This window comes from Streptomyces alfalfae, from assembly GCF_004127445.1.
Lineage (GTDB): Bacteria > Actinomycetota > Actinomycetes > Streptomycetales > Streptomycetaceae > Streptomyces > Streptomyces alfalfae.
In genome coordinates, this window is the sequence record NZ_QEXM01000042.1 from 110,745 (window position 1) to 165,543 (window position 54,799).

A 54,799-nucleotide genomic window follows, 5' to 3' on the forward strand; every position below is an offset into this window, starting at 1 on the left:
CAGGACGACGGCCTGCGTGGGGTTCTGCGTGGTCATGCCGGAAACCCTACGCGGCGGTAGCGGCGAGCCGGCCGCGGCCGGCCCCGCTCAGCGGTTCTGGTGCGTGGCCACACCCGTCGCGTACGACGTGTCGCAGACGGGCCTGGCGTACGACTGGGCGCGCGTCGGGCCGTACGCCTGCACGGCGGCGCGGCCGAGGGCGCGGGCGATGGACATGCAGTGCTCGGCCAGCGAGGGGTGGCGGTCCACCTCGCGCTGGAGGTGCGTGAGGGCCACGCCCGGGTCCTTCTCCTGGAGTTCCAGGAGGAGCTTGTCGCGCAGGATGTCCTGCGGGGCGCGGGACGTGCGGGGCTTGGACAGGTCGTCGGCGGATGCGGTGAGCATTGAATCCGACGTGTCACCCGACCAGTTGACGCTGGTGACCGCGAGGGTCCCGGAGAGCACCAGCATCACGGGCAGGACGAGAGCGAGCGTGCGGCCGATGCGGCGGGCGGGGCCCCGGTGGGCTCGGCGCGACTTCTGGAAGTAGTTGGCGGAGTGCGTCACGCGAGTGAGCGTAGCGCTCGGTGATGATTTGGCGACATTTAGTCACTCGGTCGAGCGACGGTGAACCAGGTTTTTCTTTCACGGTGTTGACGCAGGGAGGTCGAAGTGGTCGCTCTGCCGGGGTATTTGTCGACAACGACGGGCCCCGCACCGGTCGGTGCGGGGCCCGTCGGAAGCGATGCCGGGGCTCGCCCGGCAGCCGGCTCGGCTCAGTCGGTGAGGCGCTCGCCGGTGGAGGTGGAGAACACGTGGGTCTCGCCCGGCCGCGGCACGACGTGCAGCTGGGTGCCCTTGTCCGGGACCGCGCGGCCGTTCACGCGGACGACCAGGTCCTTGTGCTCGCCACCGACCTCGGCGGAGCCGTAGACGTAGCCGTCGGCGCCGAGCTCCTCGACGACGTTGACCGAGACGGCGAGGCCGGCCGGGGCGTCCGCGCTCTCCTTGGAGAGCGACTTCGCGGCGGCGCCGTTCTGCTCGACGATGTCGAAGTGCTCGGGGCGGACGCCGACGGTGACCGTGCGGTCGCCGCGGTCGGCGGCGGCGCTGAGGGCCTCGCGGTTCACGGGCACCACGGAGTTGCCGAACTTCACGCCGCCGTCGGTGATCGGGACCTCGACGAGGTTCATGGCCGGGGAGCCGATGAAGCCCGCGACAAAGAGGTTCGCCGGGCGGTCGTACATGCTGCGGGGCGAGTCGACCTGCTGGAGGAGCCCGTCCTTGAGCACGGCCACGCGGTCACCCATCGTCATGGCCTCGACCTGGTCGTGGGTGACGTACACGGTGGTGATGCCGAGGCGGCGCTGGAGCGACGCGATCTGCGTACGCGTGGAGACGCGGAGCTTGGCGTCGAGGTTCGACAGCGGCTCGTCCATGAGGAAGACCTGCGGCTCACGGACGATCGCGCGGCCCATCGCCACACGCTGGCGCTGACCGCCGGAGAGCGCCTTGGGCTTGCGGCCCAGGTACTCGGTGAGGTCCAGGATCTTCGCCGCGTCCTCGACCTTCTGGCGGATCTCGGCCTTGTTGACGCCGGCGATCTTCAGGGCGAAGCCCATGTTGTCGGCGACGGTCATGTGCGGGTAGAGCGCGTAGTTCTGGAACACCATGGCGATGTCCCGGTCCTTCGGCGGCAGGTGCGTGACGTCGCGGTCACCGATGCGGATCGCACCCTGGTTCACGTCCTCCAGGCCCGCGAGCATGCGCAGGGAGGTGGACTTTCCGCAGCCGGAAGGACCGACGAGGACGAGGAACTCGCCGTCCTCGATCTCGATCTCCAGGCCGTCCACGGCGGGCTTCTCGGAGCCCGGGTAGATGCGGGTCGCCTTGTCGAACGTAACAGTGGCCATGGTGGAGGCCCCCTTCACCGGCAGGAACGTGCCGGACGATCCGAGTAGAGGGAGTGGTGTAGTCCACAGGAGTGAACTGCTCGTGACCGTACCCCGGAGGTCCGTGGTCTGTCAGTAGTCGAGGCCCTCCGACCTTCGGGCCTTCGCGGAAATTTTCGACGGCCGCGCGTCCGTCGTTGGTTACACTGCACGGGCACGTCCGTGCATGCCTCCTTAGCTCAGATGGCCAGAGCAACGCACTTGTAATGCGTAGGTCGTCGGTTCGAATCCGACAGGGGGCTCCGCGCTTCACCCGCTGTGACGGCCCCGCGATCCACGATCGCGGGGCCGTCCCGCGTGGGCGGTGGGGTCCTCTCTCGCGGTCAGTGGCGGCCCGCCACGCGGTCCGCCCACCGGGCCAGGCGGGAGGAGTCTGGGGCGTGGGTGGTGCTCTCCCTGCGGTCGGCCGCGTTGTACGTGGCGTACATGCCGTGGACGCCCAGCCAGCGCAGGGGCTCCGGTTCCCACTTGCGGACCTTGTGGTTCACCCAGGGCAGGGCGGTCAGGTCGGTGGGGCCCGCCTGGCCCGAGTCCTGCTGGACCAGGTCGCGCAGGGTGCGGGCGGCGAGGTTCGCCGTGGCCACGCCCGAGCCGACGTAGCCGCCCGCCCAGCCGAGGCCCGTCGCGCGGTCCAGTGTGACCGTCGCGCACCAGTCGCGGGGGACGCCGAGGACGCCCGACCAGGCGTGCGCCACCGGAACGCCCGCGAGCTGGGGGAAGAGCCGGGTCAGGACGGTGCGCAGGGCCTCGATCGTGGGCTGCTGGGTGCGGCCGTCGTTGTCCGTCTTCGAGCCGAAGCGGTACGGGACGCCCCGGCCGCCCAGGGCTATGCGGCCGTCGGCGGTGCGCTGGGCGTACATGTAGGCGTGGGCCATGTCGCCGAGGGTCTCCCGGCCCTCCCAGCCGATCGCCTCCCACTGGGACGCCGACAGGGGCGCCGTCGCGATCATCGAGGAGTTCATGGGGAGCCAGGTGCGGCGCTGGCCCTTGAGCGAGGCCGTGAACCCCTCCGTGCAGCGCAGGACGTAGGGGGCGCGGACCGTGCCGTAGGGGGTGACGGCGTGCTTGGGCCTGATCTCCGTCACGGGCGTCGACTCATGGATCGTGACGCCGAGCGCCTCGACCGCCGCGGCCAGGCCCTTCACCAGCTTCGCCGGGTGCAGGCGGGCGCCGTGCGGGGTCCAGGTGGAGCCGACCACGCCGGAGACGCGGACCCGTTCGGCGCTCTCGCGCGCGCCGAGCAGGACGCGGTCCTTCTCGCCGTACGAGAGCTCGGCCGCGTGGAAGGCCTTCAGGCGGGCCAACTGGGCGGGTGTGCAGGCGATCTCCAGTACGCCGCCGTGGTGGACGTCCGCCTCGATCGACTCCTCGGCGGCGGCGCGGATCACCTCGCCCACCGTCTCGTTCATGGCCCGCTGGAGGCGGACCGCCGCCTCGTGGCCGTGCCGCCCGGCATAGCGGTCGCGTCCCGCGATGCCGTTGTAGAGCCAGCCGCCGTTGCGGCCGGAGGCGCCGTAGCCGCAGAACTTCTGCTCAAGGACGGTGATGCGCAGGAAGGGGGCGGCCTTCTTCAGGTAGTACGCGGTCCACAGGCCGGTGTAGCCGCCGCCGACGACGCAGACGTCCGCCGTGGCGTCGGAGGTCAGGGGTTCGCGCGTGGCGGGCAGGCCGTCGTCCGCGTACCAGAACGATATGCCGCCGTTCACCGTGCCCGCGGGGCCCGGCGGGGGAGTCGTGGGACTCGTCGTGTGGTTCGTGCTGCTCATGGGCGGACGTTACTGCGCAGGTGGGGGCCGTGGGCAGGGGGTGGGAGGGACGTATGGGGACAGGCCTCGCGGCGGGGCGCGGGGCGGATCAGGGGGTGTGGCGGGCGCGGGATAGATTTTGCTGCTTTGGACAGCACGTGTCGCACGACTGGGAGGGCTCAACTCATGGCCGTACACAAGGCCGGACGCAAGGCCGGGCGCGTCGCCACCGCGGTGGCGACGGCGGCGCTGATCGGGGTGGCCGCGTCCGCCTGTGGTCCCGACGACGGCGATGACGGCGGCGCGGGGAAGTCCTCGTCGGCCGCGCCGGAGAAGTCCGGGAAGTCGCAGGACCCCGCGGCCGGCGCCCCCGAGGCGAAGGCCCCGCCGGCGGGCAGCGACCAGCTCGCCGAGACGCCCGCCACGGTCCAGGGCGGCGTGATCACCGTGGGCGACCCGCAGGCCGGGCACACGGTGAAGGTCTACGAGGACGCGCGCTGCCCGTTCTGCGGCAAGTTCGAGGAGGGCGGGGCGCAGGCGCTGGTCGAGCCGGTGGCCGAGGGCAAGGTCAAGGTCGAGTACACGATCGCCTCGTTCCTCGACAAGAACCTCGGCGGCAGCGGCTCGGTGCGGGCGGCGAACGCGCTGCGGGCCGCCGTGGACGCGGGCAAGTTCCCGCAGTACCACGCCGCCCTCTTCGCCAACCAGCCCGCGGAGGAGAGCGACGACGCCTTCACCCCGGCGTTCCTGCTGAAGATCGCCGACAAGGTCGACGGGCTGCGGGGCGACGCCTTCGACAAGGCGGTGACCAACGGCACGTACGAGAAGTGGGTCGGCGAGGCCATGGACTCCTTCTCGAAGGACGGCATCCAGGGCACGCCCACCGTCTTCATCGACGGCAAGAAGTCCGCGGGCGAGGCGATCTACGACCGGGCGGCGTTCGCCAAGGAGCTCAAGGCCGCCGGAATCTCCTGACGGGGTGCGCTCGGCGCGTCCCCGGGACGGGGCGGGGCGGGCTCGGCGGCCTCTCCGAAAAAACGGGCATGCGGTGAACTCCGGCCCGTGGATAGGGTCGTGGGCGTGATCGACATTCGCGTTCCCGACGGGCTGGTCGCAGCACAGCATCTGTACGCGGGGGAGGCCGGGCGCGCGTTCATCGCCGGACTCCCCGCGCGGGTCAGGGAGTTCACCGAGCGCTGGGACCTCACGCCCGACGGCGGTCCCATGCACGGGCAGGCGGCGCTCGTGCTGCCCGTGCTGCGGGGCGACGGGACGCCGGCCGTGGTCAAGTTCCAGGTCCTGGACGAGGAGACCGAGGGCGAGCCGGTCGCGCTGCGGATGTGGGGCGGCGACGGGGCCGTGCGGCTCCTCGACCACGACGCGGCGACCGGCACCATGCTGCTCGAACGCCTCGACTCCCGGCGGATGCTGTCCACCATGGCCGACACCCGTGAGGCCGTCCTCGTCATCGCCCGGCTCCTCGCCCGGCTGACCGCGGGACCCGCCCCCGAGGGCATGCGGCGGCTCGCGGACATCGCGGCGGAGATGCTCGACGCGCTGCCGGATGCCCTGAAGGCCGTGCCCGACCCCGCCGAACGGGCCCTCGTCGAACGGTGCGGGGGCGCGGTGCGCGAGGTCATGGGCGAGGCGGGGGACCGGATGCTCCACTGGGACCTGCACTTCGAGAACGTCCTGGCGTCCGAGCGCGAGCCGTGGCTCGCCATCGACCCGAAGCCGCTGGCCGGCGACCCGGGGTTCGACCTCTGGCCCGCCTTGAACAACGCGTTCGCACCGGAGGAGGTGCGGTGGCGCTTCGACGCGATGACCGAGGTCCTCGGCCTCGACCGGGAGCGGGCCCGCGCCTGGACGCTCGGACGTGTCCTGCAGAACGCGCTCTGGGAGATCGAGGACGGCAGGCCGCTGGACGCGGAGGACCTGGAGCTCGCGCGGCGGCTCATCGGGGGCGAGGGCTGAGGGCTGAGGGGCTTTGGGCAGAGTTGCTGCTGGGGGCTTTGGGTCGGGCTGCGGGGGCTTTCGGCAGAGCTGCTGAGGGGGGCTTTGGGCAGGGCGTTGGGTCGGGCTTCGGCAGGGCGTTGGTTAGCCTGCCCGCATGATTCGTACCGCCGTACCCGCCGACGTGCCCGTCATCCACGCCCTCGTCCGCGATCTCGCCACGTACGAGAAGGCAGCCGACGAGGCCGTGGCCACCGAGGAGCAGCTGCACGAGGCGCTGTTCGGGGAGCGGCCCGCCGCGTTCGCGCACATCGCTCAGGACGACACCTCCGGCGAGACCGTCGGCTTCGCGCTGTGGTTCCTCAACTTCTCGACGTGGCGCGGGGTGCACGGCATCTACCTGGAGGATCTGTACGTACGTCCCGAGGCGCGCGGCGGCGGCCACGGCAAGGCGCTGCTCACCGAGCTCACCCGCATCTGCGTGGAGCGCGGCTACGAGCGCCTGGAGTGGTCCGTCCTCGACTGGAACGAGCCGTCGATCGCCTTCTACCGGTCACTCGGGGCGCGGCCCCAGTCCGAGTGGACGGTGTTCCGGCTGACCGACGACGCGCTCTCGACGCTTGGCGGGCGGCGGCCCTAGCGCGGCGGGGCCTCTTGGCCAGGCGGGGCTTCCAGGCCTGGCCAGGCGGAGGCCTCGGGGGTTGTGTGCCGGTCCTCTGTGCCGGTCAGGGGATCAGGACCACCTTGCCCATCGTGCCGCGGGACTCCAGCGCGCGGTGGGCCGCGGCGGCCTCGGCCAGGGGGTAGCGCTGCACGGCCGGGGTGAAGTGGCCCGTGGCCGCCTCGGCGAGGGCCGCGAGTTCCAGGGCGCGCAGGGGGTTGTCGCCGCCCACCTTGCGCATCATGGCCGGGCCGAGGACATCGACCTGTGTGATGCCGCGCGCGGCGAGTTCCTCCTCGGTGAACTTCAGCGGCTCGCCGTCGCGCAGGCCCTCGCCGGACCAGCCGAAGACGAGGTGGACGCCGCCCGGGCCGAGCAGGTCCACCGCGGCCCGGCCCGCGTCGCCGCCCACGCCGTCGTAGACGATCGTGGCGGAGCGGCCGTCCAGCTCCTCCTTCAGGTACGCGCGTACGTCGTCGGGCCAGGCCGGGTCCGTGTAGTCCACGGCCAGGCCGGCGCCGTTCGCGCGGACGCGGGCCGTCTTCTCCGGGCCGCCGGCCAGGCCGATGACCGTGGCGCCGCGGTGCTTGGCGTACTGCGTGAGGAGCGTGCCGATGCCGCCGGCCGCGGCGGGCACGACGACCACGGAGTCGGCGTCCGGCTCCGCGAACCGGAGTATCCCCATCGTCGTACGCCCCGTGCCGATCAGGGCGACCGCCTCGGGGAAGTCCAGATCGGCGGGGAGCTCGTGGAGGCGGGAGGCCTCGGTGACGGCCTGCTCGGCGTAGCCTCCCCCGGTATTCGGGGAGCCCAGGGGGGTCTCCAGCCCGAAGCCGATGTGCGCGACGACGCGCTTGCCGAGCCAGGAGGAGTCGACGCCCTCGCCCAACGCCTCGACCGTGCCCGCCACCTCACGGCCGGGGATCGTGGGCAGGGAGGGCAGTTCGGGCAGCGGGCCCCGCATGCCCTCGCGGATCGCGGCGTCGAGGAGGTGCACGCCGGCCGCGGCCACGGCCACGCGGACCTGGCCGGGGGCGGGTTCGGGGCGCGCCGTCTCCTCGTACACGAGGTTCTCGGCGGGGCCGAAGGCGTGGAGGCGGATGGCGTGCATGGGGGTGGTCATGGGTTCGGTTGCGGGGATGGTCCGGGGTCTGGTTGTGGGCGTGGATCGGGGACCGGCTGTGGGCGTGGGCTCGGGCGTGGGCATGGGGGTTCCTCCGGGGATCGGGCCGCCGGCGGGCGCCGGTGGCCTTGTCCCGTAACCCTTCAACCTGAAGTGGAATTGAGGTCAAGCCCCCTCCTCGTCCTCCACTCCGGCTTCGTCAGCGCCAGTGACACGGCCTCCACCGCGCTGTTGAACGACACCTCGGCGAGCAGGCCGGGCGCCGCCACCTGATCGCCCGCCAGGTACACGCCGTCGCCGCGGTCGATCGCCGGGCGGTCGCGCCAGGTGGCGCCGGGGTGGTCCACCGCGCCCGTACGGCCGTTCGCCACCGAGGCGCGGCGCCACGTCAGCCGTTGGCGCCAGCCGCTGAACCCCAGGTCGAGCAGGTGCTCGGCGCGGGCGACGCCGTCCGCCCTCGACTCGTCGGGGGCGAGCGGGAGCTGCGCCTGCACGAGCTGTTCACCCGCCGGGGCGAGGGTGCGGTCCTGGGCGGTGAAACGCTCGACCCAGCCGGCGCGGTCCAGGTCCGACACGGCGAAGGCGTCGCCCCTGCGCCGCGAGCGGAACGCCACGTCGACGAGGGTGGTACGCCCGGTCGGCCAGCTCAGGGCCGGGTCGCCGCCGAGCAGCCGGCGGGCGGCGTCGAGCGATGTGGCGACGATGACCGGGCCGTTCCCCGTGACGTCGGCGAGGTCGTCGACGCGGGCCAGTGTCTCCACCCGGACGCCCAGGTTCCAGGCCATCCCCGCCATGCGGTCGATGACCGAGTCCCAGCCGCCGCGCGGGTAGTGCGCCTCCGGGGGCAGCTTCGCCGTGCGGCGCAGGCGCTCCTGCGTGAACCGGGCGGAGAGGGAGCCGGGGTCGTGGTGGAACGTGGCCACGGCGACGTAGTGCGCCGCGGCCCGCGCGCCCTCCTCGCCCACCTGGCGCGTGGCCCAGCTCAGGAAATCCTCGTCGACCGGAGCCTGTTCGCTCCGGTGGCGGAGCAGCTTGAGCAGGGCGAGGGGCGGGGTGCGGCGGAGCTTCCCGCGGTAGTGGAAGCGGAGCCGGGCGCCCTCCAGGGGCGGCAGCGGGGCCAGTGGGCCGATGAGGTCGCGCTGCTTGAGCCAGGTCCAGTGCGGGCCGCCGTTGTAGAGGGCGTGCGGGCCTTCGTTCGTGCGGTACGGGCCCTGGGCGGTGCGGGCCCGGCCGCCGAGGGTGTGGTGGGACTCGTGCAGGGTCACGCGGGCGCCGGCCTCCGCTGCGGTGATCGCCGCGGTGAGACCGGCGAAGCCGCCGCCGATGACGGTGACGTGCGTGGCGTGGGGCGTGGGCATTGCGGGTCTTCCTCTCTGCTGGCTTCGTCATCTACGACGGGTGGGGCGGGGCGGGATGTGACATCGGGTGGGGGTGTGCGGGGGATCCGGTCCGGGGTGGGGCGGGGGCGGGGCGTGGGCGGGGTCTTGAGCGGGGGTGCGGGTGGCGTCCTGGGGGCTGCTGTGGGCCTTGCGTGGGGCTTTGCCTGGGGCTTGGGCGGGCCTTGCCTGGGCCTTGGGCGGGCGTTGTCCGGGGCTTGTCTGGGCCTTTGGGCGGGCGTTGTCCGGGGCTTGGGCGGGCGTTGTCCGGGGCGTTGTCAGTGGGGGCGTGCAGGATGGGGGCATGGCTCAGACGACGAAGTCCTCGCGGTCCTCGAAGGACGCTCCGGTGGTCAAGGCCGCGCGGCGGGCGGAGGTGCGGCTGCCCTCGCTGCGGGCGTTCGACGGCGGGGAGCTGGTGCCGGACGGGGACTATGACGGGGTGGAGTTCGACGGCCTCGACCTCGGCGGGATGGACGGGGGCGGCGCGCTGTTCATGGACTGCGCGCTGACGGGCTGCGGGCTCGGGGAGACCCGGCTGAGCCGGGCGCGCTTCGTGGACTCCGTGCTCCGGGAGCCGCGGGGGGTGGGCACGGACCTGGCGGAGGCGTCGCTGCGGGATGTGGAGGTGGTGGACGCGCGGCTCGGCGGAGTGCAGTTGCACGGGGGTGTGCTGGAGCGGGTCGTGGTGCGGGGCGGGAAGATCGACTATCTGAACCTGCGGAAGGCGCGGCTGCGGGACGTGGTCTTCGAGGACTGCGTGCTGGTGGAGCCGGACTTCGCGCTCGCCTCGCTGGAGCGGGTGGCGTTTGCCGGCTGCTCGGTGCGGGGGGCGGACTTCAGCGGCACGCGTATGAAGGACGTGGATCTGCGGGCCGCGGGGGAGTTGCAGATCACTCGGGGGATCGAGTGTCTGGCGGGGGCGGTGATCAGCCCTGAGCAGCTGATGGATCTGGCGGCGGGGTTCGCGGCGCAGGTGGGCGTGCGGGTGGCTGGCCTCTAGGCCTCTAGGCCTCGGGGGCTCCGGGGCTCCGGGGCTGCCGGGTCGTCCGGTTGCCGGGCTGCTGGCTGTCGGGTCGTCGGGCTGCCGGGCTGCTGGGCTGCCGGGCTGCCGGGCCGCTGGGCTGTCGGCCTCTTCGGCTGGCGGGGCTCCGGGGCTGTCGGGCTCTCCGGGGCTGTCGGGTCGTCGGGCTGCTGGGCTTCCGGTTGCCGGCGGGCTGGGTGGGAGAGGACCGCCGCGCAGCGGCGGGATAGGGATCGCCGCTGGGTGCCCGGCGGCTGTGAGCGCCGCCGGGCGTAGGGATGGCCGCTGGGCCCTGGCGGCTGTGAGCGCCGCCGGAGGCGGCTGCCGGGCGGCGGCCTGGGGATGGCCGCGGGGTGACCGCGAGGTCGGTGGCGCCGCTACGCCGGGAGGCGGGGGTAGCGGGACTGGAGGGACCAGAGGGCGGGATTGTCCGCGAGGGAGTCGTGGAGATCCGTGAGGTCCGCCACGAGGTCGTGGAGGAAGTCACGCGCCTCGCGCCGAAGCTCGGCGTGGGAGAAGGACAGCGGAGCCTCCTCCGCGTCCATCCAGTCCGCCTCGATGTCCACCCACCCGAACCGCCGGACGAACAGCATCCGATCCGTGGACTCCGTGAAGTCCAGCTCCGCGTACTGCGGCCGCGAGGCCCTGCTCCCGAGCGGGTCCTTGTCCAGCGCCTCCACGATGTTGCACAGCGCCCACGCGAAGTCGAGGACGGGCACCCATCCCCAGGCTGTGGACAGTTCCCGGTCCGCCTTGGTGTCCGCCAGGTACACGTCCCCGCAGAAGAGGTCATGGCGGAGCGTGTGGACGTCCGCGCGGCTGTAGTCGAGCTGCGGGGGGTCAGGGAAGCGGCGGGAGAGCGCGTAGCCGATGTCGAGCACGGAGCCGATGGTGTCACGGCCGGGCCGCCGGGCGCGCCGGAGCGGCGTCGGGCGGCGCGACACAGCGGCCGGCGCCTCTTCCCGTACGACCACGTCACGGCCGTCAGCGGCAGCGGGACCACGGGCGGCGGTGTGTGGCGGAGGGATGGCGCCTCCGCCGCGCGGGGGCGAGGCCCGCCGCGGTCACGGCAGCAGCCGCTGCTCCTTCGCCACCGCCACCGCGCCCGCCCGCGTGTCGACGCCCAGCTTGTCGTAGATGCGGCCCAGGTGGGTCTTGACCGTGGCCTCGCTGATGAACAGGGCGCGGGCGATGTCACGGTTGGCGAGGCCCCGCGAGAGCTGGCCGAGGATGTCGCGTTCGCGGTCGGTGAGCGTGGGCCGGGGGGCGCGCATGCGGGCCATGACGCGGGAGGCGACCGGTGGCGAGAGCGTGGTGCGGCCCTGGGACGCGGCATGGATCGCCGAGAAGAGCTCCTCGGGGCGCTCCGCCTTGAGGAGGTAACCCGTGGCGCCCGCCTCGATCGCCCGCGTGATGTCCGCGTCGGTGTCGTACGTCGTCAGGACCAGCACGTGCGGCGGGGCGCCCGGCGCCGGCGAGGTGATGCGGCGCGTCGCCTCGACGCCGTCGATGCCCTCGCCGAGCTGGAGGTCCATCAGGACCACGTCCGGCGTCAGCTTCGCGGCGAGGGCGACCGCCTCCTCGCCCGTGCCCGCCTCGCCGACCACCTCGATGTCCGGCGCGCTGCCGAGCAGGGCGAGCAGGCCCGCGCGTACGACCACGTGGTCGTCGCAGACCAGGAGGCGGACGGGGCGGGGTGCGCGGTCGTTCATGGCAGCGGCTCCGGAGGGGGCGTCGGCGTGTGGGGCGGGGGCTGCGGCGCGTCCGCCGGGGGCGGCGCCGGGCCGAGGGGGATCGCCACGGAGAGGACCGCTCCCTCGCCCGGCGCCGACTCGATGGTCAGCGTGCCGCCGAGCTGCCGCGCCCGTGCCCGGATCGCGGGCAGGCCGTGACCGCGTACGCCCGTCGGCGGCGCCGTGCCGGACGGCGGGGTGAAGCCCCGGCCGTCGTCCGCGACATCGAGGACCACCTGGTCGTCGAGGAGGGTCAGGGTCAGCGCCGCGGTGGTGGCGCCGGCGTGTTCGCGTACGTTGGCCAGCGCGCCCTGCGCCGTCCGCAGCAGCGCGGAGCCGACCCGGTCCGGCAGCGGCACGGGAGCGCCCTCGGCGTGGAAGCGCACCGTGAGCCCGGCATCCGACTCCCGCTCGGCGAGCGCCCGCAGGGCCTGCGGCAGACCGCCGCCGTCGGCGAGGTCGGCGGGCGCCAGGTCGTGGACGAAGCGCCGGGCCTCGGCGAGGCCGCGCTCGGTGATCGACTCGGCGGTGCGGACGTGGGCGCGGGCCTTCGCCGGGTCCCTGTCCCAGAGGCGTTCGGCCGCCTGGAGCAGCATCTGCTGGCTGGACAGGCTCTGGGCGAGGGTGTCGTGGATCTCCATGGAGAGGCGCTGGCGTTCGGCGAGCGTGCCCTCGCGGCGCTCGGTGGCGGCCAGTTCGCGGCGGGTGCGGATGAGGTCGTCGATCAGCTCCCGCTGGCGCGTGGCCTGACGCCGCATGTGGAGGAAGACGGCCGTCGCGATCGCCGAAACGGCGGGCGGTCCGAGGATCAGGTCCGGGTCGAGGCGGCCCGCGAGCCGCAGCTGCGACGCGATCACGCAGCCCGTCAGGACGGCCACCAGGGCGAGGGCCGCACGCGGCGGCAGCGTCCGCAGGCCGGTGTAGAAGAGCGGCACCGCGCACCACCCGAAGCTCGGCGCCAGCACGACGAGGACCAGCCAGACCGCGACGACCAGGGCGAGCCAGGTGAGGTCGCGGGGGGCCGGGCGCCCGCCGGGTTCCGAGGAGGGCGGCGTGGTGTGTCTTCCCCGCAGCGCGCTCGTCAGGAAGGGGAGGGCGTAGAGCAGGGCCAGGACCGCCGCGAGCGCGATGATCCACGGGACGCGCGCGCCGCCGGGGTGGCGCAGCAGGAAGCGGGCCAGGGAGGTGGCGAGGAGCAGGAAGAACGTCGTGTGCATGACGGCCGCGAGCCGGCGGGCGTCGGGGTCCGGCGTGCGGGTGCCGGGGGCCGGGGGGTGGGGGCGGGGGCCCGGCGTGCGCTGTACCACGGGGGCGCCTCCCTCTCGTACGGGTGTCTCCGACCGGGTCGGGCCCGCCGCCGGCTCGTACCGCCGTCACGCGGGCGCTGAACTGCGCGGACACCTCATTGTGGCCCGCTCGGGCCGGCGGGGGGTCAACCGATCGGCTGACCCCGGCATCGGCCGAGCCGCGCGCGGCTCCCAGCCGGTCCGTGGAGGGGCGGGGCCCGGGTGCGACCCGAGGATTGACGGCAGAGGGGCGAAGGGCGGACGGGAACACCGGCCGCCGGTCGCCCTCTCCCGCGCCTCACCGTCCTCAGCACTCTCCCCGCCCAGCGCCTTCAGCGCGCCCACGACCCCAGGAGCCCCTGATGCAGAAGCTCTCCCTCCGCACCCGCGTCCTCACCGTGACCGTCGCCGCCGCCGCTCTCGGCGCCGGGGCCTTCGGCGCCGTCTCCGCCAGCGCCGGCACCCCGGACGCCGCCGCGAAGGCCGCCGTCACCGCCGACGCGGGCGACAGGAACCTCACCCGGTCCACGCACCTGACCGTCGCCGCCGCCACCAAGGCCGCGCAGGCCGCGCTCGACGCCGCCAAGAAGGAGAACCAGCGGGTCTCCGTCGCCGTCGTCGACCGAAACGGCAACACCATCGTCACGCTGCGCGGCGACGGCGCGGGGCCGCAGTCCCCCGAGTCCGCCGAGAAGAAGGGCTACACCGCCGTCGCCTGGAACGCCCCCACCTCCGAGCTCGCCGGGCGCCTGGACAAGGTGCCGAACCTCAAGGACATCCCCGGCACGCTGTTCCTCGCCGGCGGCGCCCCGGTGACCGCCAAGGGCGCTCCCGTCGCGGGCATCGGTGTCGCGGGCGCTCCGAGCGGCGACCTGGACGAGAAGTTCGCGCGGGCCGGTGTGGCGGCCCTCAGCCGCTGAGCGCCTGCGCCATGACCCCGGCCGGGTGTCCGGGCGGCGGCCCCCGGTCGGCGGCGGACAGCCCTCCGCGGGGAACATATGCCGCATAAGATCACCGCGTGGACCTGCGAAGACTCCCGGCCGCCCGCGCCGCCGCCCGTGCCCTCACCTGCGGTGTCACCCTGCTCGCCACCGCGGCCGTCGGCGCCTGCGGTGGTACGGGCACCGGGGGCACCCCGGGTGGGCACGGCGTGCGCGACCCGTACTTTCCGAAGCTGGGCAACGGCGGCTACGACGTGACGCACTACGAGCTGACCCTCGGCTACGAACCCGCCTCGGGTCAGCTCACGGGCACCGCCGAGATCACCGCCCGCGCCACCAAGAACCTCAGCGCGTTCAACCTCGACCTGCGGGGGCTCGACGTCTCCGGCGTCACCGTCGGGGGCGAGGCGGCCCGCTTCCGCCGCGCGGGCCACGAGCTGACCGTGCGCCCGGCCGACGCACTGGCCAGGGGCAGGACGTTCCACGCGCGGGTGCGCTACTCCGGCATCCCCGAGACCATCACCGACCCCGACGGCTCCAAGGAGGGCTGGCTCAGGACCGCCGACGGGGCGCTCGCGCTCGGCCAGCCGACCGGCTCCATGGCCTGGTTCCCCGGCAACCACCACCCGAGCGACAAGGCCTCCTACGACATACGGATCACCGTCCCCAAGGGGCTGCGGGCCGTCTCCAACGGCGAACTGGCCGGTGAACCGGGCGGCGAGCCCGCCAAGGGCGGCCGCACCACCTTCTCCTGGCACAGCCCCGAACCCATGGCGAGCTATCTGGCGACCGTGGCCATCGGGAAGTACGAGATGGCGTCCTCGACGACGAAGGGCGGGCTGCCGGTCGTCACCGCCGTCGACATCACCCAGGCGGAGGCGGGCCGCAAGGCCCTCGCGAAGCTCCCGGACATCCTGGAGTGGGGCGAGAAGAACTTCGGCCCCTACCCCTTCTCCGCCGCGGGCGCCGTCGTCGAGCGCGAGCAGGACGCGGGGTACGCCCTGGAGACGCAGACCCGCCCGGTCTTCCCGGGCGCCCCCAGCACCGGCCTCCTCGTCCACGAGCTGGCCCACCAGTGGTTCGGCGACTCCGTGACGCCGATGTCCTGGCGTGACATGTGGCTCAACGAGGGCTTCGCGACCTACGCCGAGTGGATGTACGCGGAGGACCACGGCGGCGACAGCGCGCAGACCGTCTTCGACCAGCTCTACGCGGGCACGCGCTACGCGGAGCCCGCCGACGACGAGGCCGTCTGGGCCTTCCCGCCCGGCAGGCCGCCCGACGCCGCGCACATCTCCGACCCGCCGGTCTACGAGCGCGGCGCCATGGTCATCCACAAGATCCGCCGCGCGGTGGGCGACACCGTCTTCCGCGACATCACGCGCGGCTGGGCCAGGACGCACCGGCACGGCAACGCCAGCACACGGGACTTCACGGAGTACGTCGAGCAGCACGCGGGCGGCCACGAGGCCCGCGCCCGGGTCGGCCGGATCTGGGACGACTGGCTCTACGGGGACGGCAGGCCGGACCGCCCCTGACCCGTCACCGGACGCCGGCGGGCGTCAGTCCGCGGGGGGCCGCGGCGCGGACCGGAGCTCGCGCCACTCCGTCCAGAAGGCCCACAGCAGGAAGGCCACCACCGCGACGTGCAGGGCCGTCCAGAACGGCGAGCCGCCGTCGCCGGCGATCAGGTCGTCCACCAGCAGCACCGTGAAGAACAGGGCGGCGGCCCCCGACCCGTACAGCTTCCTGCGCGCCAGGCGGCCCTTCCTCGCGGGCCCCTCGGCCAGCCGCAGCGCGTACACCTCCACGTCACCGAAGGCGTCCTCGGCGCTCTCCCCCTCCGGCGCGGCGGCGAGGTGCTGCCGCGCCTCCCGCACATGGCCCCGCGCCTGGGCCGCGGGCATCGCGTGCCTGCCGCGCAGGAGCCGGCCGAGCCGGGCCAGCCAGGCCTCGTCGTCGCCCGCCGGGGGCGGCGAGGCGAACCACCGGTCGATACGGGCCTTCGGCAGGGCAGCGGCGGCCGCCGCCACGGCCACGCAGCCGACCGCGAGCACCGGCACGGGGACGCGGAACAGCCGCTCCTCGGAGAGGAAGACGGCGAGCACACCGCCGCCCACCAGGGCGGCGGCGACCCCGCCCGCAAAGCCCCACATGCCCCGCCACCGCCCGGCCGCCCCGGCCACCACGGCGACGGACGCGCACGCCAGAGCGAGCACGATCGCCGCGAAGACCGCCGCGCCGGACGGCGTCACCTCCGCCCAGAGGCCGTCCTGGACCCAGTCGAGCACGCAGAGCACCAGGCCGACGAGACCGAGCGACACCTGGGCGGCGACGATCCGCTCGCCGGGCGTCAGGCCGTTCGCGTCGACGCGGGCACGGTGCGCCTCACCGATGCGCTCGGCGGCGACCGTGCGCGCGTATTCCTCCGGGGCCCCGAGGACCTCCAGCGCGGGCCTGCCGGCCTCGGCCACCATCTCGTGGGCCTCGGCGAGCACCTCGTCGGCGAGCCCGTCGGGCGCGTCGTGCCGCAGCACGAGACGCACCTCGACCGTCGCGGCCCAGTCCTCGTCCTCTTCCCTGCTCCACGTGAGGCTCGCGCCCCGTGTCCCGCTCATGCGTCCCCCTCTGCGAGGAGCGAGGCGACGCTCCGGGTGAAGTCACCCCATGCGGCCCGGTCACGCCGCAGCCTCGCCCGCCCCTCCTCGGTGATCCGGTAGTACTTCCGTCCGGGGCCGCCCTCGCCCGCGCCCCACTCGACCTCGACGGCGCCCTCCTCTTCGAGGCGGGTGAGCGCGGGGTAGAGGGTCGCGGCCTTCACGCCCGTGAGCCCCGCGCCGGCGAGCCTGCTGAGCAGCGCGTAGCCGTAGCTCCTCGGCTCGCCGTCGAGGATTCCGAGCAGGCACAGGGGCAGCGCGGCACGCGCCCAGGAACCGTTCATGACGCCCACGGCACCCCTTCTCGTCACCCGGCGGCACAGCCCGGACGACCCGGGCCGACTATTGCAGTATTCATACTAGTCCGGATTCTCGTCAACGCGGCCCGGGGCGGGTGTCCGGAGTGGGGGTCGGGGCCGAACGCAGAAAAGTCCCACCCGCACGCCGTGGTGAACGGTGTGCGGGTGGGACTTTTCCGTGCTTCGGTCCGGCCGGGGCGCTAGCGCCCCCGATCGGCCGCCGGGGAACCTCAGACGTTGACGCCGAAGTCCTGGGCGATGCCGACCAGGCCCGAGGCGTAGCCCTGGCCGACGGCGCGGAACTTCCACTCCGCGCCGTTGCGGTACAGCTCGCCGAAGACCATGGCGGTCTCGGTGGCGGCGTCCTCGGAGAGGTCGTAGCGCGCGATCTCCGTGCCGCCCGCCTGGTTCACGATGCGGATGAACGCGTTGCGGACCTGGCCGAAGTTCTGCGAGCGGTTCTCGGCGTCGTAGATCGAGACCGGGAAGACGATCTTCTCGATGTCGGCCGGCAGGCCCGCGAGGTTGACGTTGATCTGCTCGTCGTCGCCCTCGCCCTGGCCCGTGACGTTGTCACCGGTGTGGACGATGGTCTGGTCCGGCGTCGCCTTGTTGTTGAAGAAGACGAAGTGCTGGTCGGAGTAGACCTTGCCCTGCGTGTTCACCGCGATCGCGGAGGCGTCCAGGTCGAAGTCGGTGCCGGTGGTGGTGCGGACGTCCCAGCCGAGGCCCACGGTGACGGCGGTCAGGCCCGGAGCCTCCTTGGTCAGCGAGACGTTGCCACCCTTGGACAGGCTTACTGCCATTGTTCGGGAGTCCCTTCCCTCGTTTGCGTGCGCACGGTGTGCGCTGGGCGCTTCGTACTGGGGACGAAGCTACCGTCATCGGTACCAACGCCGTCCAGCGTCCCGAGGTTCCAGTTCCCTTTACTTTCTTTACCCGGTCGCCCGGAAGGCCGAAGGACCGCCCCGGAAAAACAGCGTGACGTGAGCCCGACAGGCGCGGGACCATGGGGTCATGTCCGGTCTCAGCAGGGGATCCGGGGGGCTCTCCCCGGAAAAGCTCCGTATCCGCGGTTCGGTCTCCCTGCCGGAGGCCGAGCTCATGTGGCGTTTCTCGCGGTCGTCGGGCCCCGGCGGCCAGCACGTGAACACCAGTGACTCCCAGGTCGAGCTGCGGTTCGACCTCGTGAACACCGGCGCGCTGCCCGACGTGTGGAAGGAGCGGGCGATCGAGCGCCTCGGCTCCCGGCTGATCGGCGGCGTCATCGGCGTACGGGCCAGCGAGCACCGCTCCCAGTGGCGCAACAGGGAGATGGCCGTCACCCGCCTCGTCTCCCTGCTCGCCGAGGCCACCGCCCCGCCGCCGAGGCCGCGCCGCGCCACGAAGATCCCCCGCGGCATCAACGAACGCAGGCTGCGCGACAAGAAGCAGCGCGGCGAGACGAAGCGCGGCCGCTCGGGCCGGGGCTGGGGCTGAGCGGGGCCGGAGGTGGTCCCGCCGGGGGCCGTGCGGGTCCGCGCCGGAGGACTCAGCCGAGCTGCCGGTAGCGGCCCCGGAAGTACGCCAGCGGCGCCCCGTCGCCGCCCGGCACGGACGCCGTGAGCACCCGGCCGATCACCAGCGTGTGGTCGCCGGCCCGCACCGTCTGCTCCGTACGGCACTCCAGCGCCGCCAGCGCGCCGCCGACCAGCGGGGCGCCCGACCTCTCGCCCCGTGCGTACGGGATGTCCTCGAAGAGGAGGCGGTCGCTGATCCGGCCCTTCATGGCGAAGCGGCCCGCGATGTGGCGCTGGCTCTCCGCGAGCACGGAGACCGCCCACACCGGCTGCTCGGCCAGCAGGTCGTCCATCCGGGAGCCCTCGCGCAGGCTCACCAGGACCAGGGGCGGGTCCAGGGAGACGGAGAGGAAGGACGTCGCCGTCATGCCGACGTCCTCGCCCGCCGGGGCGTCCGGGTCGTCCGGGTCCAGGCCCGGCTCGCGCGCCGTCACCAGGACGACGCCGGCGGCGAGGCGGGACATGGCCGCGCGGAACTCGTCGTTGCTCACCCCCTCAGCATGCCCATCCTGTGACGGGTGGCGTGGGGTGGACGGGGCGGGGAGTGTCTTCAGTACGTGGGCCACGGTGCCGACGCTAGCCCGGCTGGCTCCCCCGCCACATCGGGCCCTGGGCCGAGACCGGTCCTAGGACCGACGGCCGAGCGCGGACCCCGCACGCGCGTGCCGGGCCGTCGAGCCGCGGAGACCCGGAGGTGGCACGCGGTGCCGCCGGAGGCGTTGGACGCTGAAGGGTCTGGACCAACGGCGGCGCCCCATCTGTGACTTGAGTCACAGGACCCATATTTTGTTGACCCTGTGTACCGGGTGGGCAGCTCGCTGTGATTCAGTGACGGTGGCAATAAGACACTGAGGGCACAAGGGCACAGAACACACGGGCACGGAAGCAGAAGAAGACACTGCGGGCGCCGCGCATCCTGGAGTTGCTGTCGAGGTCTCGGGGAGAACGAGCATGGAGACCGAGTCGGAGCCGTACGTCCGTCTTGCGACCCTGCGGCAGCTGCATCAGGTGGTTGCGGAGCTGAACACGGCCCGCAGCCTGGCGGACACGCTGCAGACGGTCGCCGACGGCGTCGTCAACGGCCTTGGCTATGAGCTGGCGTGCGTCAACCTCGTGCGCCCCGACGGCGACCTCGTCGTCGCCGCCTTCGCGGGCAACCCCTCCGCCGAGGCCCTCATCACCGGCCGCGTGGGCTCCCGCGACGCCTGGGAGCGCCGCCTGGCGATGGGCGAGCCCTGGGGCGCTCTGCGCTTCATCTCGTACACCGAGGGCTGGGTCCTCGACGACGACGACGTCCCGCAGTGGTACACCGAGGGCCCCGAGCCGCGCTTCGAGGACGAGTGGCACCCCGCCGACCGCCTCTTCGCCCCGATGTACGCCTCCGGCGCCGGCGGCGAACTGCTCGGCGTGATCTCCGTGGACCGGCCGCGCAACGGCCGCAGGCCCGGCGCCTGGGGCCGCGAGGCCCTGCAGATGTACGCCTTCCAGGCCGCCATCGCGATCAGCAACGCCCGGCTGCGGGCCAACATGCAGCGCGCCCTCGTCCGCCTGGAGCGGGAGCAGCAGGCGCTGCGGGCCAGCGAGGAATCCTTCCGGCAGGCGTTCGAGTACGCGCCGTCCGGCATGGCCGTCGCGGAGATGGGCGGCGACCAGCACGGCCGCATCCTGCGCACGAACGACGCGCTCTGCCGCCTCCTCGGCAGGCCCGCCTCGGCCATGCGGCGCTACTCGTTCTCCGACCTCGTCCACCCCGAGGACATCGGGACGCTCCTGCGCACCTCCGCCGAGGGCGGCAGGGCCGAGCTGCGGCTCGCGCGCCGCGACGGCACGTACGTCTGGGTCTCCCTGCGCAACAGCGTGGTCGCCGACGCCGCCGACGGGCCCCGCTTCCTGCTCACCCACGTCGAGGACATCGAGGAGCGCAAGCGGCGCGAGCTCCAGCTGGCGCACCGGGCGAGCCACGACTCCCTGACCGGCCTGCCGAACTCCGCGGAGCTGCGCGCCAGGCTCGGCGCCCGGCTCTGCCGCCGGCCCCACGCGGGGCAGCCGAGCGCCGTGGACTCGCTGGACGCCGCCTATGAGCACGGCTTCGACTTCGGGCCCGCGTCCCACGAGCCGGACGACGGCTTCGACCACCACGTCCACACGGTCGCGCCCGAGGGCCGCGAGGGCGACGCGGACGACGGCGCCAAGGGCCTGGCGGTCCTCTTCTGCGACCTCGACGGCTTCAAGTCGATCAACGACCGCTTCGGGCACCACACCGGCGACGCCGTCCTCATCGAGGTCGCCAGGCGCCTCACCAACGGCGTGCGGGACGGGGACACGGTCGCGCGGCTCGGCGGTGACGAGTTCGTCGTCCTCGCGGACGGCCTCGGCCGCGCCGACGCCCAGGACCTCGCGGTGCGGCTGCGGAACGCGATCATCCCGCCGATCCGCGTCGACGGGCGTGCGGTCCGCGTGGGAGCGAGTTTCGGCATCGGCTGGGCGCACTGCGGGATGTCGGCGGACGAAGTGTTGCACTCCGCCGACCAGCGGATGTACGTGGAGAAACGCTCACGTGCCAAGCAGCACAGGCGGGCGGGATAGCGGTCTCGATGAGGTCAAGGCCGCCTGTTGGCCTCATCAGGAGCGGGTAGGCTCCCCGCGTCAGCGATATGAGGGAGTGACCTGGGAATGACGCCCGGCAATAACGGCGAGAACACGCCGAGCGCGCCGCAGGGCGACGACGATCCGTTCGGCTACCTGTACGAGGACGGGCAGGCTGCCGGAGCGACTCCGCCGGGCGGCGGGGGCGGCTACGGGTACCCGGGTCCGCGCTCCTCGTACAACCACGTCAGAGCGGTCGGCGACCGCCGCCCGGCCTACGGGCAGCAGCAGACGTACGGCCAGCAGCAGACGTACGGCCAGCAGGTCCCCCCGCAGCAGCCCCAGCAGGGCTACGGCCAGCCGAACGCGCACTACACCGCGCCCGAGGCGCAGCCCGGCGGCGCCCCCGTCGCGAGCCCGCAGTACGCGCCCGCGTCGTCGGGCCGGGGCCGCGGGCCGAACAGCAAGGGGCTGCTCATCGCGGCGATAGCGGTGGTGGCCGTCGTCGCCATCGGCATCGGCGCGGCCCTGCTCTTCGGCGGCGACGGCGACAAGCAGGACGGCGGCGCGGAGGCGGACGGCAAGCCGACGCAGGCCGAGACCGTCAAGCCCAGCGAGAAGCCGACGAAGAAGCCGAAGAAGGAAGTCGAGCTGCCGAAGACGGACGCGAAGGCCCTGAAGCTCGACGGCGGCACGACCACGGCGTCCGACGTCGACGGCGCGAAGGCCGACGGCGGCGTCTACGTGGCGGGCTTCGACAAGGTCGGCGCCCAGGTGACGTGGACGGTCAACGGCATCGAGGAAGCCGGTTCGTACAGCCTGCGGGTCAACTACGGCGTCCCCGGCAAGGACTCCAACGCCACCATCCTCGTCAACGGCAAGAAGCAGACCCGTCCGCTGAACATGGAGAACTTCGCCGGCGCCAAGGAAGGCGACTGGGAGAAGGGCTGGACGAACACCTGGGCCGTGGTGCAGCTCACCAAGGGCACCAACACCGTCACGCTCACCTGCGACCAGAGCAACCTCTGCGGCTCCGTCGGCGCGAACATCGACCAGATGTGGCTCGTCAAGGGCGACCAGGGCTAGGCGGTCACCGCAGCAGCCCCAGGAAGCCCGCCACCGTCCCGGCCATCGCCTCGCGAGCCGGGGCGAGGTATTTCCGGGGGTCCACGCCCCTGGCGTCCGCCGCCAGGTGGGCGCGGACCTCGCCGGTGAACGCCGTGTTCAGGGCCGTGCCCACGTTTATCTTCACCATGCCGGACGCGACCGCGCGGCGGATCTCGCCGTCCGGCACGCCGCTGGAGCCGTGCAGCACCAGGGGCGCGGGGACGGCCGCCGCCAGGGACGCGATCAGGGCGTGGTCCAGGGCCGCCGTGCGCTCCGTCATCGCGTGCGAGGAGCCGACCGCCACCGCGAGCGCGTCCACGCCCGTCGCGGCCACGTACGCGGCGGCCTCCGCCGGGTCGGTGCGCACCCCGGGCGCGTGGGCGTCCAGCGGGGCCTCACCCTCCTTGCCGCCCACCTCGCCGAGCTCCGCCTCGACCCAGATGTCCCGCCCGTGACCCCAGCGCACGGCCTCGGCCGTGGCTTCCACGTTCTCCTCGTACGACAGCTTCGAGGCGTCGAACATGACTGAGCTGAAGCCCTCCGGGTGGGCCGCCCGCAGCAGGGCCACGTCCGTGACGTGGTCGAGGTGGAGCGAGAGGCGGGCCGACGAGGAGCGGGCCACCGCCGTCGCCGCCGCCGCGATGGGGGAGAGGCGCCCGCGGTGGAACTTCACGGCGTTCTCGGAGATCTGGAGGATCGCGGGGGCCCCGGCGCGCTCGGCGCCGAGAGCGATCGCCTCGGCGTGCTCCAGGGTGATGACGTTGAACGCGGCGACGCCGTGGCCCGCGGCGCGGGCCTCCGCGACGAGTTCGCCGGTGCTGACCAGTGACACGGTGCTCCCCAGTTCCCGGGGCGCCCGGCGCCCCGTTGTGCGGTGTTAGGCGGAAGTCCGGTGTTACGCGGGTGTTTGGTGGGATGCGGGTGTCCGGTGGGACGCGGGTCCCTTCACGCCGCGGCCCGGTCGGTCACCGTGACGCGCGGCAGCAGGTCCTCGTAGGTGCGCGCGTCGTACTCGCCCGCCACCGGGGCGGCCACGGTCGCCGCCGAGAGGGCGACGGCGCGGGCCAGGCGCTCCGGCCACGGCAGCCCCTCGGCGAGGCCGGAGAGCAGCCCGGCGACCGCCGAGTCGCCCGCTCCCGTGGGGTTGCCGCGGACCACGGCCGGGGGCCTGGCCTGCCAGGTGCCCTCCGGCGTGACGGCGAGGAGCCCGTCGGCGCCGAGGGAGGCGACCACGGTGTGCGCGCCCCTGCGGCGGGCGTCGCGGGTGGCCTGCCCGGGTTCGTGGGAGCCGGTCAGCTCGGCCAGCTCGTCGGCGTTGGGCTTGACGATGTCGGGGCGGGCGGCGACGCCGCGGCGCAGCGGCTCCCCGCTGGTGTCGAGCAGGACCGGCACGCGGGCGGCGCGTGCGGCGCGTACGAGGAGGGCGTAGGCGCCCACGGGGACGCCGGGCGGCAGACTGCCGCAGAGCGCGACGGCGTGCGTCCCGGGGGTGCGCACGAGCCCGTCGTAGGTGTCGAGGAAGGCGGTCCACTCGGCGGGGGTGATGGCGGGGCCCGGCTCGTTGAACTGCGTGGTGTCGCCCGTCGTGGCGTCGGCCACGGCGAGCGTGCGGCGGGTGGCGCCGGCGACCTCGGCGAGCGCGTCGGTGACGCGGGGCCCGTCGGCGGCCAGGCGCTCGCGCAGCACCCGTCCGGTGTCGCCGCCCGCGAAGCCGGTGACGGTCACGTCATGGCCGAGGGCGGCGAGGACGCGGGCGACGTTGAGGCCCTTGCCGCCGGGGCGTTCCCGCACCTCGGTGACGCGGTGCGAGGCGTGCGGGGTGAGGGCGGGCACGCGGTAGGTGAGGTCGAGGGCGGTGTTCAGCGTGACGGTGAGAATCACCCGTGCCACCCCCGAAGCCGTCCCGCGGAACGCGCTCGCCGACGCTCCCTCTACGACTCTGATCATGCCAAACAGAAGGCGGTTGGCCCAGGGGGTGGGTCAACCGCCTTCTCGATCCCGCCGCTGGACGAGTGGTCAAAGAACCACGGGATGGCCCTCATTGGGCGCAACCACCCACTCGCCCCTGCGCATGACGCCCTTGACGTCGAACTCCGCGTCGAGGACCACCAGGTCGGCGTATTTGCCGGGCTCCAGGGAGCCGACCGTGTCGTACATCCCGAGGAGTTTGGCGGGGTTGGCGGACAGGGCCCGCACGGTGTCCTCGACGGAGAGCCGGTCGACGGTCACCGAGCGCTTGAAGGCGCGGTCCTGCGTCAGCGTGGAGCCCGCGATGGAACCGCCCTCGACGAGCCGCGCCACGCTGTCCCTCACCTCGACCTCCAGCGGGCCGAGCATGTACCGGCCGTCGCCGAAGCCCGCCGCGTCCATCGCGTCCGTGATGAAGGCGACGCGGTCCGCGCCCGCGCGGTGGAAGGCCAGCTCCAGGGCGGCCGGGTGCAGATGCGTGCCGTCGTTGATCAGCTCGACGGTGACCCGCTCGTCCTCCAGCAGGGCGGCGATCGGCCCGGGGGCGCGGTGCCCGAGGCCCGGCATGGCGTTGTAGAGGTGCGTGGCGACGGTGGCGCCCGCGTCGATGGCCTCCACCGTCTGCTCGTACGTGGCGTCCGTGTGGCCGATCGCCGCGATGACGCCGTGCTCGGCGAGCAGCCGTACGGAGTCGATGCCGCCCGGCAGTTCGGTGGCGAGGGTGACCATCTTGGCGTGGCCGCGGGCGGCGTCGACCAGCTTGCGGACGTCCGCGGGGTCGGGGTGCCTGAGCAGGCCCTCGCTGTGCGCGCCCTTGCGGCACGGCGAGATGAACGGGCCCTCGAAGTGGATGCCCGCGATGTCGCCCTGCTCGGCCAGCTCGCTGAGCAGCCCGGCGCGCTGGGCGAGGAAGTCCATCTCACCGGTGACGGTCGAGGCGACGATCGTGGTCGTGCCGTGCAGCCGGTGCGTGCGCACGCCCGTGAGGACGTCCTCCACGGTGCCGGAGGTGAAGGAGGCCCCGCCGCCGCCGTGGTTGTGGATGTCCACGAAGCCGGGGACCAGCCACTGGCCGGACAGGTCGACGGTCTCGGCGGTCTCGGGGGCGCTGCCCGCGATGCGCGTGCCGTCGACGATGACGCGGCCCGCGGCGACCGTCCCGGTCGGCAGTACCACTCGGGCACCGGTGAGAACCTTGCTGGCGGCCATCAGGCGGTTACCTCCGTGGCGTCGGGGTCGGTGGGGTCGGGGCGCGCGGGGCCCGGGTGCGGGGCCGCGGGCTTCGGGGCGTCGATCAGGTCCCAGGCGAGGAGACCGGCGCCCAGGCAGCCCGCGGTGTCGCCCAGGTCCGCGGGGACGATGTCGGGCAGCGTCTGGAACTGCACGACGCGTTCCGCGACGGCGGCCCGCAGCGGCGTGAACAACGTTTCCCCCGCTTCGGCGAGCCCGCCACCGATGATCAGCGTGTCCGGGTCCAGCAGGGTGAGGGCGGTGAGCAGCCCGTCCGCCAGGGCGTCGACGGCGGCGTGCCAGACCTCCAGGGCCCGCGGGTCGCCGGACTCCACGGCCTTGGCGCAGTCGGCGGCGTCCGCCTCGGGGTCGCCGCTCGCCTCGGCCCACGCCTTGCTGACCGCCGACGCGGACGCCAGGCGCTCCAGGCAGCCGCGCTGGCCGCAGCCGCAGGGCGGGCCGCCGGGGCGTACGACGATGTGGCCGATCTCCCCGGCCGAGCCGTGGGCGCCGGGCTCGATGGCGCCGCCGATGCCGATGGCGCCCGCGATGCCCGTGCCGAGCGGCACGAAGAGGAAGCGCTCGGCGGTCCTGCCCGCGCCGATGCGGCCCTCGGCGAGGCCGCCGGTGCGGACGTCGTGGCCCAGGGCCACGGGGACGCCGGCCAGGCGGGCGCTGAGGAGGTCCCGCAGGGGGACGTCGCTCCAGCCGAGGTTGGCCGCGTACACGGCGGTGCCGCGGTCCGCGTCGACGATGCCGGGCACGGCCACGCCCGCCGCGGCTGCCGGCTCGCCGTAGTGGGCGATGCCGTGGGCGCGCAGGTCCTCGGCGAAGCCGAGGATGCTCTCCACGACGGCGTCGGCCCCGCGGTCGCGGCCCGTCGGGCGGCGCGCCTCGTACAGCAGGGTGCCGTCCGCCCCGACCAGGGCGGCCTTCATTCCGGTGCCGCCCACATCGAGGGCGATGACGTGTCTCACGCCCCCAGTCTCGCGCGTCACCCCATGAAAGGTCTAGTCCACTCGCGGTAATCGCTTTCATCCGCCTCCGGGGTCCCGGCTCCTGCGGTGGCGTTGGAGCCGCGGAGCACCGACGGCTGCGGGCGGGCCCCGCCCGCCCGGTCCCGGCGGCGGTGGTGTGAGCCGGGGGCGCCGATGTGGCTGCGGGCGGGCGTCACCCGCCCGGCTCCCTCGGCGGTGATCGGGCCGCCGAGTGTCGGGCGGGCGGGTGGGAGAGGATCCGCCGCGCAGCGGCGGCAACGAGAACCCGGAAGGCGCCCCGCCAGGCCTAGCTGAGGATCACGCTCCGCGTGAGGTTGCGCGGCCGGTCCGGGTCGAAGCCCCGCGCCTCCGCGAGGGCGACCGCGAGCCGTTGCGCGCGGATCAGCTCGGCCAGCGGGTCCGCCTCCTGGCGGGCGACCAGCTCGCCGCCGACCCGGGCGACATCCCCCGCGAGCCCCTCGGGCAGCGTGCCGAACATCCAGGCCACCCGGCCGGGCCCGGTGATCGAGATGGGCCCGTGCCGGTACTCCATGGCCGGGTAGGACTCCGTCCACGCGCCCGCCGCCTCCCGCATCTTCAGCGCCGCCTCCAGGGCGAGCCCGTACGTCCAGCCGCGCCCGAGGAACGTCCACTGCTCCGCCCCCACCACGGACGCCGGCAGCGGCTCAGCGATGGCCAGTTCGGCGTCGACGGCGGCCTCGGCCACCGACTTCACGCCCGGGATCTCCCCGAGCCCGGCCCGCAGGAACGCCAGCGCGGTCGTCGCGAAGCGGGTCTGCACGACCGACTCCTCGTCGGCCCAGTCGAGGACGGCCACCGCGTCCGCCGCGTCCATGACCGGCGTCTTCGGGTCGGCGGTCAGCGCGACCGTCGGCACGGCCCCCTTGAGCCGCCCGAGGAGTTCGAGGACCTCCGTCGTCGTACCGGACCGGGTGATCGCGACCACCCGGTCGTACGTCCGACCCGCCGGGAACTCCGAGGAGGCGAACGCGTCGGTCTCGCCCTGCCCCGCGGCCTCCCGCAGCGCCGCGTAGGCGATGGCCATGAACCACGAGGTCCCGCACCCGGTGACGGCGACCCGCTCACCCGGCCGGGGCAGGCCCTCGAACGAGGCGGCTGCCTCCACCGCCCGCTGCCAGCAGGCGGGCTGGGTGGCTATCTCTGCTGCGGTACGCGACATGCGCCAGGGCTCCTCGTCAGTGCGGGACCGGTGCGGGGACGGCCCCGCACAAACGTCATGTGCATAGCAGCCGCGCCCCGCCCCCGGCAACGAGGCCTCGCCCACCGGGGCCCTTGTGGCGGCCGTTGCACAAGTGATACTCGCGTGGTGTAGACCTTGTATCCGGACGCGGGGGAAACTCGCAGTTCAAAGGCTTTGGGCCGAGCAAGCCCCGAGCAAGCGGAAGCAATGAGGGTGGGACAGCTGTGCAGCGGCGCGTGACAGGACTGACCGCGGCGGTGGCCGTACTGGGCATGGCGGGTGTGCTCGCCGGCTGCGGCGGACCGGGCGACTCGGGCGACGTCACCCTGAAGCTGGTGGCAGCGGACTACGGCGACTCCGCCGCGAACAGCTCCAAGAAGTACTGGGACAAGGTCGTCAAGGGGTTCGAGGACGAGAACCCCGGCATCGACGTCGAGGTGACCGTCCTCTCCTGGAACGACGTGGACCGCGAGGTCAAGGAGATGGTCAAGAAGGGCGAGGCCCCCGACCTGGCCCAGATAGGCGCCTACGCGGACTACGCCGCCCAGGGCAAGCTGTACGAGGCCGACGAGGTCCTGTCCATCGCCACCCAGGCCGACTTCCTCGCCCCGCTCGCCCAGGCCGGCGAGGTCAACCGCACCCAGTACGGGATGCCGTTCGCCTCCTCCACGCGCCTGCTGTTCTACAACACCAAGCTCTTCAAGGACGCGAACCTCACCCCGCCGCAGAGCTGGAGCGAGCTCCAGGCCGACGCGAAGGTCCTTGAGGCGCGCGGCGTGAAGTACCCGTACGCGCTGCCCCTCGGCCCCGAGGAGGCGCCCGCCGAGACGCTGATGTGGATGCTCAGCGGCGGCGGCGGTTACACCGACAACGTCAGCTCCTACAGCATCGACTCCGCGCAGAACGCCAAGACGTTCTCCTGGCTGCGGGACGAGCTGGTCGGCAAGGGCCTGACCGGCCCGAAGGCGCCCGGCGAGCTGAACCGCGCCGAGGCCTTCGCGGCGTTCGCGCGCGGCGAGGTCGGCATGCTCAACGGCCACCCCACGCTGATGAAGATGGCGCGCAAGAAGGGCGTGAAGTTCGGCATGGTGCCGGCGCCCGGCGTCAACGGCAAGGCGCAGGCCACGATGGGCGTCGCCGACTGGATGATGGCGTTCAAGCAGAACGGCCACCGCGAGGAGGCCGGCAAGTTCCTCGACTACGTCTACAGCAAGAAGAACGTGCTGGAGTTCTCCAACGAGTACGACATCCTGCCCGTGACGAGGTCGGCCTCCGAGACGATGGCCGCCGAGCGCGGCGACAGCGAGCTGGGCAAGTTCCTCAAGGAGCTGCCGACCTCGCAGCTCTACCCGGTGGGCAAGACGTCCTGGGCGCAGGTCTCCGCCGACATCAAGAAGGACATCGGCAAGGTCGTGGAGAAGAACGGCAACCCCGCCTCCGTGCTCGGCCGCATCCAGAACCGGGCGGTGGCCGCGGAGAGCGCGGAATAACGTGTCGGCATGACCGAACACGAGCTCTCGGAGCGGGACCGTGCCGTGCTCGCCCTCGAACGCCGCGACTGGCCGGGCCCCGGCGCCAAGGAACGCGCGGTGCGTGAGGAACTCGGCATGGTGCCGGTGCGCTACTACCAGCTCCTGAACGCCCTCCTCGACGATCCCCGCGCCCTCGCGCACGACCCGATCACGGTCAATCGGCTGCGCCGGGTGCGGGACTCGCGGCGCGAGGAGCGCTGACCCGGTTAGGGTCGGTGCCATGGGTGACCCTACGTACGCGCAGTCTGCCGAGCCGGGACGTCCCGGACTGCCCGAGCCCGTCACGCCGGCCGGCCGTGACGGCCTCGCCGCGATTCTGGCGCGGCCGGAACGGGCCGTCGTGGCCCTCGACTTCGACGGCACGCTCGCCGCGATCGTGCCCGACCCCGAGCAGGCCCGCGCCCACCCCGACGCGGTGCCCGCGCTCGCCGCGCTCGCCCCGCGGCTGTGCTCCGTGGCCGTGGTCACGGGCCGCCCGGCGGGCGTCGCGGTGCGCTACGGCGGCTTCGCGGGCGTGCCGGGCCTCGACCACCTCGTGGTGCTCGGGCACTACGGCGCTGAGCGCTGGGACGCCGTCACCGGCACCGTGCGGGCGGCGGAGGCGCACCCGGGCGTCGCCGCGGTCCGGGCCGAGCTGCCCGGTTTCCTCGACGCGATCGGGGCCTGGCGCGGCACCTGGATAGAGGAGAAGGGCCGCGCGGTCGCCGTCCACACCCGCCGCGCGGAGGACCCGCAGGCGGCCTTCGACGCCCTGCGCGAGCCGCTGGCGGAGCTGGCGGCACGCCACGGCCTGATCGTCGAGCCCGGCCGCATGGTCCTCGAGCTGCGCCCGCCCGGCATGGACAAGGGCGTGGCCCTCGCGGAGTACCTCCGCGAGGTGGGCGCGGAGTCCGTCCTCTACGCGGGCGACGACCTGGGCGACCTTCCCGCCTTCGGGGCGGTGGAGAAGCTGCGCTCGGACGGCGTCGCGGGTCTGCTGGTGTGCAGTGGCAGCGCGGAGGTCACGGAGCTCGCGGACCGCGCGGACCTGGTGGTGGACGGTCCCCCTGGGGTCGTCGCCCTCCTCTCCGCCCTCACGTCCCGGCTCCCGCCCGCCTGACCGCCGCCGCGCTTGTGGGTGTTCCCGGCCCGCCGCTTCGCGGCGGATGCTTTCCCACCGGCCCGTTACCCCGCAGCGCTTCCCCACCCGGGACCGCCCCGTCCGTTTCCCCTTGATGCGGGGTGAACGGGCGGGTGGGTGGGAAAAGATCGCCGCGAAGCGGCGGCTAGGACGGACCGCCGGTCAGGGCGTGCAGCTGGTCGAGGAACCACTGCGTGGGGGGAAGCGCCGTGGCCGCCGCCGCGAGGCGCTTGGTGCGCTCGGCCCGCTCCTCGGGAGCCATGCCGAGCGCCGAGTGCAGCGCCACCGCCGTGGCGGAGATGTCGTAGGGGTTCACCGCGATGGCGTCCTCGGCCAGCTCCTCGTACGCCCCGGCCTCCCGCGAGAGCACCAGCGCGCACCCCTCGTCGGAGACGACGGGCACCTCCTTGGCCACGAGGTTCATGCCGTCCCGGATGGGGTTGACCAGCGCCACGTCGGCGAGCCGGTACGCCGCGAGCGACCGCGCGAAGTCGTCCTCGACGTGCAGGACGACCGGCGTCCACCCCTCCGTGCCGAACTCGGAGTTGATCGCCGCGGCGACGCGCGAGACCTCCGCGGTGTAGTCGCGGTAGACCGCGAGGTCCTGCCGCGAGGGGTAGGCGAAGGCGACGTGGACGACGCGTTCGCGCCACTCGGGCCGGTCCACCAGGAGCTGCCGGTAGGCGTGCAGGCCGCGCACGATGTTCTTGGACAGCTCGGTCCTGTCCACCCGGACGATCGTCTTGCGGCCCTCGCCGATCTGCTCGCGCAGCGCCCGCAGCCGTTCCTCGACGTCGTCGCGCCGCGAGCGCTCCCGCAGGAAGTCCGCGTCGGCGCCGAGCCCGTGCACGCCGATGCGCGTGCCGGACGTGCCGCCGAGCAGCCGTACGCAGCACTCGGTGAAGTTGTCCGCCCACCGCCCGGTGAGGAACCCCAGCCGGTCCGCGCCGAGCATGCCCCGCAGCACCTGCTCCGCCACGTCGTCGGGGAGCATCCGGAAGTAGTCGGCCGGCGCCCACGGGGTGTGGGAGAAGTGGCCGATCCGCAGGTCGTCGCGGAGTTCGCGCAGCATGCCGGGGACCAGCGTCAGGTGGTAGTCCTGCACGAGGACCGCGGCCCCCGGCGCGGCCTCCGCCGCCAGCGCCTCGGCGAACGCGCGGTTGTACTGCTCGTAGGCGGCCCACTGGGCGCGGAACTCCGGGCCGAAGACCGGTTCGAGCGGCGTCTGGTACAGCATGTGGTGGACGAACCACAGGACGGAGTTCGCGATGCCGTTGTAGGCCGCCGCGTGCACGCCCTCACCGGCGCCCGCGTCGACGTCGAGCATCCGCACGCCCGGCTCCGCGACCCCGCGCCGCACGGCCTCCCGGTCGCCCTCGCCGAGCGCCGCGCACACCCACAGGGCGTCCGCCTCGTCGCCGATGGCGCTCAGCCCGGACACGAGTCCGCCGCCGCCGCGCTTGGCGGACAGCTCCCCGTCCTCTCCCACGGAGTACGAGACGGGGCCGCGGTTGGACGCGACGAGTACCTGTGCTGCTGCCGAGGAACGGGGCTCTGGAACCATGTGGCAAAACGTAGCCCGTACCGGAAACGCTCAAACGTACGCCGAGCGGACTCCGCCAGACACCCGGGACGAGCGCTACGCCACGCGCCGGTGCGCATACTCGGAGATACCGGTCATCGGCGGCCGTTCCTCCGTGTCCACGGCGTGCGTACGCGGCACGAATCCGTGCTCGCCCCGCTCGAACTGCGTCAGCTCCGGGCGTACGAGGTGGCCGCGCGCCAGCCGCAGCTGCGCCGTGCGGTAGATGGCCGCCGCCATCCGCCCCAGCGCCTGCCCGTCCTGGTGCCGGTGCCGGCGCACCCCCACGTCGACCTGCGCGAGCGCGTCGAGCCCGACGGTGTGCAGCGCGTCGACGAGCAGCCCGAGCTCCACCCCGTACCCGACGGGGAAGGGCAGCTGTTCGAGGAGGGACCTGCGGGCCGCGTACTCGCCGCCGAGCGGCTGGACGAACCCGGCGAGCAGCGGCCAGTGCATGTTCAGCAGCGGGCGCGCCATCAGCTCGGTGACCCGGCCGCCCTGGCCGGATTCCTCGCCGAGGGGACGGTCGTACATCGCCTTCACGAGGTGCACGTCGGGGTCGGTGAGCAGCGGGCCCACTATCCCCGTGACGAAGTCCGCGGAGAACTCCTTCAGGTCCGCGTCGACGAACGCCACGATGTCGCCGCCGGTGACCAGGAGCGAGCGCCACAGCACCTCGCCCTTGCCCGGCACGGCCGGGACGCGCGGCAGGATCGTGTCCCGGTGGACGACCCTGGCGCCCGCCTCCGCGGCGACCTCGGCGGTGCGGTCGGACGAGCCGGAGTCGATCACCACCAGCTCGTCGACCAGCGGCGCCCGCTCCATCAGCTCGCGGCGGATCTCGGCCACGATCGCGCCGACGGTCCGCTCCTCGTCCAGCGCGGGCAGGACGACGCTCACCGTCGCTCCGGACGCGCGCTTGGCCGCCGTCAGGCGGTCCACCGGACGGTCGGCGACCGACCAGGAACGCCTGCTCAGCCAGCGCTCGGCCTCTTCCAGCACGGTCAGGTTCCTCCCCATACGGGATACGTCAGATGGTGCGGTATGTGATCCATCTCGCTGTTCGGACGACTATCTCAAGGGTCCGGGCCTTCGGTTACAGTCTTGAACAACGCCGGTGGCCATCGCATGTCGGGGTCACCACCGCGTTCACGACCAACAACTGAAACCCATAATCGAAAACCGCTCATCCAGAGGGGCAGAGGGAAACGGCCCGTTGAAGCCCCGGCAACCCTCCCGCCGACCGCGAGGTCACGGTGGGGAAGGTGCCAATTCCGTCTCGCGGCGAGATGCGCCGCGAGGAAGATGAGGAGAAAGGGCCTCGCCTCCATGGCTGTTCAGACCGTCGCCACCGAAACGACCACCGCCGTCGACCTCGGACCGGCCTCCGGCCTCTCGTGCCGCGAGTGCGGCACCAAGTTCCCCCTCGGCCCCATTTTCGCCTGCGCCGAGTGTTTCGGCCCCCTCGAAGTCTCGTACGACCTGCCCCTCGGCGACCCGGAGTCGCTGCGCGCGCGGATCGAGGCGGGCCCCGCCAACATCTGGCGCTACGCCCCGCTGCTCCCCGTCCCCGCCGACGTGGCCGACAAGCCGAACCTGAACCCCGGCTGGACCCAGCTCGTCAAGGCCGACAACCTCGCCCGTGAGCTGGGTGTCGAGCCCGGCAAGCTGTTCGTCAAGGACGACTCGGGCAACCCCACGCACTCCTTCAAGGACCGCGTCGTCGCGCAGGCGCTCGAAGCCGCGCGCGCCTTCGGCTTCACCACGCTCTCCTGCTCCTCCACCGGCAACCTCGCGGGCGCCGTCGGCGCCGCCGCGGCCCGCGCCGGCTTCCGCTCCTGCGTGTTCATCCCGCACGACCTGGAGCAGGGCAAGGTCGTCATGGCCGCGGTCTACGGCGGCGAGCTGGTCGGCATCGAGGGCAACTACGACGACGTCAACCGCTTCTGCTCCGAGCTCATCGGCGACCCGCTGGGCGAGGGCTGGGGCTTCGTCAACGTCAACCTGCGGCCCTACTACGGAGAGGGTTCCAAGACCCTCGCGTACGAGATCTGCGAGCAGCTCGGCTGGGAGCTGCCCGACCAGCTCGTCATCCCGATCGCCTCCGGATCGCAGCTCACGAAGATCGACAAGGGGCTGAAGGAGCTGATCGCTCTCGGCCTCGTGGCCGACAAGCCGTACAAGATCTTCGGCGCGCAGGCCGAGGGGTGCTCGCCGGTGTCGGCCGCCTTCAAGGCCGGGCACGACGTCGTGCGCCCGCAGAAGCCGAACACGATCGCCAAGTCGCTGGCCATCGGCAACCCCGCCGACGGTCCCTACGTGCTCGACATCGCGCGCCGCACGGGCGGCGCGGTGGAGGACGTGAACGACGAGCAGGTCGTCGAGGCGATCAAGATCCTCGCCCGCACCGAGGGCATCTTCGCGGAGACCGCGGGCGGCGTGACCGTGGGCGTCACCAAGAAGCTCGTCGAGGCGGGGCTCATCGATCCGTCCCTCACCACGGTCGTGCTCAACACGGGGGACGGGCTGAAGACGCTCGACGCCGTCGCCGAGACGTCGCAGGCTACCGCCACCATTCCGCCGAGCCTCGACGCCTTCCGCGCCGCGGGGCTCGCCGACTAGTCGCCCTGGGGCCTTCGGACCGTCGTCGGCCGACGGTCGTGGTCCGTCCTCGCGCAGTTCCCCGCGCCCCTGGGAGGGGCGCCACAGCCACCCCCGACCACAGAGGTGAACCTTCATGAGCGTGAACGTCCGTATCCCCACCATTCTCCGTACCTACACCGGCGGGCAGGCCGAGGTCGCCGCCGAGGGGGCCACCCTCGGTGAGGTCATCGCCGACTTGGAGAAGAACCACACCGGCATCGCCGCCCGCGTCCTGGACGACCAGGGCAAGCTGCGCCGCTTCGTCAACGTGTACGTGAACGACGACGACGTCCGTTTCGAGCAGGGCCTGGAAACGGCCACTCCGGACGGCGCCGGCATCTCGATCATTCCCGCCGTCGCCGGTGGCTGATCACATGACTGATCATTCGCGCGTACGGCCCGCGTAATGCGCATTGCCCCCTCCGGGAGAGAAACGGAGGGGGCAATTCTGCATGGTTGAGCGCGGTACAGTTGGGGAACGTGCTTCGCCTGTCCATGCCGAGTGCATCGACGAAGTCGGCCGGGAGTCGACGAGAAGCAGCCAAAGCGCGACACCCTTTTGGGCCTTCTGTGGCTTTTGCCCGGCCCGACTTGCCCCCGATTCCGGGGAATTCTCCGTAAATCGCCGATCGGCCATGCCCAGAATTCTCGTCCGATTGACCTGTTGCAGACGGCAGTTGGACAGATACATTCAGCGGCGGTCGACGCGTTCCGGCGCACACCCCCAACCAATGGGGGGTGAGGTCTGACCCGGGTCCGCGAAGTGCGGTCCTGTGCAAGGGCCAGTAATAGGGGAGTTAGGCATGGCTCAGGGCACCGTCAAGTGGTTCAACGCGGAGAAGGGGTACGGCTTCATCGCGGTCGACGGTGGTGCGGATGTTTTCGTCCACTACAGCGCGATCCAGATGGACGGCTACCGCACCCTGGAAGAAGGTCAGCGAGTCGAGTTCGAGATCTCGCAGGGCCAGAAGGGTCCGCAGGCGGACATGGTCAAGCTCGCCGTCTAGCTCGGCGCGAACGGCCACCGACGCAAGCATCGTGAGGGGCCCGTATCCCGTAGGGGGTACGGGCCCCTCGTGTGCGCCCCCGCCGCCGCTGACTGTCCGGGAACGGTCAGAGGCGCTTGCACTCGCAGGGGTCGAGTGCTAATCATGGGGCTTAGCACTCTCCCAGTGAGAGTGACAGAACTTGGATCGGGTCGGTGAGGCCCGCACGCCGGGTGGGGCAGGGAACCACGCGGTGCGCAGGCCGTCCGTCGCGGGCGCCAGCACGGTCCGTTTGCCTGCTTTTCCTTCTTCGGGCCCTTGACGGGCCGGGGGAAGACCCCATTCGTCCGGGAGGACCACTTCACATGGCCAAGATCATCGCGTTCGACGAGGAGGCACGGCGCGGCCTCGAGCGCGGCATGAACCAGCTCGCCGACGCCGTCAAGGTGACCCTGGGCCCCAAGGGTCGCAACGTCGTCCTCGAGAAGAAGTGGGGCGCCCCCACGATCACCAACGATGGTGTGTCCATCGCCAAGGAGATCGAGCTCGAGGACCCGTACGAGAAGATCGGCGCCGAGCTGGTCAAGGAGGTCGCGAAGAAGACGGACGACGTCGCCGGTGACGGCACGACGACCGCGACCGTCCTGGCCCAGGCCCTGGTGCGCGAGGGTCTGCGCAACGTGGCCGCCGGCGCCAACCCGATGGCTCTGAAGCGCGGCATCGAGAAGGCCGTCGAGGCCGTCTCCGGCGCGCTCCTGGAGCAGGCCAAGGATGTTGAGACCAAGGAGCAGATCGCCTCCACGGCCTCCATCTCCGCCGCCGACACCCAGATCGGCGAGCTCATCGCCGAGGCGATGGACAAGGTCGGCAAGGAAGGCGTCATCACCGTCGAGGAGTCCCAGACCTTCGGTCTGGAGCTGGAGCTCACCGAGGGCATGCGCTTCGACAAGGGCTACATCTCGGCGTACTTCGCCACCGACATGGAGCGTATGGAGGCGTCGCTCGACGACCCGTACATCCTGATCGTCAACTCCAAGATCTCGAACGTGAAGGACCTCCTTCCGCTCCTGGAGAAGGTCATGCAGTCGGGCAAGCCGCTGCTGATCATCGCCGAGGACGTCGAGGGCGAGGCCCTGTCCACGCTGGTCGTCAACAAGATCCGTGGCACGTTCAAGTCCGTCGCCGTCAAGGCCCCGGGCTTCGGTGACCGCCGCAAGGCCATGCTCGGCGACATCGCCATCCTCACCGGTGGCACCGTCATCTCCGAGGAGGTCGGCCTCAAGCTGGAGAACGCCGGTCTCGACCTGCTCGGCCGCGCCCGCAAGGTCGTCATCACCAAGGACGAGACGACCATCGTCGACGGCGCCGGTGACAGCGACCAGGTCCAGGGCCGCGTCAACCAGATCCGCGCCGAGATCGAGAACAGCGACTCGGACTACGACCGCGAGAAGCTCCAGGAGCGCCTGGCGAAGCTCGCGGGCGGCGTCGCGGTCATCAAGGCCGGCGCCGCGACCGAGGTCGAGCTCAAGGAGCGCAAGCACCGCATCGAGGACGCCGTCCGCAACGCGAAGGCGGCCGTCGAAGAGGGCATCGTCGCCGGTGGTGGCGTGGCCCTGCTCCAGGCCTCCCAGGTCTTCGAGAAGCTGGAGCTCGACGGCGACGAGGCCACTGGCGCCGCCGCTGTGAAGCTGGCCCTTGAGGCCCCGCTGAAGCAGATCGCCGTCAACGCCGGCCTGGAGGGTGGCGTCGTCGTCGAGAAGGTGCGCAACCTGACCGTCGGCCACGGCCTGAACGCCGCGACCGGTGAGTACGTCGACATGATCGCCGAGGGCATCCTCGACCCGGCGAAGGTCACGCGCTCCGCGCTGCAGAACGCCGCGTCGATCGCCGCGCTGTTCCTCACCACCGAGGCCGTCATCGCCGACAAGCCGGAGAAGGCGGGCGCCGCCCCGGCCGGCGGCGGCATGCCGGGCGGTGACATGGACTTCTGATCGGCCTCTGGTCGATCACTGTCCTGACGTGCCGAGGGCGGCACTCCTTCTCACGAAGGGGTGCCGCCCTCGGGCGTTTCCTGTGCCCGCCGCTCAGCGTTTCGTGCGAACCGGTCCCCGGCCGCTCGTACGCGACAAGTCTGTCGCGAAGCCGACCGGGGCCGGCGTCCTTCCCGCCGGGCCGCGCGGCGCCGGTGCCGCGGGGAGTCCGGATCAGCCGTTGCGGGCCATCGTCCGGTGGATCCAGTCCGCGTGGGCGGGCGCGCTGGTGTAGAGCCCCGGTCCCTCGCTGCAGCGCACGCCCGGCGCGCCGGGACCCGAGGTGACGCCGATGAGCTCCCAGCGCCCCTTGCGGTCCCGCTGGACCTGGGGGCCGCCCGAGTCGCCGTGGCACGCCATGGCCTTCGGCACCTGGCTGATCGTGCACAGACGGGTGCTGTCCGCGTAGCCCGGCGCGCACTCGGAGACCGCGCCGCGGCGCGTGTCGAGCTCCTGGAGCCGGTCGGGGAAGACCACCTCGGTGGCGTCGGGCGAGTCGTCGGTCCTGCCGAAGCCCATGATGCGGGTCGGAGTGCCGGGCTTCCCGGGCTTGTCCGCGATGCGGATGGGCTTCTCGGAGACCGCGCGGTTCAGCCGGATCAGGGCGACGTCATGGCGGTTGGGACCGCTGTCGTCACCGTTCCTGTAGCTCGGGTGCGTCACGGTCTTCGCGATGGACCGTACGGTGCCGCCGGACTTCCGCCACTCACTGCCGACCCGGACGGCGCCGTCCAGGGTGACGAGCTTCGGGTCCACGCAGTGGGCGGCCGTGAGCACCCACTTCGCGTCGATCAACGACCCGCCGCAGACCCCCTTGAAGGTGGGGTCGTCCACGCCCGTCACCGGGATCGACACCATGGACGGGTACCGCTGCGTGGAATCCTTTCCGTTGACGATGGCTTCGGCGCTGCCGGACATCATGGCGGCGCACGCCGCGCCGGCCAGGGCCACCGCGGCGGTGCGCGCCACCGTGCGGCGCGAGGACTTCAGGCTGAACACTGGTTCTCCGATCGGACGAGCAGGTGCGACGTGCTCAGCCTCGGCGATCAAGGGGAACCGATCCATCCGGTCAGCGGGCCTCTACGGGGTGGGGCAAACCCCCGGCCGGCCATCGGGGCTCCCCTTGATCCCGGGGAGCCCCCCGATGAACGCGGACCAGGCGGGGGCCCGGAACACGAGCCTCGGCCCTGCGGGGTTCTTGGAGTCACGTACCGGGACGACTTCGGGGTGCCCGTCAGCGACCTCCAGGCAGTCGCCGCCATCTCCGGCACTGTGGCTGGACTTGCGCCAGCGGGCGGCGCCGGGGAAGTTACGTGCCACCTCTAGGCAGTTGCCGCCGCTGCCGTCGCTGTAGGTGGACTTGTGCCAGCGAGCGACCTCCAGGCAGTCGCCGCCCTGGCCTCCGCTGTAGCTGGACTTGTGCCATACGGCTGCGCTCAGGTCGTACGCGTACTCAGGGGTGCAGTTTTCCATGCCCGTAATCCTGCGCCACTGAGTCGATCAGGGCTAGGGAATCGCGAGGCGAGAGGGCGGCTGCTTGCAGCAAGTTGAACATCAGCACGTGGCGGGCGACGGTAGCTGGATCGTCCAGGAGCTTGCCCATGTCCGGTGCTTCCACGAAGGACAGCGGGGGAGCGTCGTCGAACTCCATCAACTTGAGTGGGCCGTCCATCGCTGCGTGCGCGCCGCTGCCGAACGGCAGCACCTGCACGATCACGCGGTGCCTGCGGGCGAGCCCCGCCACGTGGCGCAGCGCTTCGGCCATCACCGGCCCGCCGCCGACCTCGCGTCTCAGGGCGGCTTCGTCGAGCACGGTCCACAACAGCGGCGTTGTTGGGTCGCCCAGGAGGCGCGCTCGGTCGAGGCGGACGGCCACGTGGGCGTCGATGGTCTCGTCCGGTGCGGTCGGGTGGTAGGCGCGGAAGACCTCCTCCGCGTACGCCTTCGTCTGGAGCAGCCCCGGGATCAGGAGCATCGCGTACTGCCGGATCGCCGTGGCGACCGCTTCCGCCTCCGCGGCCTCCGCGAAATGATCGGGGTACCGGGACTTCGCCAGGGCCCCGCAATTCCGGGCGAAGAAGCCCCCTGTGTCCAGCACCGCGTCGAAGTGCTTCGCGTACTCCAGGTGCATCCGCCGCGTGCCCGCCTCCAGTTGCCCGATGAAGGAGCCGCTGACGAACAGCGGTGCTCCCAGGGCCTCCTGGCTGAGGGCCGCCCGCTCCCGGGCATGGCGGAGTTCCGCGCCGAGGAGCGCGCGGGGGTTGGAGGACGGGTCCAGGTCCTTGGGTCGGGTCATGCGCAACGCCTCCACCTGACACGCGGGGGTTGTTGGGTCGCCGGAGCTGTTCAGCGTACGCGCGCGCCGCCACGCTGGGTGAGCGAACGGAAACAGTAGGTGAGAGGCAGGGATCATGGCGTTGACGGTGGAGGAACGGTTGCTGGCGGCGGAAGAGGCGGTCCGGCAGCTGCGGGAGAGCCTCGCCGGGGTCGGGGTCACGCTGCCGTCGCTGCGGGTGGACACGCTGACGGCGGCGGGCGCGCTGCCGCTCGTGGAGCTGGGGCGCTGCAACCTGGACACGGCGCTGCGGCTCGCGGCGGTCCTTGAGGGGGCCCGGTGAACGAGGACCCGGTCGTGCCGGAGGCGGGGACGTACGCCGTGGACCACAGGGACGGAAGCGTGGGGCAGGTGGTGGGCCGCGAGGGCGGCCTGGTCCGGCTGCGGCCGCTCGGCGGCGGCCGGGAGTGGGACTGCCCGCCCGCCGAGGTGCGGCCGGTGCCGGCGATGGACGTGCTGCGGGAGCGGGTGCGGGAGCTGAACCGGGAGATCCAGGCGAGGCCACGGTGATCGGGGCGCCGCCTCGGCCGCCCGTTCGTGGGACGCTGAGAGGAAGCGGACAACGACCGCAGGCTCGTCGATCTACGCTCACGCGCCGAGGGCTTCAAGAGAAGGGACCCGCTATGACCGCAGCACTGGTCGAGCACGACACGGCTCCGGACCGCCGCTCGTGGGACCTCCTGATCCAGGCATGGCGTGAGCTGGATGTGCCGGAGGGCTGGCACGCCGAGATCGATGAAGGGCAGATTGTCTTGGTACCGCCGCCGCACAGGCATCACAACGGAATCGCGGCCATGCTGCACAGGGCGCTCTACGGGGTGATCTCCGAGGATCTGGAGGTCTACCAGACCCTCGGCGTCCACATCGCCCCCCTGGACAAGCTGTACGTCCCCGATCTCGTACTCGCCCCCCGCGAGACGGTCGACGCGGCCGACCCCGACACCAACGACCCGCTCGACGCGGCGGAGGCCCTGTTCGTCGTCGAGATCACGTCGCAGAGCAATGCCAAGGACGACCGGACCAAGAAGCTGTGGGCCTACGCGCACGCCCCCGTCCCGGTCTACCTCCTCGTGGACCGCTTCGACGAGCACGGGCCGACGGCCACGCTGTTCACCGGCCCGCAGAACGGGGCCTACAAGCATGCGGAGCGGGTGCCGTTCGGTGAGCCCCTGAAGCTGCCGGCCCCGTTCGCGGCGGTCGTCGACACGGCCGGCTTCCCCGGCTGAGCCTGCGGCTCGGCGCCCTAGCCGCCGCGGGAGGCGTCCAGGGCGTCGCGGAGGTGGCCGCGTGAGGTCGTGAGGAGTTCGGCGGCCCGGGGGCCGTCGACCTTGCCGAGGATGGTGAGGATGGCGTTCTTCACCTCGCCGTCCGTGGCGGCGAGGGCGGCCTCGATCTCGTCGTCCGAAGCGCCCGTCGCGAGGGCGACGATGCGGCGCGAGCGGGCGCGCAGCTTCTCGTTCGACGCGCGGACGTCCACCATCAGGTTCCCGTACGTCTTGCCGAGGCGGATCATCGTGATCGTCGAGATCATGTTGAGGACCAGCTTCTGGGCCGTGCCGGCCTTCAGGCGCGTGGAGCCGGTGAGGAGTTCGGGGCCCACGACGACCTCGATGCCGTGCTCGGCGGCTGCCGCGAGGGCGCTCTTGGCGTTGCAGGAGAGGCCGACGGTGAGGGCGCCGTAGCGGGCGCGGGCGTGCTCGACGGCGCCGATCGCGTACGGGGTGCGGCCGGAGGCGGAGACGCCGACGACCACGTCGTCCGCCGTGAGGGAGAGGCCGTCCAGGTCCTCGGCCGCCAGCCGCTCGCTGTCCTCCGCGCCCTCGACCGACCTCACCAGGGCGCCGGGGCCGCCCGCGATGAGGCCGACGACCTCCGACGGGTCGGTGTTGAACGTGGGCGGGCACTCCGAGGCGTCGAGCACGCCGAGGCGGCCCGCGGTGCCCGCGCCCGCGTAGATCAGACGGCCGCCGCGGGCCATGCGCTCGGCGGTGGCGTCGATGGCGGCGGCGATGGCCGGGAGCTGCTCGGCCACGGCCGCGGGGACGGTGGCGTCCTCGCCGTTCATGATCCGGGCGATCTCCAGGGTGGAGCGCCGGTCGATGTCGGAGAGCTCGGGCCGGAACGCCTCGGTGGTGAGGGAGGCGAGCTGGGCGCGCAGCTCGCCGTAGTCGCCGTGCCGGGGGGCGTCGCCGTGCCCGCGGTCGCCGGGGTGGGAGGGGGTGGCGTCGGTGGTGGAGGTCATGGCTTCTGCGGCTCTTCCGTGTCTCTCGTGGGCGAGGGGGGTTCGGTGGAGAGGTCCTGCTCGCGTCAGCGGCCGGCGCGGGGGCTGTGGCGGTGCGCGAGGGCTTCGTAGGAGGCGGCGAGCGCCGGGGCCGCCGTCTCGTAGGTCCGCTGTGCGACGCCCACGAACAGGCAGTCGACGACGAGCAGTTGGCTCGTGCGGGACGACATCGCGGCGGGCCGCAGCTCGCTCTCGCGGGCCGTGGAGGTGGTCAGTATGTGATCGGCGTACTGGGACACGGCGCCGTCCGGGCGGCCGGTGATCGCGATCGTGGTGGCCCCGTGCTCGAAGGCGACGCGCAGCGGTTCTATGACGTCGCCGGTCGAACCGGAGTGGGTGATCGCGATGGCCACGTCCTTGGCGCGCAGTGTCACGGCGTTGGTGACCGCGAGGTGCGGGTCGGAGTGGGCGTGTGCGACATGGCCGATGCGCAGCAGCTTCTGGGCGAGGTCCTGGGCGACGAGGCCGGAGGCGGCGACGCCGTAGATCTCCGCGCGCCGGGCGCCGGCGAGCGCGGCGACGGCCGCGCCGAGCTGCACGGTGTCGAGCGCGGCGGCGGTGTCGGCGAGGGTCTGCTGCTCGTCGTAGGCCAGCTTCGCGACGACGTCCGCGATCGGGTCGTCGACGGCGATGTCCGCGGTGACGGCGGGCGCGCGCCCCGACTGCTGCTGGGCGGCGAGCCCGGCGAGGGCGAGCCGCAGGTCGCGGTAGCCCGGGTAGCCGAGGAGGCGGGCGGTGCGGACGACCGTGGCCTCGCTGGTGCCGGTCAGCTCGGCGAGGCCGGTGACCGTGAGGGCCGCGCAGCCCGCGGGGTCCCCCGCGACGGCCTCGGCGACCCGCTGCATGGAGCGCGTCATCGAGGGTGCGAGGGTGCGCACCTTGGCCGCGAGGGCGGCGGGGGCGGGAGGCGCCGCGCCCGTGAAAATTTCCTTCACGTCATTGGTCACGTCTGAAAGGTATTTTCGGGCCGGGGGCGGGTCAAGACCCCCGGGGGCGCCCACGGCCCTTGATCTTTTCTCCGTGTGCGGGGCGCAGGGCGACAATGGACCCCATGGACACGATCGACCCACTGGAGCAGGCGCTGCACGCCGCCCGCGCACTCGTCCTCGCCGACCTCGTGGCCCGGCAGGTCGCCGAGGCGGAGGTCGTCTCGCTCGTCGAGGAGTCGGTGGCGCACCGCCGCTGGTGGGTCGAGCAGTGGCCCGAAGGCATCGACTACGTGGCGGGGCTCGTCGCCCAGGACGTCCAGGACGCCCTCCTCGAACGGTACGGGCGGTGGCCGCTCTGCCCCGTCTGCGGTTCGGGGGACCCCCACGCCCTCGACGTCGAGCCGGAGCTGGGGCCCGACCCGCACTGGGTCTGCGGGAAGGCGGGCGTCGTCGTGGCGCCCGTGGGCGGGCTCACGTGACGGTCTACATCGACCCGCCGACCTGGCCGGGCCACGGCCGCCTGTGGTCGCACCTGGTCAGCGACGTCTCGTACGAGGAACTGCACGCCTTCGCCGCGGCCATCGGCTGCCCGCCGCGCGCCTTCGAACGCGACCACTACGACGTCCCCTCGCACCGGTACGAGGACGCGGTGCGGGCCGGGGCCGTCGAGATCGGCTCGAAGGAACTGGTGCGCAGGCTCACGGAGGCGGGGCTGCGCAGGCCCAAGGGGCGGCCGGCCTAGCGGGCGCCCGTGGCGGTTTCCCCGGCGGTCGCCGTCCCCGTGGCCGCCGCCGGCGCCGACGTCTCCACCACGCGGCTCGGTGTTCCGCGGTGCAGGCGGAGGGAGACGGCCACGCCCACGATCGCGGTGACCGTCATCGCCGCGCCCGCCCAGGCCGTGGCCGCGTAGCCGAAGTCGAGGTCGATGACCGTGCCGCCGAGCCAGGGGCCGCCGGTGTTGCCGAGGTTGAAGGCCGCCGTGGTGGTCGCGCCCGCCAGGGTCGGGGCGGCGCCGGCGACGTTGAACATGCGGGCGTTGAGCGCCGGGGCCGTGTAGAAGGCGGAGAGGCCCAGGAGGAACGAGAGGGTGATCGCGGCGGCCGGGGTCGCGGCGAACAGGGCCAGCGCGACGAGGAGGACGGTGGACGCCGCGATGCCGCTGAGCAGCACGCCGAACAGGTGCGCGTCCGCCACGCGGCCGCCGATCACCGTGCCGACCAGGGCGCCCGCCCCGAAGAGGCCGAGGACCGTCGGGACCCAGCCGTCGGAGAGTCCGGCCACGTCGGTGAGGAGCGGGGAGAGGTAGGAGAAGGCGCAGAACACGCCGCCGGCGGCGAGGGCGGTGATGATGATCGAGAGCCGGACCTGGCGGTCGCCGTAGATGGACAGCTCCTTCTTGAGCAGCGGCTTCTTCTCGGGGAGCGGGATGCGGGGGATCAGCGCGACGACGCCCACGAGGGCGATGGCGGAGGCGGCGCCGACCGCCCAGAACGCCGAGCGCCAGCCGAGGTTCTCGCCGAGGAACGCGCCCGCGGGGACGCCGAGGACGTTGGCGACGGAGAGGCCGCCGATCATCACCGCCATGGCGCGGGCGCGCCGGCCGTAGTCGACCATGGCGATGGCGACGGCGGCGCCGACCGCCCAGAAGCCGGCGCAGGCGAGGGCGCTGATGACGCGGGACGCGAAGAGGATCTCGTAGGTCGGGGCGAGGGCGCCCGCGACCTGGCCGAGGCCGAAGACGGTGATGAGCGTGATCAGCGTCGTGCGGCGGGGGAGGCGGAGGGTCGCCACGGCGAGGAGGGGCGCGCCGATGACCATGCCGATGGCGAAGGCGGAGATGAGCAGGCCGGCGCGGGGTATGGAGACGCCCATGTCGTCGGCGATGGGCGGCAGGAGTCCGCTGAGCATGAACTCGCTGGTGCCGAGCGCGAAGACGGCGAGGCCGAGCATGTGGACGGCGATGGGCATACGGCTGCCGCCGGCGACGGGCTTCGCGGCGGTCCGGGCGGGGATCGGCATGACTGGGATCAACGCGGGGCGCTGCCGACGCATTCCGGGCCGCCACGCCGAGTGGACCCGCCGCCGGGCTACCGCAGTCCGTACGCGAGGTTCGGCCCCCGCGGAGGCAGCGGCGTGAAGCCCACGCGGGCCAGCACCGCCTGGGAGGGGAGGTTCCCCGGCTCCACCAGGGCCAGGAGGGACGTGACGTCGGCCCGCGCCAAAGCCCAGTCGGCCAGCGCCCGGAGGGCCACCGTGGCGTGGCCGCGGCCCCGCGCGGCCTCCGCGAGGTCGTAGCCGACCTCCACGCGGCCCTCGTCGTCCGGCGGCCCGTGGAACCCCATGGCCCCGACGGTCACCTCGTCCGCGGTGCGCACCAGCGCGTAGACGCCGAACTCGGGGCGGTGCGCCCCGGACGCATACCCCTTCACGACCATTCCGGCGGCGGTCCGCGTCCCTTCGTAGGGCCCGCCCTCGATCCACGTCAGTCCGCCGGTCCCGCCCTCGGCGAGGTCGGCGGCGGCGGCCGGGGTGATCTCGCGCAGGGCCAGCGGCCCCGCGTCGAGGGAGGCGGCGTTGCGCCACTTCCACGAGGTCCGCCGGGCCCGGCCCGGCAGCTCGCCCCGCCCGGTGGCCCAGAGCAGGACCTGCCAGGGGCCCGCCCCCGAGGCGACGGGCGACACGTCGGGGAAGAGGTGCGCGAGGACGGCCTCGGTCAGCGCGGCGGGCGGCTCAGCGCCGGTGCCGAGCGCGGAGGCGATGTCGTGCGTGTGGAGCAGGATCTCGGCGACCCCCATGGCGGCGAACCCGGCCGCGTCCGCGCTGCCGCACGGGTAGGGGTGGTAGGCGCGGACGCCGCGGGGCGTCGTGCGGACCACCGACGCCAGGATGCCCGCGGTCGCCTCGATCACCCGGATCGCGTCCTCGGGGCCGGAGCCCTCGTCGAGGGAGGCCTCGAACGGCACCCAGCCGCCGGCGGCCCGCCCGGTGAGCTGTCCCGCGTACGCGACGAGGCAGCTCGCGGCGTGTTCCGCCGTCTCCCGGCAGCTCCATTCGAGGCCGCCCGACGGGACGCCCCAGTCCCGGTCCGCCACCGCGCGCAGCACCGTCGCCGCGTGCGCCACGGCCTCGTCGACCCGGTCCCCGCCCATGAGAAGCATGCGCGCAGCGTACGGGAGGCCGGGGCGGCGGGGCCCGGCATTTACGGGGCGAGCAGCGCCAGCTCGGTGGAGAGGTTCTCGCGCGCCGGGCCCTCCCAGTGGGTGGCCCCGTGCTCCGTCCTGAACAGGCGCGGCAGGGCGAGGAGTTGGTGCAGGACCGCCGCCCGTCCGGCGCGGAACGCCTCGTCGGGCACGAAGGCGTACTCCTCGCGCACGGCCGCCGCGTAGGCGGCGTACGCCGCCGGTTCCGCGGCGAGGACGGCGAGGTCGGCGTCGCAGAGCACCTCGCCGTTGTGGTCGCCCTCGGCCGGGTCGTGGCTGGTGGTGAGGCGGACGAGCCGGGCCACCTCGGCGATCTGCGCCTCGGTCAGGCCCGCCTCGGGGAGCGCGCGTTCGGCCAGGCGGGCCGAGCGCTCCTCGTTCGTCGAGCGGTCGGGCAGGTAGACCGCGTCGTGGAACCAGGCGGCGAGGCGGACGAGGTCGGCGTCGTCGGCGTGGTCGTCCAGTACGTCGATGTGGTCGAGGACCGCCGTCAGATGCTCGGTGGTGTGGTACCGCCGCTGCGGTTCGGCCCAGCGTTCGATGAGGTTGTCGGCGATCCGGTACGGGTCGTAGACGCACACGTCGGTGTCCCGTGCGCGCAGCAGCGTCGTGAGCCAGCGGGCCCGGAGGTCGGTGTCGCCGTGGTCGGCCGTGGGTGCCATGCGTCGACCATAACCAGCCGCGCGCCCGCGGCGTCCGCGCCGTTGCCAGGAACCGCCGCGGGGGGTTGGCTCGGTCCATGACGACCACGACACCCGACGAGACCTACGAGCCCGAGCGCGCGGGACGGCTGCTCATCGCCGAACGCGACGCCCTGATACCGCTGTTGAGGGAGGCGCCCGACGAGGCGTACGCGGTCCGCACCTGCTGTCCCGGCTGGACCGTGCGGCATGTGCTCGCGCACTGCGGCTCCGCGCTGATGCGGGTGGTGGAGGGCCGCTTCGAGGAGGGCGTGTTCTCCGCCGAGAGCAATGACCGGGACATCGCCGAGCGCGCCGACTGGACGAACGCGCGCGTCGTGGACGAGCTGGAGCGCGGCCTCACCGAGGCGGGCCCGGTGCTCGCCGCGGCCAAGGGCACGCTCGACGGCGTCGCGCTCGGGGAGTGGGTGCACGCGGGCGACGTACGGGAGGCCTGGGGGAAGCCGGGCGCGTACGCGGGTGCGACGCTCGCGGACGCGCTGCCGCTGCTCGCGCAGTTCAGCAAGGGGGCGTTCGCCAGGGCGACGCCGGGCCTCGCGGTCCACGCCGACGTCGACGGCCGCGACGAGCCGCTGGCCCTCGGCGTCACGGACGGCCGGCGGCCCCCGGCCCGCTACATCGGGGACGCGCCCACCCTGATCCGCCTCTGCGCGGGCCGCCCCCTCACGGGCACGCGCTACGAACTCGCCGGGGCGAGCGAGAGCGAGCTGGTCCTCTTCGGCTGAGGCCGGCCGGGGCGGCGGCGGCCCTCAGTGCCCGTGGCCGCCGCCCTTCTCCGTGCTGTTCTCCGTGCTCTCCTTCGCGGCCCCGTCGCCCGCAGGGCCGCCCGCGCGCACCGTGAACGCCGCCGTGCGGACCTCGCCCCCGTGCTGGAAGTCGAGGAACAGGCGGTACGTGCCCGCGCTCGGCGCCGTCGTCGTGAAGGAGACGCCGGGCCCCGGCTTCGTCGTGCCGTCGCCGGGCTCGCCGTTCGGGTGGACGTGGAGGTAGGCGAGGTCGCCGGAGCGCAGGGCGACCAGGTGGCCGTAGGCGCCGAGGTAGGGCTGGAGGTCGGTCACCGGCCTGCCGTTCCGCTCCACGCTCAGGGTGAGGTCGCGGGCCTCGCCGGGCTTCAGGGCGCCCTTCAGCGTGACGTCGTAACCGTCCACGGTGGCCTTGGCGCTCCGGGCGGGAAGCTCTCTCGGGGCGGACTTCCCCGCCACCGCCAGGTCGGCGCCGAGCGTCAGGGCCTCCTTCTCGCCGCGGGGGCGGAAGTCGGCGAAGACGCGGTGGCCGCCCGCCTCGGGGAGGTCGACCCGGGTCGACCAGGTGCCGTCCGCCGCGCGCTCCGGATGCAGATGGCGGTAGGTGGTCAGGTCGCGTGAGGCGACGATGAGGTGCAGCTCCTTGGTGTGCTCCTTCTCGTACGCGGTGACGTTCCGCCCGGTCGCGTCGTCGACGACGGCGAAGCGGAGCTCCTCCTCCCGGCCGGCGTCGACGCGGGCCGTCCGGAGGTCGAGGGTGTAGCCGCCCTCGGAGATCCGCAGGCCGCCGGGGTCGCTGCCGGCTGCTTCGCCGTGCCCCGCCGCCGTGTCGCCCGCGGCGCTCGTCCGGCCGGTCTCGCCGTGCTCCTCGTGCGGGGCGGCCGTCGCCTTCTCGTCCGTGACGGGGTCGACGGCCTTGCCCACGCCGTACGCCGTGCCGAACGTCGCGGCGACGGCGGTGGCGAAGGCGGTGATCTTCAGTCCGGTGTTCATGACGGCTCCCTGGCGTTCCTCGGTGTCACTCCCGCTACGCTCGACCATACCCCCGGGGGGTACCAAGTCAAGCCCGGGAAGCCCTTGCGTCGGGTACCCCCCCTGGGTATAACGTGGATCTCGTAAGGGATACCCGGCCCGGGTATCCGGAGCGAGCCGCGAAGCCTCACGAGGAGCCAGCGACATGTCCACCACCACCCCCGGCCACACCGAGGCGGCAGAGGTAGAACTCGCCATCGGTGGCATGACCTGCGCCTCCTGCGCCGCGCGGATCGAGAAGAAGCTCAACCGCATGGACGGCGTCGAGGCCACGGTCAACTACGCCACCGAGAAGGCCAAGGTCAGCTACCGCGGCGCCGACGTCTCCGTGGGAGACCTGATCGCCACGGTCGAAGCCACCGGATACACGGCCCAGGAGCCCGCACCCGCACGGGACGCGGGCGACGGAGCCGCCGGGTCCGGTGACGGCGGGGCCGGGGTGGACGGCGGCGACGAACTGCGGCCGCTGCGCGAGCGGCTCGTCACCGCCGTGGTGCTCGCCGTGCCCGTCATCGCCCTGGCGATGGTCCCGGCGTGGCAGTTCGAGTACTGGCAGTGGCTCTCGCTGACCTTGGCCGCACCCGTGGTGACGTACGCCGCCTGGCCCTTCCACAAGGCCGCCTTCACCAACGCCCGGCACGGCGCCGCCACCATGGACACGCTGATCTCGGTCGGCACGTCGGCGGCCTTCCTGTGGTCACTGTGGGCGCTGTTCTTCGGCGCCGCGGGCACCCCGGGCATGACTCACCCCTTCGAGCTGACCATCGCCCGCGCCGACGGCGCGGGGAACATCTACCTGGAGGCCGCGGCCGGCGTCACCGCCTTCATCCTCGCCGGGCGCTACTTCGAGGCCCGCTCCAAGCGCAAGGCGGGCGCCGCCCTCAAGGCGCTGCTGGAACTCGGAGCCAAGGACGTCACCGTGCTGCGCGCCGGCGGGCGCGAGGAGACCGTGCCGGTGAGCGAGCTCAAGACCGGTGACCGCTTCCTGGTCAGGCCCGGTGAGAAGATCGCCACCGACGGGCGGGTCGTCGAGGGCACGTCGGCCGTCGACGCCTCCATGCTGACCGGCGAGTCCGTGCCCGTCGAGGTCGGCGCGGGCGACGCGGTCACCGGCGCCACGCTCAACGCGGGCGGACGCCTCGTCGTCGAGGCCACCCGCGTCGGGGCCGACACCCAGCTCGCCCGCATGGCGCGGCTCGTGGAGGACGCGCAGAACGGCAAGGCCGCCGCCCAGCGCCTCGCCGACCGGATCTCCGCGGTGTTCGTGCCGGTCGTCATCGGCCTGGCGCTCGCCACCCTCGGCTTCTGGCTGGGCAACGGCGCCGGGCTCACCGCCGCCTTCACCGCGGCCGTGGCCGTGCTGATCATCGCCTGCCCGTGCGCCCTGGGCCTCGCCACCCCGACCGCCCTCATGGTCGGCACCGGGCGCGGCGCCCAGCTCGGCATCCTGATCAAGGGTCCCGAGGTCCTGGAGTCCACGCGCCGCGTCGACACCGTCGTCCTGGACAAGACCGGCACCGTCACCACCGGCACGATGACCCTGCTCGCCACGCACACCGCCCCCGGCGTCACCGCCGCGGAGGCGCTGCGGCTCGCGGGCGCGCTGGAGCACTCCTCGGAGCACCCCGTGGCGCGGGCCGTCGCCGCCGGGGCCGCGGCCGAGGCGGGCCCGCTGCCGGTCCCCGAGGACTTCGCGAACGTCGCCGGGCTCGGGGTCCAGGGCGTCGTGGAGGGCCACGCGGTCCTGGTCGGCCGCGAGCGGCTGCTCGGCGAGTGGGAGATCCACCTGCCGGCGGAGCTGAAGCGGGCCAAGGACGCCGCCGAGGAGGCCGGGCGCACGGCCGTCGCGGTCGCCTGGGACGGCGAGGCGCGGGCGGTCCTGGAGGTCGCCGACGCGGTGAAGGACACCAGCGCCGAGGCGATCCGGCGGCTCCGCGACCTCGGCCTGACCCCGATCCTCCTCACCGGCGACAACAAGGCCGTCGCGGCGTCGGTGGCCGCCGAGGTCGGCATCGCCCCCGAGGACGTGATCGCCGAGGTCATGCCGGAGGACAAGGTCGAGGTGGTCGAGCGGCTCCAGGCCGAGGGCCGCAGCGTGGCCATGGTCGGCGACGGCGTGAACGACGCGGCGGCCCTCGCCCGGGCCGATCTGGGCCTGGCCATGGGCACCGGGACGGACGCGGCCATCGAGGCGGGTGACCTGACCCTCGTCCGCGGGGACCTGCGGGCCGCGGCGGACGCCATACGGCTCTCGCGCCGCACCCTCGGCACGATCAGGACGAACCTGTTCTGGGCCTTCGCCTACAACGTCGGCGCGCTGCCGCTCGCCGCGGCCGGCCTGCTCAACCCGATGATCGCCGGAGCGGCCATGGCCTTCTCCTCGGTCTTCGTGGTCGGCAACAGCCTGCGGCTGCGGGGTTTCAAGCCGCTGGTCTGAACCGCCGCGCCGGCCGGACCGAGCACCCCGGTACGAGGGAGTCACCTCGCGCCGGGGTGTTCTGCGCGTAGGCTGTCAATTGGACTAGACCTGTGGGACGCGACCGTCGTGACGAGAGGGAAGAGACACCCATGAGCAAGCGTGCAGTACTGGAGGTGATCGCCCTCGACGCCGAGGACGCCGTCGCCGCCCGGGACGGAGGGGCGGACCGGCTGGAGCTGGTGACCGACATGGCCGCCGACGGCCTCACCCCCTCGCGGGAGACCTTCGCCGCGATCCGCGCCCGAGTCGACATCTCGCTGCGCGTCATGCTGCGCCTGGCGGACGGGTTCGCCGCCGGAGACGCCGGAGACATCGACGAGCTGGTCCGCAGGGCCGGTGAGCTGCGCGGCGAGGGTGCCGACGAGTTCGTGCTCGGCTTCCTCGACGAGGCCGGCGCCGCCGACCTCACGGCCGTGGAGCCGCTGGTGGACGCCCTCGACGGCTGCCGCTGGACCTTCCACCGGGCGATCGACCGCGCCGCCGACCGCGACGCCTGCCGCAAGCAGCTCGCGGACCTGCCGGGGCTCGACGCGTACCTCACCGCGGGGGCCGCGGGCGGGGTCGACGACGGCCTGCCCACGCTGCTCGCCGAGGCGGCCCGCCGCGGCGAGCCCGGCTACGAGCCGCGCCTCATGGTCGGCGGCGGCCTCCGCCTCGACCACCTGCCCGCGCTGAAGGCGGCCGGGGTGGACGCCTTCCACATCGGCGGCGCGGCCAGGCCCGCCGGCTGGGGGGCGCCGGTGTCCGCGGCGGCCGTCGCCGACTGGCGGGCCGCGGTGGACGCGTAGGTCCCCCGGCGGGGCCGCGGGGACCCGGTCGCGGAGCCTCCCGGCCCGGCAGGTACAACAAGGGGCCACAGGGAGGGAACTTGATGACCACCGCACCGTCCGACCGCACACTGCCCGCCGCCGCGGCCCTGCTCACCGGGACCGTCGCGCTCTACATGGCGCTCGTCGCCTTCGGGAACATCACCGACTTCGGGACCAACCAGCAGTTCGTACGCCACGTCCTGGCGATGGACACCACGTTCAAGGACGACGACCTGATGTGGCGCGCGGTGACGTCCACCGGCCTCCAGGACGCGGCGTACGTCGCGATCATCGCCTGGGAGACCGTCGCCGCGCTGCTGCTCATCGCCGCGACGGTCCTGTGGGCCGGCGCCCTGCGGCGCCGCTCCGGCTACCCGCGCGCCCGCCGCCTCGGCACACTCGGCCTGCTGATGGTGCTGCTCCTGTTCGGCGCCGGGTTCATCGGCGTCGGCGGCGAGTGGTTCGCCATGTGGCAGTCCGAGAACTGGAACGGCCTGGACGCGGCCACCCGCGTCGTGACCCTGGCGGCCCTGGTGCTCCTCGTGACGCACCTGCCGTCCGCCGCGGGCCCGGCGGACGGCGGCAAGCGGGCGGCCGGCTAGCCGAGTTGTGCGGGCAGGTCCGCCGCGTGCACGACGGTCAGCCCGGACACCGCGCGCGTCAGCGCCACGTACAGCCGGCGCAGGCCCGTCCGCTCGTCGGGCTCGCCGTCGACGACGGCGGCGGGCTCGTCGAGCACCACGTAGTCGTACTCCAGGCCCTTGGCGAGGGAGGCGGGCACCAGGGTCAGCCGGGTGTCGGGCGTCGTCTCCTCGCCGGGGGACAGCGACGTGACCCCCGCCGCCTTCAGCGCCTCCGCCAGCGCGGGCACCCGCGAGTCCGCCGCGATCAGGCCCACCGAACCCTCCCGCAGCAGCGCCTCCTCGCACGCGGCGAGGCAGGCCGCGTCAAGGGCCCCGGCGCCGTCGGCCCGCCGCACCGCCAGGGAACCCGGCGACTCACGCACCGAGTCGACCTCGGCGAGGCCGGGCGCGATGTCGGGCAGCAGCCGCGAGGCGTACGCGATGACCTCGCGCGGCACGCGGAAACCGGCCGTCAGCTCCTCCACCACCGCGTCGCCCTTGCCCAGGTGCCCCAGCGCCTCCGCCCAGCTCCGCGTCGCCCACGGGGTCGTGCCCTGCGCGAGGTCGCCGAGCACGGTCGCCGACCCGGTCGTGCAGCGCCTGCCCACCGCGCGGTACTGCATGGGCGAGAGGTCCTGCGCCTCGTCGAGCACCACGTGGCCCAGGGAGTGCGTGCGCGTGACGAGGTCGGCGGCCTCGTCGATGAGGACCGCGTCCGCCGCCGACCACGTGGCCGACCTCACGCTCCGCGCCGGCCTCGCCCACAGGATCGCCCGCTGCTCCTCCTCGCTCAGCACACCGTCGGCGTGCGCGGCGAGGAACTCCGCGTCGGACAGCAGCCGCAGGACCAGCTTCGCCGGATCGACCTGCGGCCAGATCGCCTTGACGGCCGCCTTCACCGCCGCGTTGCGCGCCACGGCGTCCTGCACGCGGTCGTCGGGGGCCTCGCCCGACTGCTCCATGCGGACCAGGACGGCGTGGGCGATGCGCTGCGGCAGGGCGTCGCGGGCGGCCCCGTAACGGATGTCGCGCGCCAGCAGCTCCCGGACGATCTCCTCCAGTTCGTACGCCGGTACGCGCCAGCGGCGCGAGCCACGGACCACGACGACCGGCCCGGTGGGGAGGGTGACGTGCGAGCGCAGGGCCCGGCGGAGCACGTCGGCCATGCGGGCGTCGCCCTTGACGAGGGCGGCGGCGGGGTCGTCCGCGCCCCGCACCTCCACGTGCGCCACGAGGTCGCCGACGGTGGCCTGCTTCACCTCCAGCTCGCCGAGGGCGGGCAGCACCTGCTCGATGTAGTGCAGGAAGGAGGCGTTGGGCCCGATGACCAGCGTCCCGGTCCTGGCCAGCCGCTCGCGGTGGGCGTAGAGCAGATAGGCGACGCGGTGCAGGCCGACGGCGGTCTTGCCGGTACCGGGCCCGCCCTGCACGCAGACGCTCCCCTCAAGGCCGCTCCGCACGATCTCGTCCTGCTCGGGCTGGATCGTGGCGACGATGTCGCGCATCGGGCCGACGCGGGGCCGCTCGATCTCGCGCTGGAGCAGCGCGCTGGTCCGCTCGGCCTCGCCGGCGTCGCTGAGGTGCTCGTCCTCGTACGCGGTGAGGTCGCCGCCGGTGTAGCCGAAGCGGCGGCGCAGCGCGATGTCCATCGGGTCCTTCTTCGAGGCCCGGTAGAACGGCTGGGAGACCGGTGCGCGCCAGTCGATGACCATCGGGTCGCCGTCGGCGTCGTGCACGTGCCGCCGACCGATGTAGAACCGCTCGCCTCCGGCGCCCTCGGCCCGGTCGGCGCCGGGGGCGCGCAGGTAGTCGAGGCGGCCGAAGAACAGCGGGGTGTGGGCGAGGTCGGCGAGGGACTTGATGCGGTCGTCGATCTGCCTTTCGAGGACCGCGGCGTTCACCCAGTTCGCGGTGACGTCACGGATGTCGAGGGCCTCGGCGTCCGCGCGCATGGCGCGCAGGGCGGAACGGGACGCGTCGAGGTGACCCCGCTCGCGGGCGAGGGGGTCGGTCTGGTCGTGCGCGTGCACGGGGTGCCTCCGGCGATTCGTGCGGTCGTGGCGCGGGCCGCTGCTGCCGCCGCGGCCCGTCGGCTCTGGCTCTGCCGCCCGGTTTCCGTCCGGACGGCGGCGCTCCGCGCGGGAGGCCGGGGAAGGGGGCATCTTAGGCGCGGCGCACGCGGGGGTGCCAACGGTTTTCCGGGCGCATGGCGGTGCGGACGCGCGGCGGCGCGGTCGTGCGGGCCTCAGTCGGCCGGAAGGGGGTCGAGGGCCGGACCCGGGCCCGGCTTCTCGAACGCCGGAGGGCCGATCTCGCCCGCCGGAGGGGCCGATTCTGCGCGGCCCGTCAGTCGTCGGCCAGTTCCGCCACGCCCGTGACGCGGTGGAGGGGATACG

Annotated in this window: 56 protein-coding genes, 1 tRNA gene and 1 riboswitch (2 of these 58 only partly in view); of the genes, 26 read left to right on the forward strand and 31 right to left on the reverse strand. The window is 73.2% G+C overall.

Annotation, left to right across the window (positions count from 1 at the left end; genetic code table 11):
* The 3 genes from DCW30_RS22220 to DCW30_RS22230 form a co-directional block, all read right to left on the reverse strand.
* Window positions 1–36, reverse strand: partial view of a nucleotidyltransferase family protein gene (locus DCW30_RS22220; RefSeq protein WP_076685521.1) — the start only. It extends 684 nt beyond the left edge of the window; 36 of the gene's 720 nt are visible here — the first part of the coding sequence; its start codon is at window positions 34–36; its stop codon lies off the left edge, out of view.
* Window positions 37–87: 51 nt separating this feature from the next.
* On the reverse strand, window positions 88–546 hold the full coding sequence (locus DCW30_RS22225) for a hypothetical protein (RefSeq protein WP_062773069.1): 459 nt from the start codon (window positions 544–546) through the stop codon (window positions 88–90).
* 209 nt (window positions 547–755) lie between these two features.
* Window positions 756–1,892, reverse strand: coding sequence for an ABC transporter ATP-binding protein (locus tag DCW30_RS22230; RefSeq protein ID WP_062773066.1), 1,137 nt, complete (start codon window positions 1,890–1,892; stop codon window positions 756–758).
* A gap of 207 nt (window positions 1,893–2,099) precedes the next feature.
* Between DCW30_RS22230 and DCW30_RS22235 the strand changes: the two genes are divergently transcribed.
* Window positions 2,100–2,173 (forward strand) — tRNA-Thr (locus DCW30_RS22235).
* Window positions 2,174–2,254: 81 nt separating this feature from the next.
* Here the strand turns inward: DCW30_RS22235 and DCW30_RS22240 are convergent.
* Complete coding sequence (locus DCW30_RS22240; RefSeq protein WP_076685522.1) at window positions 2,255–3,697, reverse strand: NAD(P)/FAD-dependent oxidoreductase; 1,443 nt, start codon at window positions 3,695–3,697, stop codon at window positions 2,255–2,257.
* 165 nt (window positions 3,698–3,862) lie between these two features.
* On the opposite strand from DCW30_RS22240, the gene DCW30_RS22245 reads away from it, so the two are divergent.
* From DCW30_RS22245 to DCW30_RS22255, 3 genes are all read left to right on the forward strand, one after another.
* Window positions 3,863–4,651 (forward strand): DsbA family protein, encoded by a 789-nt coding sequence (locus DCW30_RS22245; RefSeq protein WP_076685523.1) that lies wholly within the window; start codon window positions 3,863–3,865, stop codon window positions 4,649–4,651.
* Window positions 4,652–4,750: 99 nt separating this feature from the next.
* On the forward strand, window positions 4,751–5,650 hold the full coding sequence (locus tag DCW30_RS22250; protein WP_373569141.1) for an aminoglycoside phosphotransferase family protein: 900 nt from the start codon (window positions 4,751–4,753) through the stop codon (window positions 5,648–5,650).
* Between the two features lie 136 nt (window positions 5,651–5,786).
* Complete coding sequence (locus DCW30_RS22255; RefSeq protein WP_076685524.1) at window positions 5,787–6,269, forward strand: GNAT family N-acetyltransferase; 483 nt, start codon at window positions 5,787–5,789, stop codon at window positions 6,267–6,269.
* 85 nt (window positions 6,270–6,354) lie between these two features.
* Here the strand turns inward: DCW30_RS22255 and DCW30_RS22260 are convergent, their stop codons facing one another.
* Together DCW30_RS22260 and DCW30_RS22265 are read right to left on the reverse strand one after the other, a co-directional pair.
* Complete coding sequence (locus tag DCW30_RS22260) at window positions 6,355–7,401, reverse strand: zinc-binding dehydrogenase (protein ID WP_076689143.1); 1,047 nt, start codon at window positions 7,399–7,401, stop codon at window positions 6,355–6,357.
* 155 nt (window positions 7,402–7,556) lie between these two features.
* Window positions 7,557–8,771 carry an FAD-dependent oxidoreductase gene (locus tag DCW30_RS22265; protein WP_076685525.1) on the reverse strand — a complete coding sequence of 405 codons (1,215 nt, stop codon included), beginning with the start codon at window positions 8,769–8,771 and terminating at the stop codon, window positions 7,557–7,559.
* Between the two features lie 322 nt (window positions 8,772–9,093).
* Between DCW30_RS22265 and DCW30_RS22270 the strand changes: the two genes are divergently transcribed.
* On the forward strand, window positions 9,094–9,792 hold the full coding sequence (locus tag DCW30_RS22270; RefSeq protein WP_079250072.1) for a pentapeptide repeat-containing protein: 699 nt from the start codon (window positions 9,094–9,096) through the stop codon (window positions 9,790–9,792).
* A gap of 398 nt (window positions 9,793–10,190) precedes the next feature.
* Here DCW30_RS22270 and DCW30_RS22275 read toward each other — a convergent pair whose 3' ends face one another.
* The 3 genes from DCW30_RS22275 to DCW30_RS22285 all read right to left on the reverse strand — a co-directional run bounded on the left by DCW30_RS22275 (window position 10,191) and on the right by DCW30_RS22285 (window position 12,853).
* Entirely contained in the window at window positions 10,191–10,694 is a 504-nt protein-coding gene (locus tag DCW30_RS22275; RefSeq protein WP_076689147.1) for a hypothetical protein, read from the reverse strand.
* Window positions 10,695–10,877: 183 nt separating this feature from the next.
* On the reverse strand, window positions 10,878–11,525 hold the full coding sequence (locus DCW30_RS22280; RefSeq protein WP_076685526.1) for a response regulator: 648 nt from the start codon (window positions 11,523–11,525) through the stop codon (window positions 10,878–10,880).
* Window positions 11,522–12,853: a sensor histidine kinase gene (locus tag DCW30_RS22285; protein ID WP_076685527.1), complete on the reverse strand. Its 1,332-nt coding sequence runs from the start codon at window positions 12,851–12,853 to the stop codon at window positions 11,522–11,524. Before DCW30_RS22285 ends, DCW30_RS22280 begins: the two co-directional genes overlap by 4 nt.
* A gap of 341 nt (window positions 12,854–13,194) precedes the next feature.
* Here DCW30_RS22285 and DCW30_RS22290 point away from each other — a divergent pair, with 341 nt between their 5' ends.
* The gene (locus DCW30_RS22290) at window positions 13,195–13,752 is read left to right on the forward strand and encodes a GlcG/HbpS family heme-binding protein (protein ID WP_076685528.1); all 558 of its coding nucleotides are present in this window, start codon (window positions 13,195–13,197) and stop codon (window positions 13,750–13,752) included.
* Window positions 13,753–13,850: 98 nt separating this feature from the next.
* Window positions 13,851–15,311 (forward strand): M1 family metallopeptidase, encoded by a 1,461-nt coding sequence (locus DCW30_RS22295; RefSeq protein ID WP_373569082.1) that lies wholly within the window; start codon window positions 13,851–13,853, stop codon window positions 15,309–15,311.
* 24 nt (window positions 15,312–15,335) lie between these two features.
* Here the strand turns inward: DCW30_RS22295 and DCW30_RS22300 are convergent, their stop codons facing one another.
* From DCW30_RS22300 to DCW30_RS22310, 3 genes are all read right to left on the reverse strand, one after another.
* The gene (locus tag DCW30_RS22300; RefSeq protein WP_076685529.1) at window positions 15,336–16,391 is read right to left on the reverse strand and encodes a hypothetical protein; all 1,056 of its coding nucleotides are present in this window, start codon (window positions 16,389–16,391) and stop codon (window positions 15,336–15,338) included.
* Complete coding sequence (locus tag DCW30_RS22305) at window positions 16,388–16,714, reverse strand: PadR family transcriptional regulator (RefSeq protein ID WP_076689151.1); 327 nt, start codon at window positions 16,712–16,714, stop codon at window positions 16,388–16,390. Before DCW30_RS22305 ends, DCW30_RS22300 begins: the two co-directional genes overlap by 4 nt.
* A 245-nt stretch (window positions 16,715–16,959) precedes the next feature.
* Window positions 16,960–17,535, reverse strand: coding sequence for a TerD family protein (locus tag DCW30_RS22310; RefSeq protein WP_062782923.1), 576 nt, complete (start codon window positions 17,533–17,535; stop codon window positions 16,960–16,962).
* Between the two features lie 211 nt (window positions 17,536–17,746).
* Here DCW30_RS22310 and arfB point away from each other — a divergent pair, with 211 nt between their 5' ends.
* A complete protein-coding gene (arfB, locus tag DCW30_RS22315) occupies window positions 17,747–18,208 on the forward strand; it encodes an alternative ribosome rescue aminoacyl-tRNA hydrolase ArfB (RefSeq protein ID WP_062782926.1) in 462 nt (153 codons plus the stop codon).
* Between the two features lie 52 nt (window positions 18,209–18,260).
* On the opposite strand, the gene DCW30_RS22320 is transcribed toward arfB, so the two are convergent.
* Entirely contained in the window at window positions 18,261–18,842 is a 582-nt protein-coding gene (locus DCW30_RS22320; protein WP_076689153.1) for a flavin reductase family protein, read from the reverse strand.
* Between the two features lie 397 nt (window positions 18,843–19,239).
* Between DCW30_RS22320 and cdgB the strand changes: the two genes are divergently transcribed.
* On the forward strand, window positions 19,240–20,874 hold the full coding sequence (gene cdgB / locus DCW30_RS22325) for a diguanylate cyclase CdgB (RefSeq protein ID WP_076685530.1): 1,635 nt from the start codon (window positions 19,240–19,242) through the stop codon (window positions 20,872–20,874).
* Between the two features lie 87 nt (window positions 20,875–20,961).
* Window positions 20,962–21,960, forward strand: a complete 999-nt coding sequence (locus DCW30_RS22330) for a carbohydrate-binding protein (RefSeq protein WP_076685531.1) — start codon at window positions 20,962–20,964, stop codon at window positions 21,958–21,960.
* A 4-nt stretch (window positions 21,961–21,964) separates the two neighbouring features.
* On the opposite strand, the gene DCW30_RS22335 is transcribed toward DCW30_RS22330, so the two are convergent.
* From DCW30_RS22335 to DCW30_RS22355, 5 genes are all read right to left on the reverse strand, one after another.
* Window positions 21,965–22,813 (reverse strand): class II fructose-bisphosphate aldolase, encoded by an 849-nt coding sequence (locus DCW30_RS22335; RefSeq protein ID WP_076685532.1) that lies wholly within the window; start codon window positions 22,811–22,813, stop codon window positions 21,965–21,967.
* A 113-nt stretch (window positions 22,814–22,926) separates the two neighbouring features.
* A complete protein-coding gene (locus DCW30_RS22340; protein ID WP_076685533.1) occupies window positions 22,927–23,862 on the reverse strand; it encodes a 1-phosphofructokinase family hexose kinase in 936 nt (311 codons plus the stop codon).
* 135 nt (window positions 23,863–23,997) lie between these two features.
* Window positions 23,998–25,158, reverse strand: coding sequence for an N-acetylglucosamine-6-phosphate deacetylase (gene nagA / locus DCW30_RS22345; protein ID WP_076685534.1), 1,161 nt, complete (start codon window positions 25,156–25,158; stop codon window positions 23,998–24,000).
* Window positions 25,158–26,156 carry an ROK family protein gene (locus DCW30_RS22350; protein WP_079250073.1) on the reverse strand — a complete coding sequence of 333 codons (999 nt, stop codon included), beginning with the start codon at window positions 26,154–26,156 and terminating at the stop codon, window positions 25,158–25,160. Before DCW30_RS22350 ends, nagA begins: the two co-directional genes overlap by 1 nt.
* Window positions 26,157–26,463: 307 nt before the next feature.
* Window positions 26,464–27,357 (reverse strand): SIS domain-containing protein, encoded by an 894-nt coding sequence (locus DCW30_RS22355; protein ID WP_076685535.1) that lies wholly within the window; start codon window positions 27,355–27,357, stop codon window positions 26,464–26,466.
* A gap of 245 nt (window positions 27,358–27,602) precedes the next feature.
* Here DCW30_RS22355 and DCW30_RS22360 point away from each other — a divergent pair, with 245 nt between their 5' ends.
* Genes DCW30_RS22360 through otsB form a run of 3 tightly spaced genes read left to right on the forward strand, consistent with a single transcriptional unit; the run spans window position 27,603 to window position 30,009 of the window.
* Entirely contained in the window at window positions 27,603–28,868 is a 1,266-nt protein-coding gene (locus tag DCW30_RS22360) for an ABC transporter substrate-binding protein (RefSeq protein ID WP_444875896.1), read from the forward strand.
* A 9-nt stretch (window positions 28,869–28,877) separates the two neighbouring features.
* On the forward strand, window positions 28,878–29,111 hold the full coding sequence (locus DCW30_RS22365; RefSeq protein WP_062782948.1) for a DUF3263 domain-containing protein: 234 nt from the start codon (window positions 28,878–28,880) through the stop codon (window positions 29,109–29,111).
* 19 nt (window positions 29,112–29,130) lie between these two features.
* On the forward strand, window positions 29,131–30,009 hold the full coding sequence (gene otsB / locus DCW30_RS22370) for a trehalose-phosphatase (protein WP_076685536.1): 879 nt from the start codon (window positions 29,131–29,133) through the stop codon (window positions 30,007–30,009).
* Between the two features lie 166 nt (window positions 30,010–30,175).
* On the opposite strand, the gene DCW30_RS22375 is transcribed toward otsB, so the two are convergent.
* Together DCW30_RS22375 and DCW30_RS22380 are read right to left on the reverse strand one after the other, a co-directional pair.
* Entirely contained in the window at window positions 30,176–31,594 is a 1,419-nt protein-coding gene (locus DCW30_RS22375; RefSeq protein WP_076685537.1) for an alpha,alpha-trehalose-phosphate synthase (UDP-forming), read from the reverse strand.
* Between the two features lie 75 nt (window positions 31,595–31,669).
* The gene (locus tag DCW30_RS22380; protein WP_076685538.1) at window positions 31,670–32,614 is read right to left on the reverse strand and encodes a glucosyl-3-phosphoglycerate synthase; all 945 of its coding nucleotides are present in this window, start codon (window positions 32,612–32,614) and stop codon (window positions 31,670–31,672) included.
* Between the two features lie 181 nt (window positions 32,615–32,795).
* Window positions 32,796–32,924: riboswitch (SAM riboswitch) on the forward strand.
* Window positions 32,925–32,941: 17 nt separating this feature from the next.
* Here DCW30_RS22380 and thrC point away from each other — a divergent pair.
* The 4 genes from thrC (at window position 32,942) to groL (ending at window position 37,232) form a co-directional block, all read left to right on the forward strand.
* Window positions 32,942–34,234 (forward strand): threonine synthase, encoded by a 1,293-nt coding sequence (gene thrC, locus DCW30_RS22385; protein WP_232626742.1) that lies wholly within the window; start codon window positions 32,942–32,944, stop codon window positions 34,232–34,234.
* A 115-nt stretch (window positions 34,235–34,349) separates the two neighbouring features.
* Window positions 34,350–34,625, forward strand: coding sequence for a ubiquitin-like small modifier protein 1 (locus tag DCW30_RS22390; protein ID WP_076685540.1), 276 nt, complete (start codon window positions 34,350–34,352; stop codon window positions 34,623–34,625).
* Between the two features lie 433 nt (window positions 34,626–35,058).
* Window positions 35,059–35,262: a cold-shock protein gene (locus DCW30_RS22395; RefSeq protein WP_005315736.1), complete on the forward strand. Its 204-nt coding sequence runs from the start codon at window positions 35,059–35,061 to the stop codon at window positions 35,260–35,262.
* Window positions 35,263–35,606: 344 nt separating this feature from the next.
* The gene (groL, locus tag DCW30_RS22400; RefSeq protein ID WP_076685541.1) at window positions 35,607–37,232 is read left to right on the forward strand and encodes a chaperonin GroEL; all 1,626 of its coding nucleotides are present in this window, start codon (window positions 35,607–35,609) and stop codon (window positions 37,230–37,232) included.
* A 213-nt stretch (window positions 37,233–37,445) separates the two neighbouring features.
* Here groL and DCW30_RS22405 read toward each other — a convergent pair whose 3' ends face one another.
* From DCW30_RS22405 to DCW30_RS22415, 3 genes are all read right to left on the reverse strand, one after another.
* On the reverse strand, window positions 37,446–38,270 hold the full coding sequence (locus DCW30_RS22405) for a S1 family peptidase (protein ID WP_237283415.1): 825 nt from the start codon (window positions 38,268–38,270) through the stop codon (window positions 37,446–37,448).
* A gap of 81 nt (window positions 38,271–38,351) precedes the next feature.
* Window positions 38,352–38,744 (reverse strand): DUF397 domain-containing protein, encoded by a 393-nt coding sequence (locus tag DCW30_RS22410; RefSeq protein WP_076685543.1) that lies wholly within the window; start codon window positions 38,742–38,744, stop codon window positions 38,352–38,354.
* Window positions 38,725–39,567 carry a helix-turn-helix domain-containing protein gene (locus DCW30_RS22415; RefSeq protein WP_076685544.1) on the reverse strand — a complete coding sequence of 281 codons (843 nt, stop codon included), beginning with the start codon at window positions 39,565–39,567 and terminating at the stop codon, window positions 38,725–38,727. The genes DCW30_RS22410 and DCW30_RS22415 overlap by 20 nt, the downstream gene beginning before the upstream one ends.
* Window positions 39,568–39,682: 115 nt before the next feature.
* Here DCW30_RS22415 and DCW30_RS22420 point away from each other — a divergent pair, with 115 nt between their 5' ends.
* From DCW30_RS22420 to DCW30_RS22430, 3 genes are all read left to right on the forward strand, one after another.
* Complete coding sequence (locus DCW30_RS22420; RefSeq protein ID WP_062776533.1) at window positions 39,683–39,889, forward strand: hypothetical protein; 207 nt, start codon at window positions 39,683–39,685, stop codon at window positions 39,887–39,889.
* Window positions 39,886–40,116: a hypothetical protein gene (locus DCW30_RS22425; protein ID WP_232626740.1), complete on the forward strand. Its 231-nt coding sequence runs from the start codon at window positions 39,886–39,888 to the stop codon at window positions 40,114–40,116. The genes DCW30_RS22420 and DCW30_RS22425 overlap by 4 nt, the downstream gene beginning before the upstream one ends.
* A gap of 113 nt (window positions 40,117–40,229) precedes the next feature.
* Complete coding sequence (locus tag DCW30_RS22430) at window positions 40,230–40,832, forward strand: Uma2 family endonuclease (RefSeq protein ID WP_076685545.1); 603 nt, start codon at window positions 40,230–40,232, stop codon at window positions 40,830–40,832.
* A gap of 17 nt (window positions 40,833–40,849) precedes the next feature.
* Here the strand turns inward: DCW30_RS22430 and murQ are convergent, their stop codons facing one another.
* Together murQ and DCW30_RS22440 are read right to left on the reverse strand one after the other, a co-directional pair.
* On the reverse strand, window positions 40,850–41,848 hold the full coding sequence (murQ, locus tag DCW30_RS22435) for an N-acetylmuramic acid 6-phosphate etherase (protein ID WP_076685546.1): 999 nt from the start codon (window positions 41,846–41,848) through the stop codon (window positions 40,850–40,852).
* Window positions 41,849–41,913: 65 nt separating this feature from the next.
* Window positions 41,914–42,834 (reverse strand): MurR/RpiR family transcriptional regulator, encoded by a 921-nt coding sequence (locus DCW30_RS22440; RefSeq protein WP_076685547.1) that lies wholly within the window; start codon window positions 42,832–42,834, stop codon window positions 41,914–41,916.
* A gap of 104 nt (window positions 42,835–42,938) precedes the next feature.
* Here DCW30_RS22440 and DCW30_RS22445 point away from each other — a divergent pair, with 104 nt between their 5' ends.
* Window positions 42,939–43,295, forward strand: coding sequence for a hypothetical protein (locus DCW30_RS22445; protein ID WP_062776526.1), 357 nt, complete (start codon window positions 42,939–42,941; stop codon window positions 43,293–43,295).
* Window positions 43,292–43,558: a DUF4031 domain-containing protein gene (locus DCW30_RS22450; protein ID WP_062776524.1), complete on the forward strand. Its 267-nt coding sequence runs from the start codon at window positions 43,292–43,294 to the stop codon at window positions 43,556–43,558. The genes DCW30_RS22445 and DCW30_RS22450 overlap by 4 nt, the downstream gene beginning before the upstream one ends.
* Here DCW30_RS22450 and DCW30_RS22455 read toward each other — a convergent pair.
* From DCW30_RS22455 to DCW30_RS22465, 3 genes are all read right to left on the reverse strand, one after another.
* A complete protein-coding gene (locus tag DCW30_RS22455; protein WP_076689161.1) occupies window positions 43,555–44,784 on the reverse strand; it encodes a Cmx/CmrA family chloramphenicol efflux MFS transporter in 1,230 nt (409 codons plus the stop codon). The genes DCW30_RS22450 and DCW30_RS22455 overlap by 4 nt on opposite strands.
* Window positions 44,785–44,903: 119 nt before the next feature.
* Window positions 44,904–45,974, reverse strand: a complete 1,071-nt coding sequence (locus tag DCW30_RS22460; RefSeq protein ID WP_076685548.1) for a GNAT family N-acetyltransferase — start codon at window positions 45,972–45,974, stop codon at window positions 44,904–44,906.
* Window positions 45,975–46,015: 41 nt separating this feature from the next.
* Window positions 46,016–46,678 carry an HD domain-containing protein gene (locus DCW30_RS22465; protein ID WP_076685549.1) on the reverse strand — a complete coding sequence of 221 codons (663 nt, stop codon included), beginning with the start codon at window positions 46,676–46,678 and terminating at the stop codon, window positions 46,016–46,018.
* 77 nt (window positions 46,679–46,755) lie between these two features.
* Here DCW30_RS22465 and DCW30_RS22470 point away from each other — a divergent pair, with 77 nt between their 5' ends.
* A complete protein-coding gene (locus DCW30_RS22470) occupies window positions 46,756–47,442 on the forward strand; it encodes a maleylpyruvate isomerase family mycothiol-dependent enzyme (RefSeq protein ID WP_076685550.1) in 687 nt (228 codons plus the stop codon).
* A 24-nt stretch (window positions 47,443–47,466) separates the two neighbouring features.
* On the opposite strand, the gene DCW30_RS22475 is transcribed toward DCW30_RS22470, so the two are convergent.
* Window positions 47,467–48,453 (reverse strand): hypothetical protein, encoded by a 987-nt coding sequence (locus DCW30_RS22475; RefSeq protein ID WP_076685551.1) that lies wholly within the window; start codon window positions 48,451–48,453, stop codon window positions 47,467–47,469.
* A gap of 184 nt (window positions 48,454–48,637) precedes the next feature.
* Between DCW30_RS22475 and DCW30_RS22480 the strand changes: the two genes are divergently transcribed.
* From DCW30_RS22480 to DCW30_RS22490, 3 genes are all read left to right on the forward strand, one after another.
* Entirely contained in the window at window positions 48,638–50,929 is a 2,292-nt protein-coding gene (locus DCW30_RS22480) for a heavy metal translocating P-type ATPase (protein WP_076685552.1), read from the forward strand.
* Window positions 50,930–51,060: 131 nt separating this feature from the next.
* Complete coding sequence (locus tag DCW30_RS22485; RefSeq protein ID WP_076685553.1) at window positions 51,061–51,759, forward strand: copper homeostasis protein CutC; 699 nt, start codon at window positions 51,061–51,063, stop codon at window positions 51,757–51,759.
* An 83-nt stretch (window positions 51,760–51,842) separates the two neighbouring features.
* On the forward strand, window positions 51,843–52,382 hold the full coding sequence (locus tag DCW30_RS22490) for a DUF2165 domain-containing protein (RefSeq protein ID WP_062776509.1): 540 nt from the start codon (window positions 51,843–51,845) through the stop codon (window positions 52,380–52,382).
* On the opposite strand, the gene DCW30_RS22495 is transcribed toward DCW30_RS22490, so the two are convergent.
* Both DCW30_RS22495 and DCW30_RS22500 read right to left on the reverse strand, forming a co-directional pair.
* Entirely contained in the window at window positions 52,379–54,433 is a 2,055-nt protein-coding gene (locus DCW30_RS22495) for a HelD family protein (RefSeq protein WP_076685554.1), read from the reverse strand. The two genes, DCW30_RS22490 and DCW30_RS22495, sit on opposite strands and share 4 nt — an antisense overlap.
* A gap of 316 nt (window positions 54,434–54,749) precedes the next feature.
* A protein-coding gene (locus DCW30_RS22500) for a helicase-associated domain-containing protein (RefSeq protein ID WP_076685555.1) crosses the window boundary here: on the reverse strand, window positions 54,750–54,799 show its final stretch. Its footprint extends 2,527 nt past the window's final position; 50 of the gene's 2,577 nt are visible here — the last part of the coding sequence; the start codon falls outside the window, past its right edge; it ends in the stop codon at window positions 54,750–54,752.

Coding starts and splice junctions, on each gene's coding strand:
- DCW30_RS22230 (WP_062773066.1), bottom strand. CDS start 1,892: ATGGCCACTGTTACGTTCGACAAGGCGACCCGCATCTACCCGGGCTCC.
- DCW30_RS22410 (WP_076685543.1), bottom strand. CDS start 38,744: ATGGAAAACTGCACCCCTGAGTACGCGTACGACCTGAGCGCAGCCGTA.
- DCW30_RS22475 (WP_076685551.1), bottom strand. CDS start 48,453: ATGAACACCGGACTGAAGATCACCGCCTTCGCCACCGCCGTCGCCGCG.
- DCW30_RS22485 (WP_076685553.1), top strand. CDS start 51,061: ATGAGCAAGCGTGCAGTACTGGAGGTGATCGCCCTCGACGCCGAGGAC.
- nagA (WP_076685534.1), bottom strand. CDS start 25,158: ATGGCCGCCAGCAAGGTTCTCACCGGTGCCCGAGTGGTACTGCCGACC.
- DCW30_RS22420 (WP_062776533.1), top strand. CDS start 39,683: ATGGCGTTGACGGTGGAGGAACGGTTGCTGGCGGCGGAAGAGGCGGTC.
- DCW30_RS22460 (WP_076685548.1), bottom strand. CDS start 45,974: ATGCTTCTCATGGGCGGGGACCGGGTCGACGAGGCCGTGGCGCACGCG.
- DCW30_RS22300 (WP_076685529.1), bottom strand. CDS start 16,391: ATGAGCGGGACACGGGGCGCGAGCCTCACGTGGAGCAGGGAAGAGGAC.
- DCW30_RS22430 (WP_076685545.1), top strand. CDS start 40,230: ATGACCGCAGCACTGGTCGAGCACGACACGGCTCCGGACCGCCGCTCG.
- DCW30_RS22280 (WP_076685526.1), bottom strand. CDS start 11,525: ATGAACGACCGCGCACCCCGCCCCGTCCGCCTCCTGGTCTGCGACGAC.
- DCW30_RS22290 (WP_076685528.1), top strand. CDS start 13,195: ATGCAGAAGCTCTCCCTCCGCACCCGCGTCCTCACCGTGACCGTCGCC.
- DCW30_RS22310 (WP_062782923.1), bottom strand. CDS start 17,535: ATGGCAGTAAGCCTGTCCAAGGGTGGCAACGTCTCGCTGACCAAGGAG.
- otsB (WP_076685536.1), top strand. CDS start 29,131: ATGGGTGACCCTACGTACGCGCAGTCTGCCGAGCCGGGACGTCCCGGA.
- cdgB (WP_076685530.1), top strand. CDS start 19,240: ATGGAGACCGAGTCGGAGCCGTACGTCCGTCTTGCGACCCTGCGGCAG.
- DCW30_RS22265 (WP_076685525.1), bottom strand. CDS start 8,771: ATGCCCACGCCCCACGCCACGCACGTCACCGTCATCGGCGGCGGCTTC.
- DCW30_RS22395 (WP_005315736.1), top strand. CDS start 35,059: ATGGCTCAGGGCACCGTCAAGTGGTTCAACGCGGAGAAGGGGTACGGC.
- arfB (WP_062782926.1), top strand. CDS start 17,747: ATGTCCGGTCTCAGCAGGGGATCCGGGGGGCTCTCCCCGGAAAAGCTC.
- DCW30_RS22260 (WP_076689143.1), bottom strand. CDS start 7,401: ATGCACGCCATCCGCCTCCACGCCTTCGGCCCCGCCGAGAACCTCGTG.
- DCW30_RS22255 (WP_076685524.1), top strand. CDS start 5,787: ATGATTCGTACCGCCGTACCCGCCGACGTGCCCGTCATCCACGCCCTC.
- DCW30_RS22240 (WP_076685522.1), bottom strand. CDS start 3,697: ATGAGCAGCACGAACCACACGACGAGTCCCACGACTCCCCCGCCGGGC.
- DCW30_RS22445 (WP_062776526.1), top strand. CDS start 42,939: ATGGACACGATCGACCCACTGGAGCAGGCGCTGCACGCCGCCCGCGCA.
- murQ (WP_076685546.1), bottom strand. CDS start 41,848: ATGACCTCCACCACCGACGCCACCCCCTCCCACCCCGGCGACCGCGGG.
- DCW30_RS22415 (WP_076685544.1), bottom strand. CDS start 39,567: ATGACCCGACCCAAGGACCTGGACCCGTCCTCCAACCCCCGCGCGCTC.
- DCW30_RS22470 (WP_076685550.1), top strand. CDS start 46,756: ATGACGACCACGACACCCGACGAGACCTACGAGCCCGAGCGCGCGGGA.
- DCW30_RS22355 (WP_076685535.1), bottom strand. CDS start 27,357: ATGTCGCGTACCGCAGCAGAGATAGCCACCCAGCCCGCCTGCTGGCAG.
- DCW30_RS22480 (WP_076685552.1), top strand. CDS start 48,638: ATGTCCACCACCACCCCCGGCCACACCGAGGCGGCAGAGGTAGAACTC.
- thrC (WP_232626742.1), top strand. CDS start 32,942: ATGGCTGTTCAGACCGTCGCCACCGAAACGACCACCGCCGTCGACCTC.
- DCW30_RS22270 (WP_079250072.1), top strand. CDS start 9,094: ATGGCTCAGACGACGAAGTCCTCGCGGTCCTCGAAGGACGCTCCGGTG.
- DCW30_RS22490 (WP_062776509.1), top strand. CDS start 51,843: ATGACCACCGCACCGTCCGACCGCACACTGCCCGCCGCCGCGGCCCTG.
- groL (WP_076685541.1), top strand. CDS start 35,607: ATGGCCAAGATCATCGCGTTCGACGAGGAGGCACGGCGCGGCCTCGAG.
- DCW30_RS22330 (WP_076685531.1), top strand. CDS start 20,962: ATGACGCCCGGCAATAACGGCGAGAACACGCCGAGCGCGCCGCAGGGC.
- DCW30_RS22455 (WP_076689161.1), bottom strand. CDS start 44,784: ATGCCCATCGCCGTCCACATGCTCGGCCTCGCCGTCTTCGCGCTCGGC.
- DCW30_RS22375 (WP_076685537.1), bottom strand. CDS start 31,594: ATGGTTCCAGAGCCCCGTTCCTCGGCAGCAGCACAGGTACTCGTCGCG.
- DCW30_RS22305 (WP_076689151.1), bottom strand. CDS start 16,714: ATGAACGGTTCCTGGGCGCGTGCCGCGCTGCCCCTGTGCCTGCTCGGA.
- DCW30_RS22465 (WP_076685549.1), bottom strand. CDS start 46,678: ATGGCACCCACGGCCGACCACGGCGACACCGACCTCCGGGCCCGCTGG.
- DCW30_RS22245 (WP_076685523.1), top strand. CDS start 3,863: ATGGCCGTACACAAGGCCGGACGCAAGGCCGGGCGCGTCGCCACCGCG.
- DCW30_RS22365 (WP_062782948.1), top strand. CDS start 28,878: ATGACCGAACACGAGCTCTCGGAGCGGGACCGTGCCGTGCTCGCCCTC.
- DCW30_RS22390 (WP_076685540.1), top strand. CDS start 34,350: ATGAGCGTGAACGTCCGTATCCCCACCATTCTCCGTACCTACACCGGC.